This is a genomic window from uncultured Bradyrhizobium sp. (assembly GCF_936943645.1).
Taxonomy (GTDB): domain Bacteria; phylum Pseudomonadota; class Alphaproteobacteria; order Rhizobiales; family Xanthobacteraceae; genus Bradyrhizobium.
In genome coordinates this window covers 1-57,671 of record NZ_CAKZJO010000042.1, presented here as the reverse complement: position 1 = coordinate 57,671, position 57,671 = coordinate 1, and the positions used below count along the sequence as shown (strand labels likewise).

46 protein-coding genes (1 of these 46 running past the window's edge) are annotated in these 57,671 nt (G+C 64.6%); 34 read left to right on the top strand and 12 right to left on the bottom strand.

The features are described from left to right. The 4 genes from Q0743_RS05950 to Q0743_RS05935 form a co-directional block, all read left to right on the top strand. Positions 1-458, top strand: partial view of a hypothetical protein gene (locus tag Q0743_RS05950; protein WP_298240649.1) — the 3' portion only. The gene continues 82 nt to the left of window position 1, outside the view; 458 of the gene's 540 nt are visible here — the last part of the coding sequence; the start codon falls outside the window, past its left edge; it ends in the stop codon at positions 456-458. Positions 459-495: 37 nt separating this feature from the next. Further along, positions 496-1,896, top strand: a complete 1,401-nt coding sequence (locus Q0743_RS05945; protein ID WP_298240648.1) for an aspartate ammonia-lyase — start codon at positions 496-498, stop codon at positions 1,894-1,896. Between the two features lie 253 nt (positions 1,897-2,149). Further along, on the top strand, positions 2,150-3,118 hold the full coding sequence (locus tag Q0743_RS05940; RefSeq protein WP_298240647.1) for a nitronate monooxygenase family protein: 969 nt from the start codon (positions 2,150-2,152) through the stop codon (positions 3,116-3,118). Positions 3,119-3,325: 207 nt separating this feature from the next. Then, positions 3,326-4,099: a thioesterase family protein gene (locus tag Q0743_RS05935; protein WP_298240646.1), complete on the top strand. Its 774-nt coding sequence runs from the start codon at positions 3,326-3,328 to the stop codon at positions 4,097-4,099. A 491-nt stretch (positions 4,100-4,590) separates the two neighbouring features. On the opposite strand, the gene Q0743_RS05930 is transcribed toward Q0743_RS05935, so the two are convergent. Beyond that, complete coding sequence (locus Q0743_RS05930) at positions 4,591-6,153, bottom strand: AMP-binding protein (protein ID WP_298240645.1); 1,563 nt, start codon at positions 6,151-6,153, stop codon at positions 4,591-4,593. A 124-nt stretch (positions 6,154-6,277) separates the two neighbouring features. Here Q0743_RS05930 and Q0743_RS05925 point away from each other — a divergent pair, with 124 nt between their 5' ends. From Q0743_RS05925 to Q0743_RS05910, 4 genes are all read left to right on the top strand, one after another. Further along, positions 6,278-7,252, top strand: coding sequence for a nitronate monooxygenase (locus Q0743_RS05925; protein ID WP_298240644.1), 975 nt, complete (start codon positions 6,278-6,280; stop codon positions 7,250-7,252). Positions 7,253-7,390: 138 nt separating this feature from the next. Further along, the gene (locus tag Q0743_RS05920) at positions 7,391-7,639 is read left to right on the top strand and encodes a hypothetical protein (protein ID WP_166818777.1); all 249 of its coding nucleotides are present in this window, start codon (positions 7,391-7,393) and stop codon (positions 7,637-7,639) included. Between the two features lie 135 nt (positions 7,640-7,774). Further along, on the top strand, positions 7,775-8,506 hold the full coding sequence (locus Q0743_RS05915) for a hypothetical protein (RefSeq protein WP_298240643.1): 732 nt from the start codon (positions 7,775-7,777) through the stop codon (positions 8,504-8,506). Between the two features lie 86 nt (positions 8,507-8,592). Then, positions 8,593-9,312, top strand: a complete 720-nt coding sequence (locus tag Q0743_RS05910) for a hypothetical protein (RefSeq protein ID WP_298240642.1) — start codon at positions 8,593-8,595, stop codon at positions 9,310-9,312. A 41-nt stretch (positions 9,313-9,353) separates the two neighbouring features. Here the strand turns inward: Q0743_RS05910 and Q0743_RS05905 are convergent, their stop codons facing one another. Further along, entirely contained in the window at positions 9,354-10,925 is a 1,572-nt protein-coding gene (locus Q0743_RS05905; protein WP_298240641.1) for a winged helix-turn-helix domain-containing protein, read from the bottom strand. 337 nt (positions 10,926-11,262) lie between these two features. On the opposite strand from Q0743_RS05905, the gene pcaB reads away from it, so the two are divergent. After that, positions 11,263-12,624, top strand: coding sequence for a 3-carboxy-cis,cis-muconate cycloisomerase (gene pcaB, locus Q0743_RS05900; protein WP_298240640.1), 1,362 nt, complete (start codon positions 11,263-11,265; stop codon positions 12,622-12,624). 113 nt (positions 12,625-12,737) lie between these two features. Then, positions 12,738-13,994 (top strand): aminopeptidase, encoded by a 1,257-nt coding sequence (locus Q0743_RS05895; RefSeq protein ID WP_298240639.1) that lies wholly within the window; start codon positions 12,738-12,740, stop codon positions 13,992-13,994. 26 nt (positions 13,995-14,020) lie between these two features. Here Q0743_RS05895 and Q0743_RS05890 read toward each other — a convergent pair whose 3' ends face one another. Next, entirely contained in the window at positions 14,021-14,575 is a 555-nt protein-coding gene (locus Q0743_RS05890) for a hypothetical protein (RefSeq protein WP_298240638.1), read from the bottom strand. A 236-nt stretch (positions 14,576-14,811) separates the two neighbouring features. On the opposite strand from Q0743_RS05890, the gene Q0743_RS05885 reads away from it, so the two are divergent. Beyond that, the gene (locus tag Q0743_RS05885; RefSeq protein ID WP_298240637.1) at positions 14,812-15,267 is read left to right on the top strand and encodes a cupin domain-containing protein; all 456 of its coding nucleotides are present in this window, start codon (positions 14,812-14,814) and stop codon (positions 15,265-15,267) included. 80 nt (positions 15,268-15,347) lie between these two features. Here Q0743_RS05885 and Q0743_RS05880 read toward each other — a convergent pair whose 3' ends face one another. The 5 genes from Q0743_RS05880 to Q0743_RS05860 form a co-directional block, all read right to left on the bottom strand. Further along, complete coding sequence (locus tag Q0743_RS05880) at positions 15,348-16,400, bottom strand: amidohydrolase (RefSeq protein ID WP_298240636.1); 1,053 nt, start codon at positions 16,398-16,400, stop codon at positions 15,348-15,350. Positions 16,401-16,512: 112 nt separating this feature from the next. Then, a complete protein-coding gene (locus tag Q0743_RS05875) occupies positions 16,513-17,034 on the bottom strand; it encodes a hypothetical protein (protein ID WP_298240635.1) in 522 nt (173 codons plus the stop codon). 65 nt (positions 17,035-17,099) lie between these two features. After that, the gene (locus Q0743_RS05870; protein ID WP_298240634.1) at positions 17,100-17,912 is read right to left on the bottom strand and encodes an MBL fold metallo-hydrolase; all 813 of its coding nucleotides are present in this window, start codon (positions 17,910-17,912) and stop codon (positions 17,100-17,102) included. Positions 17,913-18,003: 91 nt separating this feature from the next. Beyond that, on the bottom strand, positions 18,004-19,533 hold the full coding sequence (locus Q0743_RS05865; protein ID WP_298240633.1) for a permease: 1,530 nt from the start codon (positions 19,531-19,533) through the stop codon (positions 18,004-18,006). Further along, complete coding sequence (locus Q0743_RS05860) at positions 19,530-20,279, bottom strand: ABC transporter ATP-binding protein (protein WP_298240663.1); 750 nt, start codon at positions 20,277-20,279, stop codon at positions 19,530-19,532. The genes Q0743_RS05865 and Q0743_RS05860 overlap by 4 nt, the downstream gene beginning before the upstream one ends. A 272-nt stretch (positions 20,280-20,551) precedes the next feature. On the opposite strand from Q0743_RS05860, the gene Q0743_RS05855 reads away from it, so the two are divergent. The 6 genes from Q0743_RS05855 (at position 20,552) to Q0743_RS05830 (ending at position 27,404) form a co-directional block, all read left to right on the top strand. Next, positions 20,552-21,427: a branched-chain amino acid ABC transporter permease gene (locus Q0743_RS05855; protein WP_097662161.1), complete on the top strand. Its 876-nt coding sequence runs from the start codon at positions 20,552-20,554 to the stop codon at positions 21,425-21,427. Positions 21,428-21,432: 5 nt separating this feature from the next. Continuing rightward, complete coding sequence (locus Q0743_RS05850) at positions 21,433-22,584, top strand: branched-chain amino acid ABC transporter permease (protein ID WP_298240632.1); 1,152 nt, start codon at positions 21,433-21,435, stop codon at positions 22,582-22,584. After that, positions 22,581-23,339 (top strand): ABC transporter ATP-binding protein, encoded by a 759-nt coding sequence (locus Q0743_RS05845; RefSeq protein WP_104465037.1) that lies wholly within the window; start codon positions 22,581-22,583, stop codon positions 23,337-23,339. The genes Q0743_RS05850 and Q0743_RS05845 overlap by 4 nt, the downstream gene beginning before the upstream one ends. A 3-nt stretch (positions 23,340-23,342) precedes the next feature. Beyond that, a complete protein-coding gene (locus Q0743_RS05840) occupies positions 23,343-24,131 on the top strand; it encodes an ABC transporter ATP-binding protein (protein ID WP_298240631.1) in 789 nt (262 codons plus the stop codon). A gap of 92 nt (positions 24,132-24,223) precedes the next feature. Further along, on the top strand, positions 24,224-26,062 hold the full coding sequence (locus tag Q0743_RS05835) for a long-chain fatty acid--CoA ligase (protein ID WP_298240630.1): 1,839 nt from the start codon (positions 24,224-24,226) through the stop codon (positions 26,060-26,062). A 142-nt stretch (positions 26,063-26,204) separates the two neighbouring features. After that, on the top strand, positions 26,205-27,404 hold the full coding sequence (locus Q0743_RS05830; RefSeq protein WP_298240629.1) for an ABC transporter substrate-binding protein: 1,200 nt from the start codon (positions 26,205-26,207) through the stop codon (positions 27,402-27,404). 150 nt (positions 27,405-27,554) lie between these two features. Here Q0743_RS05830 and Q0743_RS05825 read toward each other — a convergent pair whose 3' ends face one another. Both Q0743_RS05825 and Q0743_RS05820 read right to left on the bottom strand, forming a co-directional pair. Next, positions 27,555-28,667, bottom strand: coding sequence for a lysozyme inhibitor LprI family protein (locus Q0743_RS05825; protein ID WP_298240628.1), 1,113 nt, complete (start codon positions 28,665-28,667; stop codon positions 27,555-27,557). An 86-nt stretch (positions 28,668-28,753) separates the two neighbouring features. Further along, the gene (locus Q0743_RS05820) at positions 28,754-29,485 is read right to left on the bottom strand and encodes a transglutaminase-like cysteine peptidase (protein WP_298240627.1); all 732 of its coding nucleotides are present in this window, start codon (positions 29,483-29,485) and stop codon (positions 28,754-28,756) included. 657 nt (positions 29,486-30,142) lie between these two features. Between Q0743_RS05820 and Q0743_RS05815 the strand changes: the two genes are divergently transcribed. Both Q0743_RS05815 and Q0743_RS05810 read left to right on the top strand, forming a co-directional pair. Continuing rightward, the gene (locus Q0743_RS05815; RefSeq protein WP_298240626.1) at positions 30,143-36,409 is read left to right on the top strand and encodes a VCBS domain-containing protein; all 6,267 of its coding nucleotides are present in this window, start codon (positions 30,143-30,145) and stop codon (positions 36,407-36,409) included. A 129-nt stretch (positions 36,410-36,538) separates the two neighbouring features. Beyond that, the gene (locus Q0743_RS05810) at positions 36,539-38,764 is read left to right on the top strand and encodes a CHASE2 domain-containing protein (RefSeq protein ID WP_298240625.1); all 2,226 of its coding nucleotides are present in this window, start codon (positions 36,539-36,541) and stop codon (positions 38,762-38,764) included. A gap of 333 nt (positions 38,765-39,097) precedes the next feature. Here Q0743_RS05810 and Q0743_RS05805 read toward each other — a convergent pair whose 3' ends face one another. Further along, positions 39,098-40,693 (bottom strand): ABC transporter substrate-binding protein, encoded by a 1,596-nt coding sequence (locus Q0743_RS05805; protein ID WP_298240624.1) that lies wholly within the window; start codon positions 40,691-40,693, stop codon positions 39,098-39,100. A gap of 199 nt (positions 40,694-40,892) precedes the next feature. Between Q0743_RS05805 and Q0743_RS05800 the strand changes: the two genes are divergently transcribed. The 12 genes from Q0743_RS05800 to Q0743_RS05745 all read left to right on the top strand — a co-directional run bounded on the left by Q0743_RS05800 (position 40,893) and on the right by Q0743_RS05745 (position 54,167). After that, entirely contained in the window at positions 40,893-42,551 is a 1,659-nt protein-coding gene (locus Q0743_RS05800) for an ABC transporter substrate-binding protein (protein WP_298240623.1), read from the top strand. A 210-nt stretch (positions 42,552-42,761) separates the two neighbouring features. Continuing rightward, a complete protein-coding gene (locus Q0743_RS05795; RefSeq protein WP_246919844.1) occupies positions 42,762-43,715 on the top strand; it encodes an ABC transporter permease in 954 nt (317 codons plus the stop codon). A 4-nt stretch (positions 43,716-43,719) separates the two neighbouring features. Next, positions 43,720-44,622, top strand: coding sequence for an ABC transporter permease (locus Q0743_RS05790; protein WP_298240622.1), 903 nt, complete (start codon positions 43,720-43,722; stop codon positions 44,620-44,622). 3 nt (positions 44,623-44,625) lie between these two features. Beyond that, complete coding sequence (locus Q0743_RS05785; protein WP_298240621.1) at positions 44,626-45,687, top strand: ABC transporter ATP-binding protein; 1,062 nt, start codon at positions 44,626-44,628, stop codon at positions 45,685-45,687. Then, positions 45,684-45,881, top strand: a complete 198-nt coding sequence (locus tag Q0743_RS05780) for a hypothetical protein (RefSeq protein ID WP_298240620.1) — start codon at positions 45,684-45,686, stop codon at positions 45,879-45,881. Before Q0743_RS05785 ends, Q0743_RS05780 begins: the two co-directional genes overlap by 4 nt. Continuing rightward, a complete protein-coding gene (locus tag Q0743_RS05775; protein WP_298240619.1) occupies positions 45,878-47,293 on the top strand; it encodes an amidase in 1,416 nt (471 codons plus the stop codon). Before Q0743_RS05780 ends, Q0743_RS05775 begins: the two co-directional genes overlap by 4 nt. Further along, complete coding sequence (locus Q0743_RS05770) at positions 47,290-48,264, top strand: ABC transporter ATP-binding protein (RefSeq protein ID WP_298240618.1); 975 nt, start codon at positions 47,290-47,292, stop codon at positions 48,262-48,264. Before Q0743_RS05775 ends, Q0743_RS05770 begins: the two co-directional genes overlap by 4 nt. Positions 48,265-48,518: 254 nt before the next feature. After that, the gene (locus Q0743_RS05765) at positions 48,519-48,788 is read left to right on the top strand and encodes a GlsB/YeaQ/YmgE family stress response membrane protein (protein ID WP_194404584.1); all 270 of its coding nucleotides are present in this window, start codon (positions 48,519-48,521) and stop codon (positions 48,786-48,788) included. A 261-nt stretch (positions 48,789-49,049) separates the two neighbouring features. Next, positions 49,050-50,798 carry a type I secretion system permease/ATPase gene (locus tag Q0743_RS05760; protein WP_298240617.1) on the top strand — a complete coding sequence of 583 codons (1,749 nt, stop codon included), beginning with the start codon at positions 49,050-49,052 and terminating at the stop codon, positions 50,796-50,798. Beyond that, positions 50,795-52,129 carry an HlyD family type I secretion periplasmic adaptor subunit gene (locus tag Q0743_RS05755; protein WP_298240616.1) on the top strand — a complete coding sequence of 445 codons (1,335 nt, stop codon included), beginning with the start codon at positions 50,795-50,797 and terminating at the stop codon, positions 52,127-52,129. Before Q0743_RS05760 ends, Q0743_RS05755 begins: the two co-directional genes overlap by 4 nt. A 214-nt stretch (positions 52,130-52,343) precedes the next feature. Beyond that, on the top strand, positions 52,344-53,813 hold the full coding sequence (locus Q0743_RS05750) for an AMP nucleosidase (protein ID WP_298240615.1): 1,470 nt from the start codon (positions 52,344-52,346) through the stop codon (positions 53,811-53,813). A gap of 30 nt (positions 53,814-53,843) precedes the next feature. Then, positions 53,844-54,167 (top strand): DUF1488 family protein, encoded by a 324-nt coding sequence (locus tag Q0743_RS05745; protein ID WP_298240614.1) that lies wholly within the window; start codon positions 53,844-53,846, stop codon positions 54,165-54,167. A gap of 198 nt (positions 54,168-54,365) precedes the next feature. Here the strand turns inward: Q0743_RS05745 and Q0743_RS05740 are convergent, their stop codons facing one another. Continuing rightward, positions 54,366-54,848: a CinA family protein gene (locus Q0743_RS05740; protein WP_298240613.1), complete on the bottom strand. Its 483-nt coding sequence runs from the start codon at positions 54,846-54,848 to the stop codon at positions 54,366-54,368. 143 nt (positions 54,849-54,991) lie between these two features. Between Q0743_RS05740 and Q0743_RS05735 the strand changes: the two genes are divergently transcribed. Genes Q0743_RS05735 through Q0743_RS05725 form a run of 3 tightly spaced genes read left to right on the top strand, consistent with a single transcriptional unit; the run spans position 54,992 to position 57,615 of the window. After that, complete coding sequence (locus Q0743_RS05735) at positions 54,992-56,050, top strand: amidohydrolase family protein (RefSeq protein WP_298240612.1); 1,059 nt, start codon at positions 54,992-54,994, stop codon at positions 56,048-56,050. A 25-nt stretch (positions 56,051-56,075) separates the two neighbouring features. Next, complete coding sequence (locus tag Q0743_RS05730; RefSeq protein WP_298240611.1) at positions 56,076-57,185, top strand: amidohydrolase family protein; 1,110 nt, start codon at positions 56,076-56,078, stop codon at positions 57,183-57,185. Positions 57,186-57,201: 16 nt separating this feature from the next. Beyond that, the gene (locus tag Q0743_RS05725) at positions 57,202-57,615 is read left to right on the top strand and encodes a Rieske (2Fe-2S) protein (RefSeq protein ID WP_298240610.1); all 414 of its coding nucleotides are present in this window, start codon (positions 57,202-57,204) and stop codon (positions 57,613-57,615) included. Positions 57,616-57,671 lie beyond the last annotated feature (56 nt).

Here is a 57,671-nt window from a genome sequence, read left to right as displayed (position 1 = left end):
GGACGGCCTGGCCGCAATCCGCGCCTCCGAGCCTTGGCCTGCAGGACCAGGGACCGCAGGCCGCGCCGCCCCCCTCGACACCCGCTCCTTCGGCGCCGCCGGCGCACGAGGAAAATCCCGGGCTGATCCATGAAATGGGCAAGCTGTTTGACAAGCTGCCCTCGATCCTGCCGCCGATCAAAAGCCTCAGCGAAACCATGAACGACCTGTCGCGGCTGGCCAAGCCCTCGACCATGGTGTCGGGGCGGGTGGCCTGTCCGGCCTCGTCGAACGGCGCGCCCGACTGCAAGCAGGCCGCCGACCAGCTCTGCCAGAGCAAGGGCTACAAGGAAGGCAAGAGCCTGAATGCCGACTCCGCCGAGAAATGCTCGGCCAAGGTCCTGATCCCGGGCCGGCAACGCAAGCCGGACGACTGCCGCACCGACACTTTCGTGACGAGCGCGCTGTGCCAGAACTGACGTGATCTCGCCGCGCGCAAGCAACTAAGGAGCGCCCATGAGCCGTACGGAGCAGGACTTCCTCGGACAGCGTGAGATCGCCGACGACATCTACTACGGCGTCCAGACCATCCGGGGGAAGGAGAACTTCCACATCACCGGCATTCCGATGAACCAGGAGCCTTACTTCGTGAAGGCGCTCGGTTACGTCAAGAAAGCCGCCGCCATGGCCAATCGCGACCTCGGGGCGATCGACGCCAAGGTCGCGGACGCGATCATCCTCGGCTGCGACCGCGTCATCGCCGGCGACATGATGGACCAGTTCGTCACCGACTTCATCCAGGGCGGCGCCGGCACCTCCACCAACATGAACGCCAACGAGGTGATCGCCAATCTCGCGCTCGAGTCGCTCGGCTTCGGCAAGGGCGACTACCAGCACGTCAGCCCCAACGATCACGTCAATTACGGCCAGTCGACCAACGACACCTACCCGACCGCCTTTCGCCTTGCGCTGATCCTGCGGCTCGAGAGCTACATGACCGCGCTGCGGCAGCTCCAGGAAGCCTTCTTCACCAAGGGCCGCGAGTTCGACCGCGTGCTGAAGATGGGCCGCACGCATCTGCAGGACGCAGTGCCGATGTCGTTAGGTGCCGAATTCCGCGGCTGGGGTACCACCATCGGCGAGGAGGTCGACCGCATCTCGGAAGCGCGGGCGCTGCTGCGGGAGATCAATCTCGGCGCCACCGCGATCGGCACCTCGGTGACGGCCGCGGTCGGCTATCCCAAGCTCGCGGTCCGGCATTTGAGTGCGCTCACCGGAGTCGACTTCATCCTCGCCGGCGATCTCGTCGAGGCGACCTCGGACACCGGCGCCTATGTGCAGCTCTCGGGCGTCCTGAAGCGCACCGCGAGCAAGCTGACGAAGATCTGCAACGACATCCGCCTGCTCGCCTCCGGCCCGCGCGCCGGCTTCAACGAGATCAACCTGCCGCAGCTGCAGCCGGGCTCCTCGATCATGCCGGGCAAGGTCAATCCCGTGATCCCCGAGGTCGTCAACCAGACCAGCTTCCTCGTCATCGGGCTCGACACCACGGTGACGCTGGCCGCTTCCGCCGGCCAGCTCCAGCTCAACGTGATGGAGCCGGTGATCTCGTTTGCGCTGTTCTTCTCGATCCGCACCATGGAGCGCGCGGTCAACAGCCTGCGCGAGAATTGCGTCGTTGGCATCACCGCCAACGAGGAGCACACCCGCAACATGGTGCTGAACTCGCTCGGCATCGTCACCGTGCTGAAGCCGCTGCTCGGCTACAAGCAATGCGCCGAGATCGCGCGCGAGGGCTACAAGAGCGGCAAGTCGCTGCACCAGATCGTCGTGACCGAACGCAAGCTGCTGACGCAGGAGAAGTGGGACGAGATGTTCTCGTTCGAGCGGCTGATTAATCCGGATCTGATCGGGTAAGCTACCGCCCGTCATTCCGGGGCGCGCGAAGCGCGAGCCCGGAATCCATCGGGCCTCAGCGCGAATAGCGAAATGGATTCCGGGCTCGCGCCAAGAGGCGCGCCCCGGAATGACAGCAACGGAATTCCGCTGCTTGGAATTGCGGCAACCGCTTCAGCCCGGCGGCAAAACGCAATACTTGACAGTGGAAAGATTGCCTTGTTGGTATGGCGCCCAACCTGCCATTGACCGGCCAACAGAGGATCGTTCCGAAATGTCCATGCCTGCCTTGTTCAAAGGGCGCCTGTCGATCCCCGTGATCGGCTCGCCGCTCTTCATCATCTCGGTGCCCGATCTCGTGATCGCGCAGTGCAAGGCGGGGGTGGTCGGCTCGTTTCCGGCGCTGAATGCGCGGCCGCCGGAGCTGCTCGACGAATGGCTGGCGCGGATCACCGAGGAGCTCGCGGCCTATGACCGTGCCAATCCCGACAAGCCGTCGGCGCCGTTCGCGGTCAACCAGATCGTGCACAAGTCGAACAACCGGCTCGACCACGACATGCAGCTCTGCGCCAAGTACAAGGTGCCGATGGTGATCTCCTCGCTCGGCGCGCGCGAGGAGCTGAACCAGGCCGTGCACAGCTGGGGCGGCATCGTCTTCCACGACGTGATCAACCAGAAATTCGCCCACAAGGCGATCGAGAAGGGCGCCGACGGCCTGATCCTGGTCGCGGCCGGCGCGGGCGGCCATGCCGGCACGATCTCACCGCTCGCCTTCGTCGCCGAGACGCGGAAGTGGTTCGACGGTCCGATCGCGCTGTCGGGCGCCATCGGCAACGGCAAGGCGATCCGCGCCGCGCGCATCCTGGGCGCCGACTTCGCCTATATCGGCTCGGCCTTCATCGCGACCAAGGAGGCCAACGCGATCGAGAAGTACAAGGAGATGATCGCGGGTTCGACGGCCGACGACATCGTCTATTCCAACCTCTTCACCGGCGTGCACGGCAACTATCTGAAGCCGTCGATCCTGGCCGCCGGCATGGATCCGGAGAATCTTCCGACGTCCGATCCGTCCAAGATGAATTTCGGCACCGACGCCTCCGGCGAACGCGCCAAGCCGAAGGCCTGGAAGGAGATCTGGGGCTCGGGCCAGGGCATCGGCAGCATCGACAAGGTCCTTCCCGCAGCCGAGCTGATCGCGCGCTTCAAGAAGGAATATGACGAAGCGATCGATCCGCCGTTGTAGAACACTGTCGTCCCGCCTCTCTCCACCGTCGTCCCGGGCAAGCGTTAGCGCAGACCCGGGACCCATAGCCACAGGGAGGAGTTTGGCGAAGACTCGGGGTTTTCAGTCTCGCGCAACAACTTCTCCCTGGGGTTATGGGTCCCTGCGTTCGCAGGGACGACAGTTTTTGCTAAGCTCCGACATTCAAAGCCAGCAGAGAGTTGAGTGATGACCGCCATCTACAGCGTCGACGGCAATAACGTCGTCACCAGCCCGGATGCCGCCGGTCCCTGGGACCGGCGCATGCAGCACGGATCGGCGCCGGCCTCGCTGGTGACATGGGCGGCCGAGCGCATCCCGACGCCTGCTCCGATGGACATCGCGCGCGTCACCATCGATCTGATGCGGCCGGTGCCGGTGGCGCCGCTCACGATCGAGACCGAGGTCTTGCGTGAGGGCCGCAAGATTCAGCTCTGCGAGATCAAGCTGCTGGCTGATGGCGTGCAGGTCGTCGGCGCCACCGTGCTCAAGATCAGGCGTCAGGCGCTGACCCTGCCCGCCGAGGTCGAGCAGCCACCGGTCACCTTGCCGTCGCCTGAAGACTCTCTGGTCGAGGACGGCCACGCCGCCACCAGCCCGTTCGTACGATCGGTTTCGATGCGCGCCGCGCGTGGCCGTTTTGGTCAGGCCGGTGCCGGCGCGATCTGGTTTCGTGTCGATCATCCGCTGATCGAAGGCGAAGCGATCTCGCAGGCCATGCGCGCCGTGGTCGCCGCCGATTTCTCCAACGGCACCGCCTCGACGCTCGATTTCCGCGCCTGGACCTACATCAATGCCGATCTCACCGTGAGCTTCGCGCGCCAGCCTGTCGGCGATTGGATTTTGCTCGACGGCGACTCCTGGATCGGTCCCGATGGCGCGGGCCTCGCGATGTCGCGGCTGGCGGATCGGCAAGGCTATTTCGGCCGCGCGGTGCAGAGTCTGGTGATCGAGAAGCGGTGAGGCGCACGACCTCCGTGCGTCGTTCTCTCTGTCATGCTCCGCGAAAGCGGGGCATCCAGTACGCCGCGGCCCATCGATTCAATCGCAGCCGTCTCGGCGTACTGGATCGCCCGGTCGAGCGGGCGATGACAGCTGTTGTGTGGTCGCTGTGTCGAATATGCGGAGGCTCGCGGGTGCGCGGACCGATGGAACGGCAGGCTTCCGCCGCCGCGGAAGGGATGTTCGGTCGTGTCGACCAGAGCATCCTGCCAGTTCACATTCCGTAGAAGATCTTGATCTCCCACAGCACCACGATGATAGCCGTGATCAACGTGACCGCGGCGACTGCACTTTCCAGGGAAGCGACTCTCATCTTACTCTCCGCTTCCCAGCCCCATCAGCGGTCTAGGTGATTCCCCGATTCGCCGGCAATCGCGCGGGGCTCGCCGGCATGCACTCCGTCGCACGTTGTGGTGCCGGGGCCACAATGGCCCCGTAGAAATCCGGGGTATTTACCCCACCATGCGGTCCCGACCGCTCCAGAAACCCGCCCGCAGCACCTTCTTGTCGACCTTGCCGACGCCGGTCATCGGTAGCTGCTTGACGAACTGGATCTGCTTGGGCGCATGGGCGGAGCCCTTCCGGGTCCTGACCATGTTGATCAGCTCGTCCGGATCGGGCCTTGCGCCCTCGCGCGGCACGACGATGGCGGTGACGGCCTCGCCCCATTTCTCGTCGGGGATGCCGACGACCGCGACCATGGCGACATCGGCGTGTTGCGACAGCACGTCCTCGACCTCGCGCGGGAAGATGTTGAAGCCGCCGGAGACGATCATGTCCTTCTTGCGGTCGAGGATGAACATGTAGCCGCGCTCGTCCCGGCGCGCGATGTCGCCGGTGTGAACCCAACCATTCTTCAGCGTCTCGGCGGTGATGTCCGGCCGCTTCCAGTACTCCGCCATCACATGCGGCGCGCGTACGCAGATCTCGCCGGCCTCGCCCGTCTCCACCTCCTGGTCGCTGTCGTCGAGGATCCTGACCTCGCAGGCCGCGATCGGGAAGCCGCAGGACAGGAACAGCTCGGGCGTCTTGGGATCGTGATCCTTCTTGCGCAGCACCGAGACCGGGTAGCATTCGGTCTGGCCATAGAGCTGCGAGAACACCGGCCCGATGCGCTCGAGGCCCTCCACCAGCCGGCTCGGCGACATCGCCGACGCCCCGTAGAGCACCAGCTCGAGCGAGGACAGGTCGGTTTTGCTGAGCGCAGGATGATCGAGCAGTACATAGATCATGGTCGGCACGAACAGCGTGAAATTGATGCGCTCGCGTGCGATCGTGGCCAGCACGGCCTCGGGATCGAAACCCTTGAGCATGTGCACGGTGCCGCCGCGCATCAGGGTCGGCAGCACCTTCGTGCCGGCGACATGGCTGATCGGGGCGACCGTGAGATAGCGTGCCGCGTCAGGGATCTCGAAATCGGCGAGGATCGCAGCGGCGGCTCCGGCATTCTCGCGGTGATAGCGCAGCGCGCCCTTGGATTTGCCTGTCGTGCCGCCCGTGTAGTTCAGCGTGGAGAGATCATCGGAGCCGGCAAGGTTCTGCGCGCTGGCGTGGCCCGCGCTGTCGATGGTTGCGAGCAGATCGACACCATAGCCGGCCGGCCCCATGGTGAAGACCGCTTTCAGCCGGCTTGCTTTCGCGGAGAGCTCGCCGCCGCGGTCGCGGAAGGCGGCCGCATCGACCACGAGCATCTCCGCCTCGGAGTCCTCGAGCTGGAAGAGCTGGTCTTCCAGCGATCCCAACGGATGCAGCCAGGTGATGCAGAGGCGCGACAATTGCGCTGCGACGCCGGCGCACCAGGTGTCGGCGCGGTTCGCGGTGAGGAAGGCGACGCGCGCGCCCGGCTGCAATCCGAGCCGCATGAACACGCCCTGGATGCGTCCGATCAGGTCGATCGTGCCTTGATAGCTCAGCGATCCCCCGGGCCATGCGAAAGCGGTGCGGCCTGGATAGCGCGACAGCGCCCGTAGCGTCTGCGCGCAAGTCGGGGACGATGCGTGAAGCGGATCGGACATATGTTTCCTCGTTGCTTTGTCACCGGCTTCTGGCGTGCCAATGTTGCCGATGACGCTAGCACAGAGACTGCGGGAGAAAACCACAAAGCCCGCACGAGGGAAGCTGCGTGACGAGGAGATTGGCGTGACATCAGATCGACTGCAACGCTTCGGTGATCGTCTCGCCCTGCCGCTGATCGCAGCTCCGATGTTCCTGGTGTCGGGCGTCGAGCTCATGGTCGCTTCCTGCCGGAGCGGGGTGATCGGCAGCTTCCCCACCGCGAATTGTCGCAGCACGGACCAGCTCGATGAATGGCTCACCGCGATCGAGGCGCGGCTGCGTCAGCACGAAGACCAGACCGGCCGCAAGGCCGCGCCGCTCTGCCCGAACCTGATCGTGCACCGCTCCAATGTGCGGCTGGAGCAGGATCTTGCCGTCCTACTGCGGCACAAGCCGGACATCGTCATCACCTCAGTGGGCTCCCCGGCGCCGGTGTTGAAGCCGCTGCATGATGCAGGCGCGCTGGTGCTGGCGGACGTCGCCTCCATCCGGCATGCCGAACGTGCCGCAGCAGCGGGCGCCGACGGGCTGGTGCTGCTCACCGCGGGAGCGGGCGGACAGACCGGCTGGCTCAATCCGTTCGCCTTCGTCCGCGCGGTGCGCGCGTTCTACGACGGCATCGTCGTGCTCGCGGGCGGCATCAGCGATGGCCATGCGCTGCATGCGGCCGAACTGCTCGGCTGCGATCTCGCCTATATGGGCACCAAGTTCATCGCGACGCGCGAGAGCATGGCGGACGATCGATACAAGCAGATGCTGGTCGAGAGCAGCGCCGACGATATTCTGCTCACCACCGCGTTCACGGGCCTGCAGACCAGCATGCTGCGGCCGTCGATCGTGGCGGCCGGGCTTGATCCCGACAATCTGCCGACGCGTGGCGCGATCGATATCGCCGAGGATATCGACATCGCCGCGCGCGAAAGCCGGCCGAAGCGCTGGCGCGATATCTGGAGCGGCGGACATTCCACCTCCGGGGTCACCGAGGTGCTCGCCGTCGGCGATCTCGTCGCGCGAACGGCAGCCGAATACCGGGCGGCGAGGGCGCGCCCTTCCCCGTAGAATTGCGGGACGGCGCGAGTTGCCATTCCGATCACAGTTAATCGAACGCGCGCGCGACATGCCTTATTTAACGGCGGATTAACCAAGGCCCGCCAACAATCCCCTCACGGCCGCCAATCAGGACGAGAGGGACAGGCGATGGATTTCGATTATCTCAACAGCAAGACCGCCGCGACGCTGGACGAAATCCGCGTTCGTGTCGCCCACGCGCTGGCCCGTCATCCGCTCTGCCGCAATGTCCGCTTCGACATCGTCAGCGTCCCCCGCACCCGCCGGGGCGGCAACTGGACGGTGACCCTGCAATCGGTCGAGCCCCGCGCGGTCTGGGAAGCCTCGGAAATCGTCGCCGATATCCAGGACGCCTACGATCTGTCCGCAGCTGCCTGATTTCCTTGGCTTTTGCGCGATGTGTCGCTGCAGACATGCCGATTGTCGCAACGAAGGCACACTCAAGCCTTAATTCGTTCCCTTTTCACGGGCAACGTTAACAAACTCGTGAAGCGGCGGTTCCCGGAGAGACGTTTGTCCAAAGCCATCACCATCGTCGTGCTGACCTGCTTCCTCGTCCTCGGCGCTGCCACCACCGCTATTCTCGGCCGCGACAGCGTGCCCAGCGTCAGCGAAGAGATGATCTCGCAGACGCCTCCAGCCAAGCCCCTTGCAACCAATCGCGCGGCCAAGGCCGACCGTCTGGTCCCGACCCTGGCCCTGGCTTCGGCCGCGATCGAGCCGGTCCAGGTGCCGGCCGACAGGCTTTCGCAGGCGCCCGTGCTGGCCGAGCCGCTGCGCCAGGCCTTTGCCGCCGCCACGCCGGCCGATTTCCCGATGCCCAAGGAGCCGTTGAAGGCCGCGCCGGCCGCGTCCGAAGCGCCCGCCGCCGCTGAGGTTCCCGCCGTCGAAGTTCCGGCCAAGCCGAAGGTTGTGGCCAAGCCGCAGCCGCAGAAACATTATACCTTGCTGTCCGACGCACAGATCTCCGGCATCAGGGATCGCCTGAAGCTGTCCTCGTCGCAGGAATATTACTGGCCTTCGGTCGAGACCGCCCTGCGCAACGTGGTCCGCAAGATCTCGGCCAACAAGCTCTCCAATCCGAACGCGCCGCCCAGTGCGCAGATCGATCCGAATTGTGACGAGGTCCAGCAGTTGAAGTCGGCCGCCATGCCGCTGCTGTTCCAGCTGCGTGACGATCAGAAGGAAGAAGTGCGCAAGCTCGCCCGCCTCATCGGGCTCGAGAAGGTCGCGCAGCAGATCTGAGGCGGGGTTTCCTCCGGGAACCGCTCCTGCATCAGGAACATCTGGCAATCAAAGTGCGTTGCTCGCTCCAAAGAGGGAGTGGATCAATGCGCGCCTCGACTGCCTATTTCGTCGGTGCCGGAACCATCATCGCGGCCATCGCCATTGGTCTCGGCGGTGGCATCGTCGCCGGCAACATCATGAATCCGGTCGCTTCCAAACAGGGTCCGGACACCAGCAAGATGGCGCAGCGCGCCGAATCCGCCGGCGCGCCGGCCGCGACCAACGCGCCCTCGGAACGCGTCAACTATCTCACGGGTACGCAGGCCTTCGGCGCGATTGTCGCGACCCCCGCGCAGGCTGAAGCAAAGCCCGATACGCAGCCCACTCAGGCGAGTGCTGAACCGCCCGCACCGCCGACTTCGCAAGCGGCTGCGGTCGAGCCGTCCAAGGAACAGTCCAAGGAACAGTCCAAGGAACAGTTCAAGGAACCGCCGAAGCCAGCGGTCGCTGCGCTATCCAAGGCGGCAAAACCCGCCGAGCAGCAGGTCTCCGCCGATCCGACATCGTCACCTGACAATGCCTTTGCCAAGGCGAAGGATTCCGACGTGAAGCGTGCCGCGTCAGAACGGCGCCGGATGGAGCGTCGCGAGCGCTGGGCCGAACGTCGCCATTACGATTCTCGCGAGCCGCGCGGCATGCGTGACCGCACCGATTGGGACGATGTCGCGCGCAATGTTCGCGAGGATTCCGATGCGCGCGATTACGCCAGCCGGCCTCGCGGCGGCTTCCCGCAGATCAGGCTGTTTGGGGACGACGACGACTAGTGCTCAGCTGTCGATGATCGCGCGCGCATGTTGCGCCACTGTCACGCCAACCCTGCGCGCCGCAATCCTTCCAGATAGTGCGACCGATCCTCGTCGCGCAGCATCGGCAGTTCGCGCGTGATCCAGGCGAGTGAGACCTCGGGCTGGGCGCGGCGCAGACCTTCCAGGGCTGAAGCTGCGAGTGCCGGGTCTCCTGACATCCCGGCCGCCGCCGTCAGCACGCGGTGGGCGCCGACGAAATCGCCGCGCTGCCGCATCGATTCCCGCGCCATCTGCACGGCTCCCTCGTAGTCGCGGCCGACGAAGCGGGCATAGGCCGCAACCCCGCAATAGATCGCCGCCAGCGGGTCGCGCGGGCTCAGCCGCAGCGCACGGCGCGCGGCGGCATCGCCATCCTGCCATCGTCCGGCGTAGCACAATGTCACGCCGTAAAAGGCATGTGCCATTGCGAAGTTCGGATTGAGCCGCAAGGCCAGCTCGAACTCGGCCAGCGCGTCGTCGAAGCGGCGGCGGAACAGATAGGCGTAGGCCAGGCCGTGGTGGGCGAAGGCGTCCTCGCGATCAGCCTCCACCGCGGCAAGGGCCGCGCGTTCGGCGATAGGCACCGTCGCTTCCATGTCGGCCCAGCCCATATGCGCGCCGAAGATGTGACTGGTTGCGAACAGGCCGAGCGCCTTGCCATAGGCGGGATCGATCGCGACCGCCCTTTCCAGCAATGCTTGCGCAACGGCGTTGTCCTCGCGCGTGATGCGCCAGTGATGGGATAATGCGCGCATCACGAGGTCCCAGGCGTCCAGACTCCCCGGCGGCTTCTGCTGGGCGCGAAAGCTTTCGGCGGCGTAGAGCTGCGGCTCGATCGCGGCGACGATCGCCTCGGTGATCTCGTCCTGGACGGCGAAGATGTCGGCAAGCTCGCGATCGTAGCGCTCGGCCCAGAGATGGCTTCCGGTCGAGACGTCGTTGAGCTGAGCGGAGATGCGCACCCGCTCACCGCTCCGCCGCACGCTGCCTTCCACCACGTAGCGCACGCCGAGCTCGCGCGCGACCTCGCTGAGGTGCACGGCGCGGCCCTTGTAGACGAAGGAGGAGTTGCGCGCGACGACGAAGAACCAGCGCAGCTTCGACAGCGCGGTGATGATGTCCTCGCTGATGCCGTCGGAGAAATAATCCTGCCCGGCCTCGCCGCTCATATTGGTGAACGGCAGCACCGCGATCGCAGGCCGCTCGGGAAGCGGGAGCGCCGCGCGCGGCACCCATGCGGTGCGGCCGGAAGCCGCCGCGATCGCGTCCCCTATCGTGCTGTCTTTGGCCTCGACGTCGCCGACGAAGCGAAACCCCTTGCGGGCGATGGTGCGGATCAGGGCCTGGCTGGCGCCGGTGTCGCCGACCGCCTTGCGCGCCGCGTTGATACGGCTGGTCAAAGTGGATTCGGAGACGCTGCGCCCGTGCCAGATCTTGTCGATCAACTCGTCCTTGCTGACCACCCGGTCGCGGTTCTGCATGAGGTGGACGACGAGATCGAAAACCTGCGGCTCCACGGCAATTGGAACCTGTTCGCGGCTCAGCTCGCGCCTGTCGGTATCGAGAAGATGGTCCCGGAACAGAAACTGCACGTCGAAAACTCTGGTCTCATGACGAAACAGGCAAGCAAAACGACAAAATGAAATTTGGGTCGAAAACCGTGAGTCTGCCGACAGGCATGCTTGGTTCACCGCGAGGGGGTGATGGCAGCCATGCCTTCGGGCAGGGAATACAATCGCGGGTGGAATGTTTCTGTGGGCCGATTGCCGATGAGGCGTTCATCCCGAGGCTCCTCCTGCGCTGCCCCGCATCGCGTGCCTCGCTCCTTTGGGATGGCGAAGTGATCAATCGTGAATGTCCTTTCCCGGACAATGCGGTCTGCGTAAGCTATCGCCCACTGAAAAAACACCAGCCACGAAGAAACGCCCCATGCCCGCCTTCCCTGCCTCCACCACCGTGCTCGATTCCATGCTGTTCCGCGACGCCTTCGGCACGCCCGAGATGCGGGAGGTGTTCTCCGACGTCGCGCTGGTCGCGCGCTATGCCGAGGTCGAGGTGGCGCTGGCGAGGGCGGAGGCGAAGTGCGGCGTGATCCCACAGCAGGCGGCCGAGGCGATCGCGGCGCGGACGGACGTGACGGCGCTCGATTTCGATCTGCTCAGGCAGGAGACGGACATCGTCGGCTATCCGATCCTTCCTTTGGTGCACCAGATGGTGAAGCAATGCGGCGAGGCCGGCCGCTACGTGCATTGGGGCGCGACGACCCAGGACATCATGGATACCGCCGTGGTGCTGCAGCTCCGCGCTGCGCTGGAGATCGTCGAACGCGACATCGCCGAGCTGCGCAGGATCCTCGCCGATCTTTCCAAGCGATATCGCGACACGCCGATGGCGGGCCGCACCCACCTGCAGCAGGCGCTGCCGGTCACCTTCGGCTACAAGACCGCGATCTGGCTCGCCATGTTCGATCGCCATACCGAGCGGCTGGCGCAGCTGAAGCCGCGGGTGCTGGTCGGCCAGTTCGCCGGCGCGGCCGGGACGCTGGCCTCGCTCGGCGACAAGGGGTTCGAGGTGCAGGAGGCGCTGTGCGCCGAGCTGAAGCTCGGCGTTCCCGCCTCGACCTGGCACGTCGCGCGCGACGGATTTGCGGAAGCCGTGAACTTCCTCGCCCTCGTCACCGGCTCGCTCGGCAAGATCGCCCTCGACATCATGATCATGGCCTCGACCGAGTTCGCCGAGATTTACGAGCCGTTCGTCAAGGGACGCGGCGCCTCCTCGACCATGCCGCAGAAGCGCAACCCGATCTCATCGGAACTGATGCTTGCGGCGTCCAAGGCGGTGCGCCAGCATGCCGGCCTGATGCTGGATGCGATGGTGCAGGATTTCGAGCGCGCCACGGGTCCCTGGCACGCCGAATGGATGGCGATCCCCGAAAGCTTCGTGCTGACTGCCGGCGCGCTGCACCAGGCGAAGTTTGCGCTCGCGGGTCTCATCGTGGACGAGGCGAAGATGAGCGACAATCTCGCCATCAGCCGTGGCCTGATCGTGGCCGAAGCGGTCATGATGGGGCTCGCGCCGCAGCTCGGCCGGCAGGAGGCCCACGACGTGGTTTACGACGCCTGCCGTCAGGCCAACGAGAAGGGCATGAGCCTGGCCGATGCGCTGTCCGCGGACACGCGGATCACGAGCCGCATCGATCGTGCCACAATCGAGGCGCTGACCTCACCGAAAAATTACCTCGGGCTCGCGCCCGCCATGGTTGACCGGGTGCTGAAATCGGCAACGCGTTGAAAACCAAAATGCGCAAAACTGCGTATCTTCCCCGTGCCGCAAGGTGCTCGCACACTTGCGCCTTGCGATGCTAGACTTAGATTGAACGAGAGACTTTCGGCAGAGGGCCCGGCATGATTGATCACCGCAATTCCACCACTCCCATCGATCCCGTCAAGCTCGACCGGCTGGCCGAAGTCGCGGTGAAGGTGGGCCTGGGCTTGCGGCCGGGACAGGATCTGCTTCTGACGGCGCCCGCGATCGCGCTGCCGCTGGTGCGTCGGATCGCCGTGCACGCCTACAAGGCCGGCGCCGGTATCGTGACGCCGATCCTGTCGGACGAGGAGATGACGCTGGCGCGCTATCGCCATGGCCACGACAACAGTTTCGATCGCGCCGCCAACTGGCTCTACGAGGGCATGGCCAAGGCGTTCTCGGACAACACCGCGCGGCTCGCGATCGTCGGCGACAATCCGATGCTGCTGTCGGGCGAAGATCCTTCCAAGGTGGCGCGCGCCAGCAAGGCGAACTCGATGGCTTATCAGCCCGCCCTGGAAAAGATCGTCAATTTCGACACCAACTGGAACATCATCGCCTATCCGAGCCCGTCCTGGGCCAAGCAGGTATTCCCTGACGATCCCGAGGACGTTGCGGTCGGCAAGCTCGCGGATGCGATCTTCGCGGCCTCGCGCGTCGATCGTGAGGATGCGATCGGCAATTGGGCGAGCCACAATGCGGTGCTGCGCGAGCGCACCAACTGGCTTAACGGCCAGCGCTTCCGCGCACTCCAATACAACGGACCCGGCGTCGACCTCACCATCGGCCTTGCCGACGGCCATGAATGGGAAGGCGGCGCCTCGTCCGCCAAGAACGGCATCAGCTGCAATGCCAACATCCCGACCGAAGAGGTTTTCACCACGCCGCATTGCCGCCGCGTCTACGGCCATGTCGTGAGTTCGAAACCGCTGTCCTACCAGGGCACGCTGATCGACAACATCGCCGTGCGCTTCGAGGACGGCAAGATCGTCGATGCCAAGGCCTCGCGCGGCGCGGAGGTGCTGAACAAGGTGCTCGACACCGACGAGGGCGCGCGCCGGCTGGGCGAAGTCGCGCTGGTGCCGCATTCTTCGCCGATCTCGCAAAGCGGGCTGTTGTTCTACAACACGCTGTTCGACGAGAACGCGGCGTCTCACATCGCGCTCGGCCAGTGCTATTCGAAGTGTTTCATCAATGGCGCCCAGCTCACGCCGCAGCAGATCGCGGCGCAGGGCGGCAACCAGAGCCTGATCCATATCGACTGGATGATCGGCTCGGCCGAGACCGATATCGACGGCATCCTGCCCGACGGCAGCAAGGTGCCGGTGTTCCGCAAGGGCGAGTGGGCGAAGTAACGCGCGCTCGGTTCCTGCCGAACGGCTCACGCCGCCGCGTTGCGCAGCATTGGATTGTTGTCGATGCTGAAGCGATTGAACAGTGTCGTGAACGGGCTGCCGTCGGTGGCCCGTACGATGGCGTCGGAAGCCGCGATCGCCTCGTAGAGCGCGGCGACCGGATCGTCCGCTTCACCCAGGTCGAGGCTCTTGCGGATCTCCTCGCGGGTCTGGTTGATCTCGTCCTCGTCGTCGAGCGTTGCCTCCAGCGCCTCCGCCGCGCGACGCATCTCCAGGAGGTCGCCGCCCCCGGAAAATTTGAGGATGTCGAGCCAATAGGGGCGGGCGACGACGAGCTGGATGAACGCCTCGAAAGTGTCGGCGATCATTCCCGCGCGTCCCTCCGATGACACGTAAAGCACATTCTGCGGCGGCATCAGCACGAAGGCGCCGCCGGAGCCGTCACTGCCGATCTGCCGGGGGTTTTCGACGCCGTCGACGGTGAACCAGGGCTCCTCGTCCGGCACGAAGGAGACGCCGAGACTGGCGAGCCGGGCGACGACCGTGCGATTGGCTGTCACAACCTCGGGCGTGAGGGGCATCGGCATGGCTCCGTTTTGGTGCTTCCGCGCACTTTGTCGCACCCCAAAAAGGATGGGTTCATGTGCGCGATTTTGCAGGGAAATCGCGACGTTAACCGCGTTGCGCCTGCAACTTCCGGCTGATTTTCGAGGCCTGCGTAAGAAAGAATTAAAAACCGGTGACTAGCGTTCCAACATCATTCGAAACAATCCGGGCCGAGACCCGGCCATACTTATTATATCGCCTGGGGAAGAAGATGTCGCGTTCATTGATTGAAATCGGTAGTTGCAATGTGGACCTCGAGTTGCGGCCGATCGAGCCGTCCTGGATCATCGAGGGCAACCCGGTATCTCGCTCGCACATCCTGTCCACCAGCGCCGACGGCACCGCCTCGACCATCATCTGGCACTGCACCGAAGGCCGCTTCAACTGGTACTACGATATCGACGAGACGATCATGATCATGGAAGGATCGATCGTGCTCGAAAGCGACGGCATGCCGCCGAAGCGTTACGGCCCCGGCGACGTCATTTTCTTCCGCGACGGCGCGCATGCCAAATGGCATGTCGAAGGCTACGTCAAGAAGATTGCCTTCTGCCGCAAGACCAATCCCGTGATGATCGGCTTCCTGATCCGGGTCGTGAACAAGCTCAAGAAGACCTTCGCCTTGACCGGCGAGCGCCGTCCGGCATCGCTGATGGGCGCCGGCTAGAGCTCACATAAGGTTTCAAGGACGCTTCCCAGCGGCCACGACGAAGAGGGGTCGGGATCACATCCCGGCCCCTCTTCTCGTCATGACGGCAGCTCGAGCCGGTAGACATCGGTTGCGGTCTGCGAGAACAGGGCCGTCTTCTCGGCCTCGCTCAGCGGCGCGGCGATCCGTTTGAAGGCGTTGAAGATCACCTGGTAGCTGCACTGGCCCTTGTCGGGCGGGAAATTGCTTTCGAACATCGCGCGCCTGGCGCCGAACGCCTCGATGCAGGTCTCGACATAGGGCCGCCACGCCGCGGCAAGCTCTTCCGATGTCGGCGGTCTCTCGCGCAAATGGAAGTCATAGCCAAGCAGGCACATCGCGAGCCCGCCGAGCTTCACCACCACGTTCTCGCATGTCGCGATGTCACGGATCGAGGCGCGCCATTGCGCAAACACCTCCTCGCGCTTTCCTGCGAAGCGGCCGGTTCCGGCCGGGCCGCCGCAATGATCGAGCACGATCCTGGTGTCGGGGAAGGCGCGCGCCAACTCGGTCAGTTCGCCGATCTGCGGATGGAACAGCCAGGCATCGAAGCTGAGGTTCAGCGGGGCGAGGCAGGCAAATCCCTTGCGGAAGGCCGTGTCCTGCAACAAGCCCTTCGGCCGGTTCGCATACATGCCGGCGACGACGGGATCCTCATCCCAGGCCGAGGAATGCCGGATGCCGCGGAAGCGGCCGTTGCCGGCCGCGATCTCGGCCTCCAGCACCGCCTTTGCGGTGTCGCCTAGCAACAGATTGGCGTGGCTGACAATGCCGGCGCAGATCGCGGCCTTGCCGTAGCCGCCGCTGGCGCTCATCGCGGCGACGCCGTTGGCGAACTCGACCTCGCCGACGGGCCGGAATGCCTCGGGCCCATGCGCGCGGTACATCGAGCGGCAGTCGACATAGACGGTGGCGATGACGTTGTGGCCGGAGGCGACGTCGGCGGCCATCTCCTCGATCAGATAGCGGTGCCCGCGATTCCAGAGATGATGATGGGGATCGACGATCGGCCGCGAGGGATCGATGATCTCCTCCCGATGCAGCGCGAGCCAGTCCTCGCGCGGCTCGACGAACAGCCCGCTCGTATTGGCGGGCACACTGCTTGCAGCCATCGGCGTTCGCTCCCTCGCGTTTCTTGTGAGGAGAGCCTAACACCTCATATCGTCCTGCAGCTGCGCGCGTTGCGCAACCGCACCCGTCTTCGCGAGCACAGCGGTGCCTCGGTCAGCCCTTCCGCCGCCTCGCCCTTACGTCGACCGTCAGCCGCCAATCGGTCGCGGGGGGCGGCTTGGCCTCGCCGAGCCAATGGAAGGAATCGGTGGTGATCTCGGTAAAGCTCCAGCGCGTCAGTTCGCCGACCTCAGTCGTTCCCTCCTGCACGATGTCCTGTCCGCGCGGACGGCCGATCTGCTGGCGGAACACGCAGCGCGCGGGATCGAACCAGCAGATCCGCCATGCGGACATGGTGGGATCGTAGACCCGTAGCGTCGTGCCGTACCAATTGCCGGCGATCGGAAAGGCCGGCGCGCCTGCGGGCCGGGGGATGATCCAGACATCCTGCACGGCGCGGCCCTCCAGCACCCAGCCGAAATGGATTTCGCCGGGCGCTATGTGTTTCGTCCCGTCGGGGCCATGCGCCGTGATCTCGGCGTCCCAGTCGCCGACGAAGCGGCCGTAGAGCTGCAGCGCCGCGGCGTGTTCCGCATTCGGACCATCGGCGTGCAACAATCTCGCAAAATCGGTCATGTCGATCTCCTCTGGCGAGGAGAACAGCACCGAAGGGCGGCAGAAGGCTTGGAGAAAATTGCGCCTCAGACGCCGTCGAGGATGATCACCGTCGGCTTCGACGGCAGTGCATCCCGCGACATCCGGAAAGACCGTCCGGTGCGCCGGTCGATCTCGAACTCCTGGCCGATCCGCTGCATGAAGTCGTCGAGCGGAGTGGCGAAGCGGTGCATCGGCAGCACCACCGAGGAGCGCAGGCGCTTGGTGATCTCGGAAATGCCGCCCAGCGACATGGTGTAGGTGCCGTCGATCGGCACCATCACGATATCGAGCCGCCCGATCTGGGCGAAATGGCTGTCGTCGAGCTTGTGGTGGAGGTGGCCGAGATGGCCGATGCAGAGGCCGGCGACCTCGAAGATGAAGATCGAATTGCCGTCGCGGATCATGTCGGTGCCGGCATCGTCGCCGAAATAGCGGCGGATGTCGGTGGTGACGTTGCGGATGAAGGTGTCACTGATGCGCTTCGACACGATCGCCGGCTTGCCGTCATCGCTCCAGCCGTGCAGCACGTGGGGAATGCCTTTGTCGGGAAACAGCGAGTAGTGCGTGCTGTGGGCCCGGTTCATGGTCACGACGTCGGGGAGCCGTCCCACCTGATAGGCGCCGCTGTAATCGGTCGCAATGCGCAGGCCGCCGGGCGTGTCGATGAAATAGGTGGAGTGGCCGGCATAGGTGATCTCGACCTCCGCCGCGGTCGCCGCCTGCCGGAATGCAACGGGCACGGCGCGCGGTGTCGCGTTGGCCATCGCCAGGCATTCGCTGCGCTGGGGCTGCTGGGCGAGGGTAGGGGTCAGAAATGCGCCGAACAGCGCCAGAGCCGCCGAAACCAGTCGCCGCATGGATCCGTCCCCGATGACTTCACGGCGAAGTCTAGCGTGCAATGCAGCGTCTCGCCAATGGGGTGGGATCAACAACGCGTCAGTGTCGCACCTATTGCTCGCGTTTTGGGCTGAACTTCCAGGTGATCGCGACGAGACCTGCGGTGATCAGTCCGCAGATGAGGCCGGCGATCGGCAGCGCGAGCAGCAGCGCGGCGCTGGCGGCCCAGCCGATCGAGGAGAAAGCTTCGGCGAAGGTCGCCAGCCGCGACGAGGTCTGGCGGCGGCGGAATTGGCTGCGCCGGGCTTGGACCCGGAACCAGAGCTGGATCGCGGTCGCCGAGGCCGCGCTGATGATGATCGCGGCGGCGCTGACCGCGGCCTGGTAAGGTGAGGCGATAGCGAGTGTCGCAACCAGCGGGCAGAAGATGACGGTGATCGCGATCAGCACCACCTCGATCTTGGCGCGGATGACGCCGGACGGCGTCAGCGGCGCGGTCGCGACCAAATCGGGGGCGTCCTCGCCCGAGATCGTCAGCCAGGCAAGTCCGCCGGCAAGCTGTCCGGCCGCCATCACGATCACGGGCGTGATCAGTGTCAGCGCCGCGGAGCTGTCGGCAAAATTGCGCCAGAGCAGCAAGGCCGGTGGCACCAGATAGAGCAGCTGCATCAGCGTCTGCGAGATCAGCCAGGGATCGCGCCAGAGCAGCGAAAACTCCTTGCGCCGCAGCGCCTGCTGCCGCGACCCGCCGCGGAACGGGCGCTCCTTCGCGCGCCTGCTGCCGGGGCTGCCATAGGCCGCGGCATCGATCGCGGTGTCGGCAAAGCGGTGCGAGAACATCGCCATGACGCTTCCGAGCAGCACCAGGGCGAGCGCCAGAAGCAGCAGCAGGGCCTTGCTGTCGCCCATCACCGCCCGCGCCGGCCACCACCAGATGCTGTCGGCATCCGGCGCGTAGGCGACGACGCTGCCCGAGGTCAGGATGGTGAAGCGCGACAGCGTGCCGTAGGACATGATCGCCGCGACCTGGAGCGCGATCACGAAGCCGGCGCCGATGATCGCGGCGAGGATCTGGGCGATCAGGCGCGTCCGCGCCGGGCCGATCAGGCGAAACAGCAGGATGGTGACGGCGATCGCGATCGCCGCGGCCGACAGGCCCATCGCAACCACCACGCCGAACGCCGCGAGCCAGCGCGGCCCTCCGCCGATCACGAGCACGTCGATGAAGGGCGTCGAGAACAGCACTGCGATCGCGGTGACGGACAGCGCGATCGAGGCGATGCGGACGGAGAACAGATTGGCCAGTGTCGCCGGCGAGGACATGATCAGGTCGAGATCGGCGCGGGCGTAGAACACCCGCGTCACGGATTCGATTGCCTGTGACAGCATCAAGGTCCAGGCCAGGAAGATCGTCGCCGAGATCACGATCAGCGAGGATTTGTCGAGCGGCAGTTGCAGATCGGCGAAACGGCCGATCACCGCCCAGGCCGGCAGGTGCAGCAGAGCGGCGAAACAGAGAAGGCCGATGATGGCGGCGCGCGTCCGCTTGCGCCGCCCGCCGGTCATCATGGCGAACCATTCGCGCCAGGCGAGCCGGAGCTCGTGGCGGGCGAACCAGGACAGCGCGGTTGCCGAGCTCATGCCGCTTCCGGCAGCGTCACCAGCGCGATGAAGAGATCCTCCAGGCTGGTGTCGGCATGGCCGTTTTGCTGGCGCAATTCGGTCAGCGTGCCCTCGGCGACGAGGCGACCCGAGGCGATCACGCCGATGCGGTCGGCCATCCGTTCGGCCACTTCGAGAATATGCGTGGTCATGATGACGGTGCAGCCGGCGCGGACGCGTTCGCTGAGCAGGCCCTTCACATGGCGGGCGGAGACCGCATCGAGCCCCGTCAACGGCTCGTCGAGGATGATGAGGCGGGGATCGTGCACCAGCGCGCCTGCGAGCGCGACTTTCTGGCGCATGCCCTTGGAAAAGCCCTCGCAGCGTTCGTGACGATGCGGCGCGAGGCCGAGCGACTCCAGCAGGTCCTGCGCGACGGGCTGCGAAACCGACGGCGCGATGCCCCAGAGGCCGGCGACGAATTCGAGATATTCGAGCGGGGTCAGCTTGTCGTAGATCATGGGCTCGTCCGAGACCCATGCCATCACCTGCTTGGCGGCGACGGGACTCTGGAGCGCATCGATACCGAAGATCGAGACTGCACCGGCGTCGGGACGCAGCAGGCCCGCAACCATGCGCAAAGTGGTGGTCTTGCCGGCGCCGTTGGGGCCGACCAGGGCGTAGAATTCACCGGCGTGAATGGTGAGATCGAGGCCGTCGACCGCCAGGCGGTCAAAACGCTTCGTTAACCCCTTAACGTCCAGCGCGGAGCTGTCCGGCTTCATGACGGCCACACCATCCGGTTTTGCATCGCTCGCGACCATGACCTGAAGATGTTTCGGCACCGTGAATCGCGCAGCAGCAAATTCCGGCATACGGGTTGGACTAAAGGCAAGTCACCGTGCAAGTCACCGTTTGTTGACAGCGCTCAGCGGTTCAGGCTGAATTGGTTCCGGACAAATGGAGCTAACGCGGCGAAACGACTGCGTAGCGACTGGACACAAGATGCGGCAAGGCGGCCAAAAGAGGCGCCGTTGCATCGGGAGGAAGCGCGGCGATGCTGGATTTCGTTCAGCAGCTGGTCAGCGGTGTTGCGCTCGGCTGCGTCTACGGCCTGATCGCGCTCGGCTTCGTGCTCGTCTACAAGGCCACCGAGGTCGTCAATTTCGCCCAGGGCGATCTGATGATGCTCGGCGGCTTCTTCGCCTTCACCTTCATCGGCATGATGGGCCTGAACTACTGGATCGGCTTCGCCGGTGCGGTGGCGGCCATGGCGCTGTTCGGCATGCTGGCCGAGCGCGTGGTGGTACGGCCGATCCTCGGCTATCCGCAATTCTCCATCATCATGGCGACGATCGGTCTCGGCTATTTCCTGCGCTCGATCGCCGGCATGATCTGGGGTACGGACGATCTGAAGATCGAGACGCCGTTCAGCCAGGGCGTGCTGCGGATCGGATCGCTGGTGCTCGCCTATGACAAGCTGTCGGTGATCGCGGCGACGATGATCCTGTGCACGCTGCTCTGGCTGTTCTTCAACAAGACCACGCTCGGCACCGCGATGCGCGCCAGCTCCGAGAACATGCTCGCCGCCTATTACATGGGCATTCCGGTCAAGCGCGTGGTGTCGGTGGTCTGGGCGATCAGCGCGGCGGTCGCGACCTGCGCCGGCGTGCTGCTGGCGCCGATCACTTTCATCCATTCCAATGTCGGCCTCGTGCTCGGCCTGAAGGCGTTTCCCGCCGCCGTGCTCGGCGGCTTCGGCTCGATCCCGGGCGCCGTGGTCGGCGGCGTCCTGATCGGCGTGATCGAGAGCATGGCAGGGTTCTACCTGCCCGAAGGCTGGAAGGACGTCGCACCTTACATCGTGCTGCTCGCCGTGCTGCTGCTGAAGCCCGAAGGCCTGTTCGGCCATCACGTCCGCAAGAAGGTCTGAACGCCATGCGCTTCCTGTTCAAGACCGACTATGAGGACGACATCAGGCTGTTTCCGCATTCGGGCTATTTGGTCTCCTACGGCATCCTGCTCGCGGTGCTGCTGATCGCGCCCTATATGCTCTCCAGCTATCTGATGAGCCAGCTCGTCTTCGTCTGCATCTATGCAACCGTAGGCGTCGCGCTTCTGATCCTGACCGGCTTCACCGGCCAAGCCTCGCTTGGGCATGCTGCATTTCTCGCCATCGGGGCCTACACGGCGGCCTATTTGCAGAAATACAACGTGCCGTTCCCGGTCTACTTCCTCGCCGCCGGAGGCTTGACCGGCATCATCGGCGCGATGGTCGGCTTTCCCGCCCTGCGCCTGACCGGCATCTACCTCGTCATTGCCACCATCTCCTTTGCCCTGATCGTCGAGGAGATCCTGGCGCGCTGGGAGAGCGTCACCAACGGCAACGAGGGCATGCGGGTCAAGACGCTGTCGCTGCTCGGCGTCACCGTGCCGCGCGACAGTCCGACCTTCTACTATCTCTGCTTGGCCGTTCTGGTGCTGACCATCGTCGGCACGCTCAATCTGCTTCGTTCGCCGACAGGGCGCGCCTTCGTCGCAATCCGAGACAGCGAGACGGCGGCGCGCAGCATGGGGGTCAATGTCGCGCTCTACAAGGTGAAGTCCTTTGCGATCTCGGCGGCGATCACCGGCTTTGCCGGCGTCCTGTTCGCGCACAAGCTGTCCTTCATCTCGCCGGAGATGTTCACGCTGCAGCTCTCGATCGAGTTCATCATCGTGATCCTGATCGGCGGCACCTTCAGCCTGCACGGCGCGGTGCTGGGCGCGATCTTCATCGTGATGATCGATCCGTTCCTGACCTATCTGAAAGACGACATGCCCGGCATGATCGCCGGCATCGCCGCGACGTTCGGCGCCGGTCCGGCCGCCGCGGGAAGCATCAAGTCGAACGTCGCCGCCTTTGCCTCGCTCAATGGCCTGAAGGGCGCGATCTACGGCATCATCATCGTGCTGTTCGTGCTGTTCGAGCCGCTCGGGCTCTACGGCCGCTGGCTCAAGATCAAGCTCTTCTTCCAGCTGTTCCCGCTCTACAAGCGCGCCACCTTCAAGCGGCAGAAGATCTACGTGAAGTCGGAGCGGAACCGATGAGCTATTTCCGCGCCGAGAATCTGTCGTTGCATTTCGGGGGCCTCAAGGCCGTTGATGCCGTGTCCTTCGCGGTCGAGAAGGGCGAGATCCTGTCGATCATCGGTCCCAACGGCGCGGGCAAGAGCTCGATTTTCAATCTGATCTCGCGGATCTACCGGCCGACCTCGGGCCGCATCTTCTTCGAGGACCAGGACATCACGGAAGAGCCGCCCTACGACATCGCCAAGCTCGGCATCGCCCGTACTTTCCAGAACATCGAGCTGTTCGAGAACGCCACCGTGCTCTCCAACCTGCTGGTCGGCCGCCATCGGCATTCGACCACGCAGCTCTGGCAAGAGCTGCTGTTCCTGCCGAGCGTGCGCGCCAACGAGAAGGTGCACCGGCGCCGGGTCGAGCAGGTCATTGAATTCCTCGATCTCGAACCCTATCGCGACAAGCTGATTTCCGGCCTGCCTTACGGCGTGCGCAAGGTGATCGAGCTGGCGCGCGCGCTGTGCTCCGAGCCGAAGTTGATCCTGCTCGACGAGCCGTCAAGCGGCCTCAATGTCGAGGAGACCGACGACATGTCGTTCTGGATCCGCGACATGAAGAGCGAGCTGGGGATCACCGTGCTGATGGTCGAGCACGACATGTCGCTGGTCAACCGCGTCTCCGATCGCGTCATCGCGCTGAACTACGGAAGGGTGCTCGCCATGGGCTCGCCCGCCGAGGTGCAGCAGCACCCTGATGTCGTCGCCGCGTATCTGGGAGCCTGACGCATGGACGCTGCCGTGACGCCTGATGTCATCCTCAAGCTCTCCAACATCGAGAGCTATTACGGGCCGATCATGGCGATCCGCGGCATTTCGCTGGAGGTGCCGCGCGGCCGCATCGTGACGCTGCTGGGGGCGAACGGCGCCGGCAAGACCACGGTGCTGAAGACGATCTCTGGCATTCTCGATCCGCAGAAGGGCTCGATCGAATTCCTGGGCAAGCCGATCCAGCGCATGGAGGCCGACCGCATCGTGCGGCTCGGCCTCAGCCATGTGCCGGAGGGGCGCGAGGTGTTCCCGTTCCTCTCCGTGCGCGAGAACCTGATGATGGGCGCCTATCCGCGCAAGGATCGCGACGGCGTCGCTGACGATCTGGAGCGGGTCTACGGCTATTTCCCGCGCCTGAAGGAGCGCATCAACCAGCCGGCCGGACAGCTCTCGGGCGGCGAGCAGCAGATGCTCGCGATCGGACGCGCACTGATGAACCGGCCGACGCTGCTGTTGCTCGACGAGCCCTCGCTCGGCCTCTCGCCGCTGCTGGTGAAGGAGATCTTCACCATCATCCGGCGCGTCAACGAGGAGCAGGGCATGTCGATCCTGCTGGTCGAGCAGAATGCCAAGGTGGCGCTGGAGACCGCGCATTACGGCTATGTGCTCGAGATCGGCCGCATCGTCATGAACGACAGCTGCGACCGCTTGATGCATTCCCAGGACATCCAGGAGTTCTACCTTGGCGCCAAGGAAGCGGGTGCGCGAGGCGAGCGGCGCTGGAAAAAGAAGAAGACGTGGCGGTGAGGACAAGCTGGCAGTAAGATGAGCCTGCCATCCGCAAATTTAGACCGCCGGCAAGGCAGGCAGCGGAGGCAGGCGACAGGGAGGAGAGGCGCATGGCCCGAACGGCGGTGCTGACGGTCGCTGATACGATCGCAAAGAGCTTTTTGCGCGCCGCCGAGACGCGGGGCGACAGGCCGGCGATCCGCGAGAAGAAGTTCGGGATCTGGCAGCCGACCAGCTGGCGCGAATGGCTGGAGATCTCCAAGGAGATCGCCTACGCGCTTCATGCCTCGGGCTTCCGGCCCGGCGACGTCGCCTCCATCATCGCCAACGCCATCCCGGAATGGGTTCACGCCGACATGGGCGTCCTCTGCGCGGGCGGCGTCTCCTCGGGCATCTATCCGACCGACGCCTCGTCGCAGGTCGAATATCTCGTCAACGATTCCAGAACGAAAGTCATCTTCGCGGAGGACGAAGAGCAGCTCGACAAGATCCTCGCCTGCCGCGGGCGCTGCCCGAGCCTGCAGAAGATCATCGTGTTCGACATGGAGGGGCTCAGCGGTTTCACCGACGATATGGTGATGTCGCTCGACGAGTTCCGCGCGCTCGGCCGCAATCACATGGTCGGCCGCGAGGCGCTGTGGCAGGAGATGATCGACAGCCGCAGTGCCGGCGATCTCGCCATCCTCGTCTATACCTCCGGCACCACCGGCCCGCCCAAGGGCGCGATGCACGCCAATCTCAGCGTCACGCACCAGATGCGGCACGCCAATGACTTCATCCCGGCGCAGGAGGACGAGGATCGCCTGATCTTCCTGCCGCTCTGCCACGTCGCCGAGCGCATCGGCGGCTATTACATCTCGGTCGCGCTCGGCTCCGTGATGAATTTCGCCGAGAGCCCGGAGACCGTGCCGGACAATCTGCGCGAAGTGCAGCCGACCATCTTCCTCGCGGTGCCGCGGATCTGGGAAAAATTCTATTCCGCCATCACCATCGCCCTGAAGGATGCGACGCCGCTGCAGCAATGGGTCTATCGCCGCGCCATCGACATCGGCTACCGCACGGTCGATTACAGGCTCGAGGGCAAAAAGCCGCCGCTGTCGCTGCGGCTCGCAAGCCGCGTCGCCTATCGCGTCGCATTCCGCAACATCCGCCGCATGATGGGGCTCGACCGCTGCCGCATCGCCTTCACCGGCGCAGCGCCGATCGCGCCGGAGCTGATCCGCTGGTATCTCGCGCTCGGCATCGACATGCACGAGCTGTACGGCCAGACCGAGAATTGCGGTGTCGCCACCATGATGCCGGCAGAGCGCGTCAAGCTCGGCTCGGTCGGCACCGCCGTGCCCTGGGGGGAGGTCGCGCTGTCGCCCGAGGGCGAGATTCTGATCAGGGGCGACTTCCTGTTCATGGGCTATCTGAATCAGCCGGAGAAGACCGCCGAGACCATCGATTCCCGCGGCTGGCTGCACACCGGCGACGTCGGCACCATCGACAATGAAGGTTTCGTCCGCATCACCGACCGGATGAAGGACATCATCATCACATCAGGCGGCAAGAACATCACGCCGTCCGAGATCGAGAACCAGCTCAAATTCTCGCCTTACATCTCGGATGCCGTCGTGATCGGCGACAAGCGGCCGTATCTCACTTGCCTCGTCATGATCGACCAGGAGAACGTCGAGAAGTTCGCTCAGGACCACGACATTCCCTTCACCAATTACGCCAGCCTGTGCCGGGCCATGGAGATCCAGGACCTGATCGGCCGCGAGATCGAACAGGTCAACGGCAATTTCGCCCGCGTCGAAACCATCAAGAAGTTCTACCTGATCGAGCGTCAGCTCACGCCGGAGGACGAGGAGCTGACGCCGACCATGAAGCTGAAACGCGGCTTCGTGAACAAGCGCTATGCCGCCGAGATCGAAGCGATGTATCGCCAGCGCGCCGTGGCGTGACGCATGCGCACGCCCCGGAAAAGTGGGAACCGGTTTTCCGGGAAGGGGCATGCGCAAGAAAGAAAAGTCGGATTTGAGAAAGCGAAGGAGCGACGGCCCCCGCCCTCCGCGTAACACGGGCCCTTTAGGAGAGGAGACGTCAATGTCGAAATCGTTCAACGCGTTCGGCCTTGCTGTGAGTGCCGTGGTGCTCACCTGTCTGCCGGCCGCGGCGCAAACCAAGGTCACCAACGAGGGCATCTCGGCAAGCGAGATCGTCGTCGGCACTCACCAGGATCTCTCAGGTCCCATCAAGGGCTGGGGCGTGCCGGTCTCCAACGGCATGAAGATGGCGGTCGAGGAGATCAACGCGGCGGGCGGCGTCAACGGCCGCAAGATCCGCCTGGTGGTCGAGGACAGCGGCTACGATCCGAAGAAGGCCGTGCTGGCGTCGCAGAAGCTGATCGAGCGCGACAAGATCTTCGCGATGGTCGGAGCGATGGGATCGCCCACCGTGCTCGCGGCGCAGGACATCCTGCTCGACGCCGGCGTGCTTCAGCTCTTTCCGCTGACGGCGGCCGAGTTCACCTTCAAGTTCGATCCGGCCAAGCCGCAGGAGCGGCTCAAGTTCAACAATCTGCTGCCCTATGTCGAGAGCACGCGGGCGGCGCTGAAATACATGATGGAGTGGAAGAACTTCAAGAAGCCCTGCATCATGCATCAGGACGACGAGTACGGCAAAAACGTGCTCGATGGCTTCAACCAGCAGCTCACCGCCATGAAGGTGCAGCCGGCCTCGATCACGAGCTACAAGCGCGGCGCCTCCGATTTCAGCGCGCAGATCGCCAAGATGAAGTCCGACGGCTGCGACCTCGTCGTGCTCGGAGCGGTGTTGCGTGAGCCGATCGGCGCCATGACGGAGGCCAAGAAGCTCGGCTGGGACGTCACCTTCCTCGGCGCGACGCCCACCAACGTGATGGAAGTGCCGATGCTCGGCAAGGAGGCCGTCGAAGGCCTCTACGCCGCGAGCGGCTTCGAGATTCCTTACGAGGACACCGCGAAGGGCAAGGTCAAGGATTGGCTCGTGAACTACAAGAAGATGTTCGGCACCGACGCCAACACCCAGGCGATCATCGGCTACAATGCGATGATGACGTTCGCATTCTACGCCACCAAGGCCGGCAAGGACCTCACGGGCCAGAAGATGCTGGACTCGCTGGAGTCGGGCGAAAAATTCCTCGACATCTTCAACTCGCCGCCGACCAAATTCTCCAAGACCGACCATCTCGCCAACACCATCACCCAGGTGCAGCAGGTCAAGGGCGGCCGCTGGGTGCTGGTGAAGGACAATCTGATGTTCTGATGAAGGGCGGCTCTCGCGACACGAACGGTGCACCCTCTCTCCTTGCGGGAGAGGGTGGCTTCGCGAAGCGGAGCCGGGTGGGGGATCTCTGCCCTACGATGCTTTCTTACCCTCCCCCTCCAGGGGTCCCTCCAAGGGAGGGTAAGCGCCCTACGATCCCCCGCTTGCCGTGCCTGAGTTCACCGGCGCCAGCTCGTCCTCGCGGCAGCGCCAGCCGTCGGCAGCTTTGACGAACGCGAAGGTCCGCTGGATGCGCAGGCGCCGCGTCACGTTGAAGGCTTCTGCCGCCCGCTCCTTGTTGGCGGCGCCTGGCTGCGGAAGACCGGTCCTCGCGTCCCAGCAGGTGCCGGTGCAGGTGGAGGCGACCTTGCTACACACAGTGAAAGGCGCCAGCACGGCCATCTCGATCTCGCCGGTGACCTGTGCCTCCCGCTCGGTCACCTGGCTGTCGAGCGCGTAGACGCGGTTGATGCGGAGGAAATTGCCGCAGGAATTGGCCGCATGGATTCGCGCCGCGCAGAAGTCGACCGCGTCGGTGTCGGGGATGCGGGCCGCGACCTGCCGGCCGAACACCTTTTTGGGGTCTCCCTTTGCCGCACGGATCTCGTCGGTCCTGCGCTTCAAATGCTCGGCGAGACAATCTTCCGCGGATTCGAGTTCCTGCAGCGGCACGTTCTCCTTGCCGACGAGATTGCATTTGCGGTCGCGTTCTCGGGTCCACCTGCCATATTCGGCGAAGGCAAAGCGCGCTGCGGTCGGGTCCAGCTTGGCGATCAGAGCGCGCACCTGGCCATTGAGCTCGGTCTCGGCTTGCGCCAGCGCAGGGTCCGCACAGATCAGGGCGCCGGCTGCGGTGTTGGCCGCGAGGCAGTCGAAATCAGGGTCGCCCACGATCGCCGCACGCTCCTCGGTCACCTTGAGCAGGCATGCCTTCACCCGATCGAAATCGTCGGCGCGGACCGCGGTCTGGCCGACGATGCCGCAGCTGAGATTGCGCTGGCGGATCCAGATCGCATTCTCCTCGATCGCGGGCAGGCGATCGGGCAGACGGGCAAGGCGCGCCTCGACGGCCGTGCTCAGCTTCTCGGCGGCGGCGGCCAGTGTGGGATCACCGCAGAACAATTGATTGCCGGGGTCGCGAATCTGCTGGCAGTCGTTCTTTGCAAACAGCGGCAGCCGGTCGGCGAGAGAGGGGGCGGACTGTGCGAACGCGGGAGCGGCGAGCGCCAGCAGCGCAAGCACAGACAGCACGATGAACCGCATTCCAGTCGCCCCCGCATGGAAGGCGCCATGCTAGCGTCTGGGATCGCGCGGCGAAATGGCTTTGTGGCGAATGTCGCCCGAAGGAATCAACGCGCCTCGGCGGCCGCCACCGAGACCTGCACCGGCTCGTCGACATACTTCATCACGGCCGACTGGTAGAGTGTGAACAGCGGTTGGTAGCTCCGCGCAGCGCCATCCTCGACCATCGTCATGCGGCGGTTGTCGAGCATCAGCCAATGGCCGTCGAGCCTTGCTGCGGCAACCGCATGCTCTTCGCCGGCCCTGACGTCGCGCACCACGACGATACGAAGGTCTTCGGCTGCAATGCCTGCCAGCCGCAGCGCGGCCAGCTTGGCGATGGCGTAGTCCTCGCAGTCGCCGGCGCCGCGGGCGAAGGTCGCAAGCGGCGAGCTCCAGACGTCGTCAATGCCGTCATTGGCGGCCCGGATGGCGAGGTTGACGGCGCGGTTGGTCTCGCCGAGCCGCGCCCGGCCGTCGCGGGCGCGGGCCTGGTCGACGATGCCAAGCAGTTTCAGGGCCGCGGGCGAAGCGCAATTGTCCCGGTCGCCGTCGCATAGTGCGAGCTGCACCATGTCGTCGTCGAGCCTGCTCTTCAGGTCCGACCATTTCTGCTGGAGACTGCCGGACGAGATGGCGAAGGCGAACACGCCGAACGGCTCGGCGGATTTACGCACGAGCATTCCGGCTCCCGGCGACAACAATGTGCCGGCGCGAAGCTCGGCGGCCGATCCGAGCAGGACCAGTCCGCACAGGACAAGGATTGCGCGCCAGGCGCGCGAGCGAGCAGCGGTCTCCATCTGACATCCCCTTCCCAGGCTTCGTCAGGTCCCCCTCGACCTCGGCGTGCCGGGCTTTGTTGCTTTCGCGGAGATAGTGCGAGATTGGCCGTTTTGTTCTGCTTAATGCGCCGGCCGGGGGCCCAAAAACCGGGGAACAGGCTGAAACCCCCCTGCTCAAATTGCGTAAAATTTTACGATTCGCGGGCTAGGAGGTGTCCTCTTGCCGCGAAATGGAACCAATTACAGGCACAAGTTGTGGGGAGTGCCGAATCTGGATGCCATGGCTAACGACCCCCTATTTCATGGGGTTCTGTTAGTTGGGTCACAGATTTAACTCCGTATTTGCCGCAGGATGCCGCGGGACCTCGCGAAGGAAAGATGACGCAAGTACCTGCTCCGTGACTATACGGAAAGTTACTTTGGATGACTGGAAATGCGTGGAATCAGGTCGAATTCGACTTCCGAATATTTGATGGATTACTTTCGCTTCTCTCTAGCGGTGCCCAGCCGCATGGCCTCCTTGGGCCAAGTGATGCGAAATCACACAAGCAATAGATGGTATCCCTAAGGACTTGCTAATGCTATGCAAGCTTAGGCGGTCGATACTTACTTAAATTTTAACCCTTTTACGGTGCCCGGTTGAATTACGCTGGCCAATTTGACGGCGCGATTTCCTTGGACGGCCTGGGTTCCCGCTCGCCCGCCGACGCCCATGTCGATTCCTTTACGGCGAAGGCACATGGTCACGTGCCTGAGGGCGCGTTCGTCGTCCCCGACCCCAACCTGATCTTCAACGGCGAATTCAAGCGCACCGGTCTCGATCTCGTGCTGTCCCACGAGGGGCACGAGTTCGTCGTTCACGATTATTTCCGGGGCGACAAGCGCGCGGCGCTCGCCTCGCCCGACGGCGCCCATCTCACCGGCGACATCGTCAACGCGCTCACGGGCCATGTGCAGGTTGCGCAAGCCGCGCCCGGCGCCACTGCGGCCCAGGTCATCGGCCACGTCACCAAGCTCGTGGGCAGCGCGACCGCCGTCCGCAACGGCGTCTCGGTCATCCTGAACAACGGCGACAATGTCGAGAAGGGCGACGTGGTCTCGACCGGCGCGGATTCGACCCTCGGCATCACCTTCATCGACGGCACCGTGTTCGGCCTGTCCTCCAATGCGCGGATGGTCCTGAACGAGATGGTCTACGACCCCAACGGGTCGAGCAATTCCTCGCTGCTGAGCCTCGTCGCCGGCACCATCACCTTCGTCGCCGGCGAGACCGCCAAGCATGGCGACATGAAGATCGACACGCCGGTCGCCACCATGGGTATCCGCGGCACCGCCGTGCTCACCCAGATCAATTTCGTGGTTCCCCCCGGCGGCGGCGATCCGCAGCCGCAGGCGAACTTCCAGGTCCTGGTCGAGCCGAACGGCACGACGGGCTCCTACATCCTGTTCGACAAGATCACGCTGCTGCCGATCGCGACGGTCAATCAGGCCGGCCAGATGATCCAGATCAGCGGCGGCAACGTCTCGATCTCCAATGCGCTGATGTCGCCGGACATTCAGAAGCTGATCACGGACGTGTTCACGCTGAAGTTCACCGACAACAACACCAACACCAAGCTGACCACGAACTTCACCGACACGCTCACGCCGATGAGCACGGACGTGGTGTTCAAGTCGGGCTCCGGCGCCGTCGCGACCGCAACCTACGTCAACCTTAATCCGCAAGGATCTGAGACGCCCAACACGCCCCCACCGTCGTCCACGCGCATCCCCGGCCAGCCGATCGCGCAGAGCTTCGACGCCAGCGGCAACGTGAAGACGGCGTTCGCGTTGACGGAGCGCGCCGACACGACCGGCGACACGCATAGCGACACGATTTCCGGCTTGATCAGATTCGTCGATCAAAACCTCGGCGACCGGCCGACGGTGAGCATCAGCCTCGCTGATGCGCCGAACTACGTCTACAAGGATGCCGGCCAGCACGACGTCACCGGCTCGCTCTCCGCACTGCAGAAGCAGGATATCGCGGCGACGCAGATCCAGATCGGCGTCGTACCCGACGCCGGCAACGAGAACAACGGCTCGGCGGTCTGGACCTACACGATCCCGGACAACGTCTTCGATTTCCTCGCGGCCGGCGAAACGCTGACGCTGACCTATATGGTCCGGGTCGACACCAATTTCGCCGTCAACCCCGAGAGCAAGTTCATCCCGATCACCATCACGGTCACGGGCACCAACGACAAGCCCACGGTCGCGACGGCGGGCGGCACCGTCATCGAGAAAGTCGGCACCGGCAACGAGGCGCTCGACACCATCACCGGCACGGTCACCTTCACCGACGTCGATCTGACCGACCGGCCGATCGTGAGCGCGGCACTCTCGTCCACCCATCCGTTCAAATATCTCGACGCGCAGGGCCACGACATCACGTCGACGCTGACGCCGCAGCAGCTCGCGGCGATCGCCGCCGTCGAGGTGCCGTTGACGGTGGTGCAGGGCGCGGGGAACGGCAACAACGGCTCGGCCACCTGGACCTACAGCGTTCCCGACCATCTGTTCGACTTCCTCGCCGAAGGCGAGACGCTGACCCTCAACTACGTCGTGCAGGTCGACGACGGGCATGGCGGTGTCGTCAGCACGCCGATCACGGTGTCCATCAACGGCGCGGACGTCAACGTCGAGGGCACCAACGACGTGCCGACGATCGTCGGAGACGACACCAATCCGGCCGGTGCGGTGACCGAAGATGATTCGGCCACACTCGCGGCCAACGGCACCATTGCCTTCAATGACCCTGATCTCACCGATACGCACACCGCGAGTTTCTCGCTGAAGTCGACGGTTTCGAGCGCGCATCTGCCCGGCTTCACCGACGGCACGTCGCATATCGGCACGTTCGCGCTCGATCCGGTGGTCGAGAGTCCCGGCGCCAGCTCCCGCGGCTCGGTGGGCTGGACCTTCACGCTCGACGACGACGATCCGGTGCTGCAGTCGCTGGCCGAAGGTCAGACCATCACGCAGGTCTACACCGTGACGGTCGACGACCACCACGGTGGGACGGTCACCCAGGACGTCACGGTGGTCATCACCGGCAAGAACGACGCGCCGACCGTGACCAGCAGCAACGCGGCGGCGACGGGCAAGGTGATCGAGGATGCCGGCCTGACGCTGTCGATCGACGGCGTGCTGGCGATTCAGGATCTCGACCTGATCGACACCCATACCGCGAGCGCGGTGTTCAAATCGTCGTCCTCGGACGCGCATCTGCCCGGCTTTGTCGAGGGTGACACCAATATCGGCACCTTCACGATCGATCCGTCGGTGCTCGAATCCAATACGGACACCAACAACGGCGCGACGCTGGGGTGGCACTTCACGCTCGACAACAGCAATGCGATGCTGCAGTCGCTGGCCGAAGGTCAGACCATTACCCAGGTCTACACCGTCACCTTCACCGACAATCACAATGCGACCGTCACCCAGGACGTCACCGTCACGATCACCGGCGTCAACGACGCGCCCACGATCACCAGCGACGCCGAGGCCGCGGCAGGTCATGTCGTCGAGGACGCAGGCCTGACGCTCTCGATCGACGGCACGCTGGCGATCCAGGATCTCGACCTGATCGACACCCATTCCGCAAGCGCGGCTTTCAAGTCGTCGTCCATCAGCTCGGCTCTGCCGGGCTTCGATGCCGACAGCACGAATCTCGGCACGTTCACGATCGATCCGTCGGTGCTCGAATCCACTACGGACACCGACAACGGCGCGACGCTGGGTTGGCACTTCACGCTCGACAACAGCAACGCGATGCTGCAGTCGCTGGCCGAAGGGCAGACCATCACGCAGGTCTACACCGTCACCTTCGACGATCATCATGGTGGCGCTATCACCGAGGACGTTACCGTGACGATCACGGGCGTCAACGACGCGCCGACGATCACGAGCGATGCCGACGCCGCAAAGGGCGCCGTCACCGAGGATGACAGCAGCTCGCTCACGGCCGACGGCACGCTGGCGATCCAGGATGTCGACCTCACCGACACCCACATGGCGGAATGGTCGTTCAAGTCATCGTCCGTCAGCTCGGATCTGCCGGGCTTCGGGACCAGCTCGCATATCGGCACGTTCTCGATCGATGCGGTGTCGGAATCCGCGACCGACACCGACAACGGCGCGACGCTGGACTGGCACTTCACGCTCGACAACAACGACCCCGTGCTGCAGTCGCTGGCGGAAGGGCAGACCATCACCCAGGTCTACACCATCACGTTCGACGACCAGAATGGCGGCAAGATCAGCAAGGACGTCACCGTCACCATTACCGGCACCAACGACGCGCCGACGATCACGAGCGACGCCGACGCCGCAAAGGGCGCCGTGACCGAGGACGACGGTGCCTCGCTCACGGCCGAAGGCACGCTTGCGATCCAGGATGTCGACCTGACCGACACCCACACCGCGGAGTGGTCGTTCAAATCGTCGTCCGTCAGCTCTGACCTGCCGGGCTTCGGCGCCAGCTCGCATATCGGCACCTTCTCGATCGATTCGTCGGTGACCGAATCCAACACCGACGGCGACAACGGCGCGACGCTGGGCTGGCACTTCACGCTCGACAACAGCGATCCCGTGCTGCAGTCGCTGGCGGAAGGGCAGACCATCACCCAGGTCTACACCGTCACGTTCGACGACCAGCATGGCGGCAAGATCAGCAAGGACGTCACCGTCACCATCACCGGCACCAATGATGCGCCGGCGGTTTCCTATGTGATGTCGGACTACATGAATTTCGACGGCCATACGATCGCGGTCGGCGATGTGCCGACGGTCGCGTCCAACGACGTGACGCTGGACGGCTGGGTGAACTGGAACGGGAGCTCCGATCCCGGCCACGGCCAGATCCTGTTCTACAACGGCAATACCTCGACCACCGGCTTCGGCCTGCTCGGCACCGTCAATGTCGATGGCACGATGGAGCTGCAGATCCTCGCAGGCGGCGTCGAGATCGCCGATACCGGCGTGGCGCTCGCGGCCTCGCAATGGCACAACATCGCGCTGACCCGCGACAACGGCACCTTCACGCTCTATCTCGACGGCAACCTCGAATATTCGCAGGCCTGGTCGGTCAACGCGATCGACGGCAGCCCGTCGAATCCGTCGCACTCCTACATGATGATCGGTGCTGCGAGCGGGCCCGACGCGGCCGGCTTTGGCGCAGAAGGCTTCTTCGGCTCGATCGCCGATGTCAGCGTCTGGACCACCGCGCTCACGCAGGCGCAGATCCAGTCGATCGATTTCACCGCGCTCACCGGCAGCGAAGCCAATCTGGCGGGGTATTACCAGCTCGCCGACGGCAGCGGGACCACGGCTTCCAATACGGCCAACCCGGCCCAGGGCCTTGCCATCGAGGGCGATGCGGACTGGGCCAGCAGCACGTCAGGCCCGGGCGGCGCGCGCGCCGACCTCGTCGAAACCAATGCCGGCCAGCTTGCGCACGGCGTGCTGGCGGTCTCCGACGTCGATGCGACCGATCACGTCACGGTGTCGGTCGACGCGTTGAACGTGACCCTTGGCGGCGTGACGCAAACCGGCAGTGTCGGCGGGCTGTCGCATGAAGCCTTGTTGAACTATCTCTCCGTTCCGTCCGGCGACATCCTCGACGGCACGGCGACCCACGCCCAGTTCACGTGGCAATTCAATTCGGGCGGCCAGGCCTTCGATTTCCTCGCCGCCGGCCAGACGCTGTCGCTGCAATACACCATTGTTCCGGAGGACGGGGTTGGCGCCGGCACGGGCGCAATCGTCACCGTCAACATCACCGGCAGCAACGACGCGCCGACGCTGGCCGATCTCCACATCGGTCCGCTCGCGGATACCGCTGCTCCCGACACCTTCGCCGACCTGACCGGCACGCTGGCGGGCCACGATGCCGATACCGGCGAGACGGCGACGCTCACCTACGCCGTCCTCAATGCTGATCATCATGCGGCCACGACGGTTGCGGGACTCTACGGCTCGCTGACGGTCAATTCCGACGGCAGCTACAGTTACGCTGCCAATGCGGAGGCCATCAACGCGCTGGCGGAAGGCTCCTATACGGATATTTTTACGGTTCAGACCACGGACGTGCACGGTGCGACCGGCACGGCGACGCTCACGGTGGACGTGACTGGCACGGACGATGCCGACGGCCCGGTCATCAACACCGAGAGTTTCCAGGTCGAGCACTTCAACGAGGGCAACTCCGACCTCATCACCAATCTCGTGGTCATCGAGGCCGGAGCTGAGACCCACAACTTCAACGTCGCGGTGTCGACCGCGCATCCGGGCCTCAGCCAGGTCGACTTCTATCCGACGTCCGGCTCGCTTGATGAAATCAATTTGGGCTTCGAGACAGGCGCCACCTACAATCCGACAGGCGCCAGCTCCGATCCCGAAGCCCAGCCGCCGTCCACCGAACAGATCACGCTGACGGTGACTGACAAGACCACCGGCCTGTCCGACACCGTCAACTTCATCTTCAACGAGGCTGGCGACACCGGTCAGGAGGTCCTGCTCGAGGGCACCAGCGGCAAGGACGTCATCTTCGCGACCGATACCAACGACACGCTGACCGGCGGCGGCGCCAAGGATCAGTTCGTGTTCGCGCCGGGCTTGATGTACGACGGCAACGGGCAGCCCGTCACCGAGCTCTCGCATACCATCACCGATTTCGAGATCGGCCTCGACAAGATTGACCTGAGGCAGTTCTCGGATGTCACCTCCATCGCCAACCTCAGCATCACCCCGCAATCCGGCGACATCCTGGTCACGTGGCAGCAACAAGTCCGTCCGTTCGAAGGCGCGCCGTTCACCGAGCACGAATCGCTCCTGCTGAAGAACGTCGTCGGAAACCTTCAGGCCAGCGACTTCATCTTCGGCAGCAGCCACGTGACCTGATCAACGCGGCCACGGCATCGAGTCCGGCGAAAAATCCATCCGCCTTGGCAGCTGGGCCATAGCCAATCGCCCGTCGACGCTCCATGATCGGCACGCCCGGCGCGGTCCGGGGCAGGAAGTTCGACCGAAATGAAACGTCTCAAGATCCTGCGGCGGTGGTTTGCGCAAAAGTTCGGCTTCGCGCGGCTGATGTGCCTTGCGCTGCTGGTTGTGTTCGCCGGCGCGCGCCTGTGGGATCCGCTGCCGATCCAGGAATTGCGGCTGCGCACCTTCGACATGTTCCAGCTGATCGATCCGCGCCACAAGGCGGCGCGGCCGGTCGTCATCGTCGACATCGACGACAAGAGCCTCGCCAAGCTCGGCCAGTGGCCATGGCCGCGGACGCGGATCGCGGATTTGATCCAGAACCTCACCAGCAGCGGTGCGGTCGCGATCGGTTTCGACGTGGTGTTCTCCGAAGCCGACCGGCTCAACCCGGATCAGGTCGCGAGCCAGATGCGTTATCTGGACGATGACACCCGCGCCAGGCTGCGCGAACTGCCGAGCAACGACCAGGTCCTCTCCGACGCAATCAAGCGTTCGCGCGTCGTGCTGGGCGAGACCGGACAGCGGGCGATCTCGTCCGAGATCGACAAATCGCTGCCCTTCACCGGCGTCGCTACCGTCGGGGAGGAGAGCGCCGAGCGCTTCCTGTTCGAATTCCCCGGCCTGCTTCGCAACGTCGCCGTCATCGAGAAGGTCGCGGCCGGCCGCGGACTGTTCACGATCAGGCCCGAGCGCGACGGACTGATCCGCCGCGTGCCGATGATCATGCGTGCCCAGGGCAACATCATGCCCTCGCTCAGCCTCGAGATCCTGCGCGTGGTGACGGGCACGCCGACGCTGCTGGTGCGGACCGACAAGACCGGCGTGCGCGCCGTGCGGCTCAAGGGCGTCGAGATTCCGACCGACAAGAACGGGCAGCTCTGGGTGCATTATGCCCGCCCGGACCCCTCGATCTACGTCTCCGCCGCCGACGTGCTCGACAACACCGTGCCGCCCGCCAGGATCGCCGGCAAGCTCGTGCTGGTCGGCACGTCCGCGGTCGGCCTGAACGACATCAAGACCACGCCGGTCTCCCGGGCGATGCCGGGAGTCGAGATCCATGCCCAGGTGCTGGAGAGCGTCTTGAGCGGCGCGGTGATCTCGCAGCCGAATTACGCGCTCGGGATCGAGCTGCTCGCGGCGCTGATCATCGGCCTGCTCGTCATCATCTTCACGCCGAACCTCGGCCCCGTGCGCCTCGTATTGGCGGGTGCGACCTTCGCCGCCATCCTGATCGGCGTGTCCTGGTTCTTCTACGCCCAGTACCGCTTCCTCATCGACTTCACCTATCCGCTGCTCTCGACCACCGCGGTCTATCTGACGCTGATCTTCGCGAGCTTCGTGCGCGAGCAGCGCCAGCGCAAGGAGATCCGCGGCATGTTCGCGCAATATCTGTCGCCGGAGCTGGTCGAGCAGCTCACGCCGGAGAAGCTCAAGCTTGGCGGCGAGGAGCGCGAGATGACGATCATGTTCTCCGACGTGCGTGGCTTCACCTCGATCTCGGAGAGTTACAAGCACGATCCGCAAGGGTTGATCACGCTGATGAATCGGTTCCTCACGCCGCTCACGAACGTGATCCGGGCGCGCAAGGGGACGATCGACAAATACATGGGCGACGCCATCATGGCGTTCTGGAATGCGCCGCTCGACGACGGCGAGCATGAGATCAACGCCTGCGAAGCGGCGGTCGGCATGCTCGAGAAGATCGACGAGGTCAACAAGGAGCGTGAGCAGGAGGCTGCCGACGGCGGTCACGTCTACATCCCGCTCAATGTCGGCATCGGCCTCAACACCGGCATCGGTGTTGTCGGCAACATGGGGTCCGACCAGAAGTTCAACTATTCGGTGCTCGGCGACAGCGTGAACCTCGCCTCGCGCCTGGAAGGGCAGACCAAGGAATACGGCTTTCCGATCATCGTCGGCTCCCGCACCGCGCTCGCCGCCAAGGACAAGTTCGCGATCCTCGAGCTCGACTTCATCATGGTGAAGGGCAAGAGCGAGCCGGAGGTGATCTACGCCATCGCCGGCCGCGAGGACGTGATGCATTCCGGCGCCTTCCAGCGCCTGCGCAACATCACCATCGAAATGCTCGGCTGCTACCGCGGCCGCGACTGGCAGGGCGCGCTGGATGCGATCGAACGCGGCCGCAAGAGCGAGGACGCGGACACGCTGGAGAAGCTGTTCAAGCTGTATGAGGCGCGCATCAAGGATTTCCAGGTCAATCCGCCGCCGGAGAATTGGACCGGAGCGTACGCACTGCTGACGAAGTAGGGGGGCGGGTGATGTTGGCGTCGCCGGCGCCACATGCTCGCTGTCGTCCCTGCGGAAGCAGGGACCCATAACCACAGGGAGTGGTTAAGGCGCGAGCTGGCAACTCCGAGCCGTCGTCAAACCACGACCTGTGGCTATGGATCCCGGATCTTCGCTTCGCTCGTCCGGGACGACAGCGGTGGTTGACGCGGCAAATTGGCTCGAACGCCAACGACGTCCACAACTCCGTAAGGTGGGCAAAGGCGCACTTGCGCCGTGCCCACGAACTCTTTCCAAACGCCGCATTGGTGAGCACGCTTCGCTTTGCCCACCCTACCGCACCTGCGCCCGCCCTCACTCCATCCCGATCGTCGTCAGGTCCTGGAACCAGTGCTGGGCCTGCACGAACTGCTTGATCTTCGGCGACAGCGCGTGAGGGTTGGTGTCGTGGACGACCCAGACCAGCGCGGCATCGTCCACGATCAACGCATGCGCCTGCGCCAGCAGTTCGTCCTGCTTGGTGCTGTCGAAGGTCTGCTTGGCCTCGTCGATCAGCGCGTCCACCTTCGGGTTCTTGTAGCCGCCCCAGTTGACGCCGACGGGCGCGACCTGGCCGGAATGGAAGAAGCGGACGATGGCGTAGAGCGGGTCCGAGGTGACATAGGCGATGTTGTTGGCGGTGATGCCGGCGTTCATCTCGTCGGCGGCGCCCTTGCGCCAATGCGTATAGAGCGTCTCGAGCTCGACGACCTTGAAGTCGATGTCGATGCCGATCTCCTTGAAGCTCTGCTGCAGGAATTCGTTCATCGGCAGCGACAGCATCTGGCCGGTGCCGCCCTGCGCGATGATGAAGGTGGTCTTCAGCGGCTTGGCCTTGGAGTAGCCGGCTTCCTCGACCAGCTTCTTGGCGGCGGCGAGATCATATTTCAGCTCGAAGCTCGGCTTGCCGAACCACGGACTGGACGGATCGACCTGGCCCTTCGCCGGCTTGGCAAGGCCATTCATCAAACCGACCACGGCCTCGCGGTCGATGGCGAGGTTCAGCGCCTTGCGCAGGCGGATGTCGGTCCAGGGTGAGCCGGGCAGCACGCTCAGGTGATAATTCCAGACATGCGGCGTGACGTTGTCGACGAGTTTCATGCCGGCGGCTTTGAGCTGCGGCACCGCATCGGGCGCCGGCGTCTCGATCAGATCGACCTGTCCCGCAAGCAGCGCATTGGTGCGAGTCAGCGCTTCCGGCATCGGCACCAGCACGATCTTGTCGGCCTTCGGAATGCGCTTCTTGTTCCAGTAGTCAGGGTTCTTGCTGAGTTCAGCGAGCTCGCGCGGTACCAGCTTGGTCAGCTTGAACGGCCCGGTGCCGGAGGGCTGGCTGGCGAACTTGTCCCAATCCTTGCCGAGCTTGTCGTACTGCGCGGGGCTCGACACCAGAAACCACAGCATCTGATAGGGAAAGAAGGAATCGACGGTCTTTGTGGTGATCTCCACGGTGAAATCGTCGATCTTGGCGTAGCTGGCAACGGAGGGCAGGCGGGTCTTCACCTGCGCGCTCTGCCGCTTGTCGAATTGCGGCGCCTTGTCGTTGAGCACCTTGTCCAGATTCCAGATCACCGCGTCGGCATTGAACTCGCTGCCGTCGTGAAATTTGACGCCCTTGCGCAAGGTGAAGCGCCATTTGGTCTTGTCGTTGTCGTCCACCTTCCACTCGGTCGCGAGGCCCGGCACCAGCTTGCCGGGGCGATCGGCGACGTCCATCTCCCAGGCGACCAGCGGATCGTAGATCGTGTAGGCCGTGAACTGATAGGCGCCGGCGCCGCGATCGGGTTGGCCCGTGGTCAGCGGGATGTCCGCCATCGAGATTCCATAGCGTATGACGGTTTCGGCGCGCGCCGAGATTGCGGACAGCGCCAGCGCAAGCACGGCGAGACAAATCGATTGACGAATACGCATGGTCCAGAGCTCCCAGAGGATTTCAGGACCAAACTTGCAATCTTGATGCCAGAATAGGCAGCGTGCCACGTGCACCCGCCTGCGATCCATAAGGACTTGTCGTCGCAGGGCCAAATTGCGGAATAAGTTTCTCTTTGGCATAGCCATTGCATACGATTGCATCAAAAATAGTCATCGAAGCCGGAAAAGGATTGAGGCGATGCTTACGAAGAAGAACACGCGCGCGGCACTGATCGCGGTGCTGGCTCTAACGACGGCGGCTGCATGGCCGCGTGCGGTCAGCGCCGAGACCGTGCTGCGCATCGGCATGACCGCTGCCGATATTCCGCGCACCCTGGGCCAGCCCGACCAGGGTTTTGAAGGCAATCGCTTCACCGGTCTGACGATGTATGACGCGCTGACCGGCTGGGACCTGTCCTCTGCCGACAAGGCGAGCGTCGTGATTCCCGGCCTTGCGACCGAGTGGAAGGTCGACGATGCCGACAAGACCAAATGGGTCTTCAAGCTGCGCCCCGGCGTCACCTTCCACGACGGATCGCCGTTCAACGCGGACGCCGTGGTGTGGAACGTCGAGAAGGTGCTGAAGCAGGACGCGCCGCAGTTCGACGCCAGCCAGGTCGGCGTCACGGCCTCGCGAATGCCGACGCTGGCCTCCGCGAAGAAGATCGACGACATGACGGTCGAGCTCACCACCAAGGAGCCCGACAGCTTCCTGCCGATCAACCTCACCAATCTCTTCATGGCGAGCCCGGCAAAATGGCAGCACTTCTACGACAAGGCGGAAGGCGCCGACGCCAAGGCGAAGTCGCAGGCGGCATGGACCGCGTTCGCCAAGGACGCCGCCGGCACCGGCCCGTGGAAGATGGCGAGCTTCACGCCGCGCGAGCGGCTCGAGCTCGTCAAGAACGCGAACTATTGGGACAAGGCGCGCGTGCCCAAGATCGACAGGATGGTGCTGCTGCCGATGCCGGAGGCGAACGCGCGAACCGCGGCTCTGCTCTCCGGGCAGGTCGATTGGGTCGAAGCACCGGCGCCGGATGCGCTGCCCGAGCTGAAACAGCGCGGCTTCAAGCTCTACGCCAACGAGCAGCCGCATGTCTGGCCGTGGCAGTTCTCGCGCGTTGAGGGCTCGCCCTGGAACGACATCCGCGTACGCAAGGCCGCGAACCTCTGCATCGATCGTGAAGGCCTCAAGGACGGCCTGCTCGCCGGCCTGATGGTGCCCGCGACCGGCACCTTCGAGCCCGGCCATCCCTGGCGCGGCAAGCCGAGCTTCGAGATCAAGTACGACAAGGCGGCTGCCCAGAAGCTGATGCAGGAGGCCGGCTTCGGCCCGAACAAGAAGCTTAAGGTGAAGACGCAGACCTCCGCGTCGGGGTCGGGCCAGATGCAGCCTTTGCCGATGAACGAATACCTCCAGCAGGCCCTCGCCGAGTGCTATTTCGATGTGCAGCTCGACGTCATCGAATGGAATACGCTGTTCACCAACTGGCGCCGCGGCGCCAAGGATCCAAGTGCCAACGGCTCGAACGCGACCAACGTCACCTATGCGGCGATGGACCCGTTCTTCGCGCTGGTGCGCTTCCTGCAATCGGGCATGGCGCCGCCGGTCTCGAACAATTGGGGCTTCATCAACAACCCCAAATTCGACGAGCTGGTGAAGAAGGCACGCCAGACCTTCGATCCCGCCGCGCGCGACGCCGCGCTCGCCGAGCTGCACGCGGCCTCCGTCGACGATGCCGCCTTCCTCTACGTCGCCCACGATGTCGGTCCCCGCGCAATGAGCCCGAAGGTCACGGGCGTCGTGCAGCCGAAGAGCTGGTTCATCGACTTCTCGCCGGTGTCGATCGCGCAGTAGTCCGCGCCACGTACTCGCTGCACCCTCTCCCCCTTGTGGGGCCCTTGTGGGAGAGGGTGGCTTCGCGATAGCGAAGCCGGGTGAGGGGTCTCCTTCCGCGAGCGACCCTTTCGTTCATTCGGTAATGCTGTAACCGCGGATAGATATCCCTCATCCGGCGCTTCGCGCCACCTTCTCCCACAAGGGGAGAAGGAAGAAAAAAGAAGACCCGTGCTCGCCTATATCGCCAGACGCATCGTCTATGTCGTCCCGATCGTCATCAGCGTCGCGCTGGTGTGCTTCCTGCTCGTGCACATCACGCCGGGCGATCCGCTCGTTGCCGTGCTCCCTGCCGATGCGTCGCAGGAGCTGGCGGCGCAGCTGCGTACCGCCTACGGATTCGATCGGCCGTTGCCGGTGCAGTTCGGGCTGTGGCTGCTCCGTGCCCTTCATGGCGATCTCGGCAATTCCATCGCGACCGGGCGTCCCGTGCTCGCCGAGGTCATGCGCGCGGTCGGCAACACCGTCACGCTGGCGATTGCCGCCGCCATCATCGGCTTCACCATGGGCATCCTGCTCGGCCTGATCGCCGGCTATTTCCGCGAGACCTGGATCGACAAGGTTGCGACCTCCTTCGCCATCGCCGGCGTGTCGGTGCCGCATTACTGGCTCGGCATGGTGCTGGTCATCATCTTCTCGGTGCAGCTGAACTGGCTGCCCGCGGTCGGCGCCGGCCCCAACGGCTCAAACTCCTGGGCCTGGGATTGGGCGCATCTGAAATATCTGGTGCTGCCGGCGATCACGACCTCGGTGATTCCCATGGGTATCGTCACCCGCACCGTGCGCGCGCTGACCGGCGACATTCTCAGCCAGGACTTTGTCGAAGCCCTGCGTGCCAAGGGCCTGCATGAGCGCGGCGTGTTCCGCCACGTCATCAAGAACGCCGCGCCCACCGCACTGGCGGTCATGGGTCTGCAGTTGGGCTATATGCTCGGCGGCTCGATCCTGATCGAGACCGTATTCTCCTGGCCGGGGTCGGGCTTCCTGCTCAACTCCGCGATCTTCCAGCGCGACCTGCCGCTGCTGCAGGGCACGATCCTGATCCTGGCGCTGTTCTTCGTCTTCCTCAATCTGCTGGTCGATATCGCGCAAGCCGCGATCGACCCGCGCATCAAGCGGGGCTGACGGGATGAGCGAGCTCCCTCTGTCCGCCACCGCCGATGCCGCGCTGCAGGCTGCGCCCGCGACCAGGGCGCGCGGCTATTGGGCGACCGTCGGCCGCCGCATCACCCGCGACAAGGTCAGCATGGTCTGTGCGTTCGTTCTGCTGCTGATCTTCCTCTCCGCCATCCTCGCGCCGTGGCTCGGTCTCGAAGACCCCTACAAGGGTTCGATGATCCGTCGCCTGCGTCACATCGGCACCACCGGCTATCCGCTCGGCACCGACGAGCTCGGTCGCGACATGCTCGCGCGTCTCGTCTATGGCGGCCGGCTGTCGCTCGTCATCGGTATCCTGCCCGTGATCCTTGCCTTCTGCATCGGGACCTCGCTCGGCCTGGTCGCCGGCTATGTCGGCGGCCGGCTCAACACGGCGATCATGCGCACGATCGACGTGTTCTACGCCTTTCCCTCCGTGCTGCTCGCGATCGCAATCTCCGGCGCGCTCGGCGCCGGTATTCTCAACTCGATCGTGTCGCTCACGGTCGTGTTCGTGCCGCAGATCACCCGCGTCGCCGAAAGCGTCACCACGGGCGTGCGCAACATGGATTTCGTCGAGGCCGCGCGTGCCTCCGGCGCCGGCCCCTTCACCATCATGCGCGTGCACATTCTCGGCAATGTGCTGGGCGCGATCTTCGTCTATGCGACGAGCCTGATTTCGGTCTCGATGATCTTGGCCGCGGGTCTCTCCTTCCTCGGTCTCGGCACCAAGCCGCCGGAGCCGGAATGGGGATTGATGCTGAACACCTTGCGCACCGCGATCTACGTCAATCCCTGGGTCGCGGCGCTGCCGGGCGCGATGATCTTCGCGGTCTCGATCTGCTTCAATCTGCTCTCGGACGGTCTGCGCAGTGCCATGGACATCAGGAACTAGGCCATGAGCGAGAGCAACACATCCGTCGAAATGCTGGAGCCGGTCGAGGACGTCGGCGGGCTCGCGCAGCCGCTGCTGCAGGTCAACGGCCTGACCAAGCACTTCCCAGTGCGGGGCGGGCTGTTCGCCGCCAAGCGCACCGTGCGCGCCGTCGACAACGTCTCCTTTGCCGTCGCCAAGGGCGAGACTGTCGGCATCGTCGGCGAGTCCGGTTGCGGCAAGTCCACCACTGCGCGCCTTCTGATGCATCTGATGCCGCGCGATGATGGCGACATCATCTATGACGGCATGACCGTGGGACAGTCGCTTTCCTTGCGTGAGCTGCGCCGCGGCATGCAGATGGTGTTCCAGGACTCCTACGCCTCGCTCAATCCGCGCCTGACGATCGAGGAGTCCATCGCCTTCGGTCCCAAGGTCCACGGCATGGCCGATGGCGCCGCCCGGACGCTGGCGCGGGAACTGCTCGGCAAGGTCGGGCTGCGCCCCGAAAATTTCGCCAACCGTTATCCGCACGAGATTTCCGGCGGCCAGCGTCAGCGCGTCAATATCGCGCGCGCACTGGCGCTGTCGCCGCGGCTGGTGATTCTGGACGAAGCCGTCTCCGCGCTCGACAAATCCGTCGAGGCGCAGGTGCTCAATCTATTGGCGGATCTGAAGCGCGAGTTCGGCCTCACTTATCTCTTCATCAGCCACGACCTCAACGTCGTCCGCTACATCTCCGACCGCGTGCTGGTGATGTATCTCGGCGAGGTCGTCGAGCTCGGCCCGGTCGATCAGGTCTGGGACAGCCCCGCGCATCCCTACACCCGCGCGCTGCTGGCGGCGATGCCGTCCTCGGACCCTGACAGACGCACCGAAAAACCGCCGATCACGGGCGATCCGCCCAATCCGATCGATCCGCCCCCGGGCTGCCGTTTCCACACCCGCTGCGCGTTTGCGGAGCCGCTCTGCGCAAATGCGGCACCAAAGCTCACGGCGCTCGATAAGATGGGCCACGAGGCCGCTTGCTACATGGCCATTCCGGGTTCTGGCCATAGCCGCGCGCCGAGGGAGACAACCGCATGACGAGACCGACACCGAAAGAGATCAAGCCGATCGCGCAAATCGCCGGCGTTCCCGTGGATGACGAGATCGCGACCCGCATCTCCAGCTCCATCGGACCTGCCTTCGAAGGCTTTGCCGCCATTGCCGGCACGCTGCCGTTCGACCTCGAGCCGGCGCTCTATCCGATCGCGCAAGCCGCGAAGGTGTCGAAATGAGCCTTGAACCCGCATTGATGACGCTCAGCGAGGTCGCGCGCGCGATCGCGATGAAGCAGGTGTCCTCGCATGAGGTGACGCGCGCGCTGCTGCATCGTATTGCGCAGTGGCAGCCGCATCTCAACGCTTTCATGTCGGTCGAGGCAGAGCCCGCGCTGAAGGCGGCGGAAGCTGCCGATGCCGAGCTTGCCAAGGGCAATGTCCGTGGCCGCCTGCATGGCGTGCCGCTCGCACACAAGGACATGTATTACGACGCCGGTCATGTCGCGACCTGTGGCTCGCTGATCCGCCGCGATTTCGTGCCGACCGTGACGTCCACCGCCTTGCAGCGGCTGAAGGACGCCGGCCAGGTTCGCTTGGGTACGCTGCATCTTGCTGAATTCGCCTACGGCCCGACCGGGCATAACCATCATTATGGTCCGGTGCGCAATCCCTGGAACGTCGCGCATATCACTGGGGGCTCGTCCTCGGGATCGGGCTCGGCGGTCGCGGCGCGGCTGACCTATGCCGCGCTCGGCTCGGACACCGGCGGCTCGATCCGTATGCCGGCGCATTTCTGCGGCGTGACCGGACTCAAGACCACCGTCGGCCGCGTCAGTCGCGCCGGTGCGATGCCGCTGTCGCAATCGCTCGACACTGTCGGCCCGCTCGCCCGCACGGCCGAGGACTGCGCGCTGCTGCTGGCTTTGATGGCCGGCGCCGACCCCGCCGATGCCACCTGCAGCCACGAGCCGTTGTCCGACTATGTCGGGGCCACGAAGGGGTCGCTGAAGGGCCTGAAGATCGGCGTGCCCGCGTCCTTCTATGTCGACGATCTCGACAGCGAGGTCGCGCGCGTGCTCGACGAGACCATCGCGGTGTTCAAGCGCGAAGGGGCCGACATCGTCAAGGTCGAGCTGCCGGACCAGCGGCAATTGTCTTCGGCGAGCCAGCTCGTGCTCGCCGCGGAAGCCGCCGCCTTCCACAAGCGATGGATGATCGAGCGTCCTCAGGATTATGGCGCGCAGGTGCTGATGCGGCTGCAGAACGGCCTCGCCGTTCCCGCCATCACCTATCTCGAGGCGATGCGCTGGCGCGGCCCCGCACTCGCTGCCCACAACGCCGCGACGGCAGGCGTCGATGCGGTGATCGCGCCGGCCTCGCCGGTGCCGGCACCGACCATCGAGGAGAGCGATGTCGGCGGCGGCCCGAACGCCCCGGCGCTGCTGCAGCGGCTGACGCTGTTCACCCGCCCGGTGAATTTCCTGGGCCTGCCGTCGCTCACCGTGCCTTCCGGCTTCACCAAGAGCGGCCTGCCGGTCGGCATGCAGCTGATCGGACGTTCCTTCGATGAAGCGACCCTGCTGACCATCGGCGCGGCCTTCCAGCGCGTCACCGACTATCACGATCGATTGCCGAAATTGCCGTCATGACAAAGCTCGTCGAGATCTCAGGCCTCAACATCCGCTTCACCGGCGAACGCACGGTCTACGCCGTGAACGACCTCAGTCTGTCGCTGGGCGACGGCGAGGTGCTGGGCCTGCTCGGCGAATCCGGTTCGGGCAAGAGCGTGACCCTGCGTGCGCTGATGCGGCTGCTGCCGAAGAAGCGCACGCAGATATCGGGCAAGGTCAACGTCATGGGCCGCGACGTGCTCGCCATGAATGACGAGGAATTGTCATCCTTCCGCGGCCAGACCGTCTCGATGATCTTCCAGGAGCCGGCGCTCGCGCTCGATCCGGTCTACACCATCGGCGCGCAGATCGCCGAAAGCGTCGTCCGCCACGAAGGCAAGAGCTTTGCGGAGGGCAGGGCACGCGCACTCGAAATGCTCGAGGTCGTGCGCATCCCCTCGGCGAAACGCCGGCTCGACGCCTACCCGCACGAGATGTCGGGCGGCATGCGCCAACGCGCGATGATCGCGCTGGCGCTAACCTGCCGTCCCAAAATCCTGCTGGCGGACGAGCCGACCACCGCGCTCGATGCCACCGTGCAGATCCAGATCCTGCTGTTGCTCCGCGAGCTGCAGCGCGAGTTCGGCATGTCCGTGATCTTCGTCACCCACGACATTGGTGTGGCGATCGAGATTTGCGACCGCGTCGCGGTGATGTATGCCGGCCAGATCGTGGAGCAGGGCACGCTGCGTGACATCGTCCGCACCCCCATGCATCCCTACGCCAAGGGCCTGCTCGCCTCGACCATCCACGGTGCCAGGCGGGGGCAGCGGTTAGAGACCATCCCCGGCACGCCGCCCTCGCTGGCCGAACAGCCCCACAACTGCTCCTTCGCCCCCCGCTGCAAGCTCGCCGAGCCGCGCTGCCTGGAGCAATTGCCGGCGAATGTGGACGTCGGGCCGGGTCGTGCGGCGCGGTGCGTGCTGGCGGAGCCGGTGGCGGCGACGTAGTCGGCGAATTGCCGCCCCGGCGTCGGTGCGCTCCCTCGCCCCGTTCTTACGGGGAGAGGTTAAGAGCACCGCGCGTGCATCTCCAAAATTCCCCCAACACGACACCGACTTGTCACACTTCACAGCGCGCGGCCCGCAGGCGCCCTTCTACTGTGCATGGGGTTGTTTTCGCATTTTTCATCCGCCCTGCATTCAGACCCCATTCATCCCGGTTCCCGTTCCATGCCGGGCATTAAAGGAGAGGGACCTTACCGATGCACATTTCCAATGAAGGCCTGCTTGTCATCCTGTTCGTCGGGCTCGTCGCCGGCTGGCTGGCCGGCAAGATCGTGCGGGGCGCCGGGTTCGGCATCATCGGCGACATCGTGATCGGCATCTGCGGTGCGTTGGTGGCGAGCCTGCTGTTTCCAAAGCTGGGCATCCGCCTCGGCACCGGCCTGGTCTCCGAGATCGTCTATTCCGCCATCGGCGCGGTGATCCTGCTCTTGGTGGTGCGGCTGGTGCGCGGCGGCGGCCGGCTCTAGCGACCGGCCGGTTTGATCGATCGGAACTGACCGCCTCTCCCTGCGCTCGGTGAGGGGCGGTCGCCTAGCACCAAAAAGCCGCAAAGACTGTGAAATACCGGACTTGCGTGCAGGGCCGTCAGGGGTAGATGTGGCCTACGGGCTCCGGATGGACCCGGCCCGCGTTGGACGCAGCGCCAACATGATGTTAATTCGGGGCGCGTACCCTGAATTAACAGTGAAATCAGGGGCTTTGGCCCCCACCTGAAAGAGATCAGACTGATGGCAGCCGGTCCTGGCGTCCGCCGTTCAGAGCTCGGGGACGCCTTGCGCGCGTGTCGCACGGCGTTCGTCGGCGTCGGCTTGATGAGCTGTATGATCAACCTGCTCTATCTGACCGGGTCGATCTTCATGCTGGAGGTCTACGACCGCGTGCTGCCGAGCCGCAGCGTTCCGACCCTGGTCGGCCTGATCATCCTCGCCAGCTTCCTCTATATGGCGCAGGGCGTGCTCGACATGATCCGCAACCGGATCCTGGGCCGGATCGGCACCGCGCTGGACGAGGCCCTCAACAAGCGCGTGTTCGACACCATCGTGCGCCTGCCGCTGCTGGTCGGCAGCCGCAACGAGGGCCTGCAGCCGCTGCGTGATCTCGACAACGTCCGCTCCTTCCTCGGCGGCATGGGCCCGAGCGCGTTCTTCGATCTGCCCTGGCTGCCGCTGTATCTCGCCATCTGCTTCGCCTTCCACGTCATGATCGGTGTCACCGCCTTGGTCGGCGCCATCATCCTGGTCGGCCTGACGCTGGTCACCGAGTTCATGTCCCGTCAGCCGGCGAAGGAGGCGATGGGCCTTGCCGCCCAGCGCAACGATCTCGCCCAGTCCAGCCGCCGCAACGCCGAAGTCATGGTGTCGATGGGCATGACCGGCCGGATGAACCAGCGCTGGAGCGAGGCCAACGAAAAATATCTCGCCGGCAATCAGCGTGCGAGCGACGTCGCCGGCGGTCTCGGCGCGGTCGCAAAGGTGCTGCGCATGATGCTGCAATCGGCCGTGCTCGCGGTCGGCGCCTATCTCGTCATCCACCAGGAAGCGACCGCCGGCATCATCATCGCCGGCTCGATCCTCTCCGCCCGCGCGCTGGCGCCGGTCGATCTCGCCATCGCGCATTGGAAATCCTTCGTCGCGGCGCGCCAGAGCTGGCACCGCCTCACCCGCCTGCTGGAGCAAATGCCGGCGCGGCCGATGCCGACCCAATTGCAGGCGCCGACGAGCCGGCTCTCGGTCGAAGGCGTCGCCATGGTGGCGCCCGGTGATCAGCGCCTCATCGTTCAGGACATCACCTTCGCGCTCGCCGCGGGCAACGGCCTTGGCGTGATCGGTCCGAGCGGTTCCGGCAAGTCGTCGCTGATCCGCGCGCTGGTCGGCGTTTGGCAGCCGGTGCGCGGCAAGGTGCGGCTCGACGGTGCAGCGCTCGATCAATGGTCGTCCGACATGCTCGGCCGGCACATCGGCTATCTGCCGCAGGACGTCGAATTGTTCGGCGGCACCATCGCGCAGAACATCAGCCGGTTCGATCCCGAGGCGACCTCTGAGGTCATCATCGCGGCAGCGAAGGAAGCCGGCGTGCACGAGATGATCATCAAGATGCGCGAGGGCTACAACACGCAAGTCGGCGAGCAGGGCACCGCGCTCTCCGCCGGCCAGGCGCAGCGCGTGGCGCTGGCGCGCGCGCTCTATGGCAACCCCTTCCTGATCGTGCTCGACGAGCCCAACTCCAATCTCGACACCGAAGGCGACGAGGCGCTGACCCGCGCCGTCCGCGCCGCGCGCGAGCGCGGCGCCATCGTCGTCGTGGTGGCGCACCGTCCGATCGGCGTTGAGGCGGTCGACCAGGTGCTGGTGCTGCGCGACGGCCGCATGCAGGCATTCGGGCCGAAGGAACAGGTGCTCGCCCAGGTGCTACAGCCGCGGGTGACGCCGCCGGCACCGATCAAGATCGTCAGCGAAGGCGGAGTGGCCAAACCATGAGCACGATGGCGATCGGCGGGCCGAAGCCCGCCGCAAAGAGGACCGTGCGCGAATCCATCAAGTTCCACCTCCTGCTCGGACTTGGCATCGTGCTGGTGCTGGTCGTCGGTCTCGGCGGCTGGGCCTCGACCGTGCTGATCTCGGGCGCGCTGATCGCGCCGGGCCAGATCGTGGTCGAATCCAACGTCAAGAAGGTGCAGCATCCGACCGGCGGCGTGGTCGGCGAGGTGCGCGCCCGCGACGGCGATCTGGTCAAGTCAGGCGACATCGTGGTGCGGCTCGATGACACCGTCACCAAGGCGAACCTTGCCATCGTCACCAAGAATCTCGACGCCGCGCAGGCCCGCGCGGCGCGCTTGCAGGCCGAGCAGCGCGGTGTGGACAGCATCGAATTTCCGCAAGCCCTGCTGGATCGCGCCGGCGATCCCGACGTCAAGCTGCTGCTGTCCGCCGAAACCAAGCTGTTCGACGTCCGCGTCAACGGCCGCACCGGACAGAAGGCCCAGCTGCGCGAGCGCATCACCCAGCTCAACGAGGAGATTGCGGGTCTCAGCGCCCAGGAGAAGGCCAAGGACCAGGAGATCGCGCTGGTGCAGAACGAGCTCACCGGCGTGCGGGACCTCTACGACAAGCGTCTGGTGCAGCTCTCGCGCCTGACCCAGCTCGAGCGCGACTCGGCCCGTCTCAACGGCGAGCGCGCGCAGTACATCGCTTCGCGCGCCCAGGCCAAGGGCAAGATCACCGAGACCGAGCTGCAGATCATCCAGGTCGACAAGGACGTGGTGAGCGAGGTCTCCAAGGACCTGCGCGAGACCAACGACAAGATCGGGGAACTGATCGAGCGCAAGGTCGCCGCCGAGGACCAGCTTCGCCGTGTCGACATCCGTGCGCCGCAGGATGGCATGGTGCTGCAATCGACGGTGCACACGGTCGGCGGCGTCGTCACCGCCGGCGACACCTTGATGCTGATCGTGCCGCAGGCCGACGATCTCCAGGTCGAGGCCAAGGTCAATCCGGTCGATATCGACAAGCTCCAGATCGGCCAGAAGACGCTGCTGCGCCTCTCCGCGTTCAACCAGCGCACCACGCCGGAGCTCAACGGCCTCGTCAGCCGCGTCTCGCCGGACGTCACCACCGACCAGCGCACCGGCCAGAGCTACTACACCATCCGCGTCTCGATGCCGGCCGAAGAGATCGCCCGTCTCGGCGACGTCAAGATGATTCCCGGCATGCCCGTGGAAGCCTTCGTCCAGACCGGTGACCGCACCATGCTGTCCTATCTGATGAAGCCGCTGCACGACCAGCTGATGCGCGCGTTCCGCGAGAAATGACGCGCGAAAGCGCGTCATCCCGGAGCGCGCTTAGCGCGCATCCGGGATCTCGGGCCACACACTCGCTCTCGCAGGGTGGGCAAAGGCGCAAAGCGCCGTGCCCACCATCTTTAGCTCAATGAGCACATGGTGGGCACGCTTCGCTTTGCCCACCCTACGGCACTGCCTTCTTTGCTATAGTTCGACTCAAGCCCATCAATCCGGCGGTCGAATCATGCAATCCCCAGCCCCCATCGCCACCAAATCCTTCTCTGACGCGTCCGCGGCCGTGGGCCGCCTCGAAGAGATCTACGAGCGCAACACCAAGTTCCTGCGCGATCGATTCGAAGCTTACGTCAGCGGTGAGGCGATCACGACGCGGGTGAGGGCCTATTATCCCTTCGTGCGCCTCACCACCGCGACGCATGCGCGGCTGGATTCGCGGCTGGCTTATGGCTTCGTCGCCGGGCCCGGCGTGCACGAAACCAGCGTCACGCGGCCGGATCTGTTCCGCAGCTATCTCGTCGAACAGATCGGATTGCTGATCCAGAATCACGGCGTGCCCGTCGAAATCGGCGAGTCCGCCGAGCCGATCCCGATCCACTTCGCCTATCGCCGCGACATCAATATCGAGGCTGCCATCACCACCAGCGAGAACTCGCCCGTGGCGCGGTCGCTGCGCGACGCGTTCGACGTGCCGGATCTCGCCACCATGGACGATTCCATCGCCGACGGCACCTTTGAATTGCGGCCCGGCGCGCCCGAGCCGCTGTCGCTGTTTCGGGCCGCCCGGGTCGATTACTCGCTGCGCCGGCTCTATCACTACACCGGCACCGATCCCGAGCATTTCCAGAATTTTGTGATCTTCACCAACTACCAGTTCTATGTCGATGCTTTCGCGGAGCTCTGTCAGCAGCGGCTTCAGTCGGGCGAAGCCGGGCTCGAAGCGTTTGTCGCGCCCGGCAATGTCATCACGCGCAATGGTGGACACACGACGGGAGCGGGACCGGCGCGTACACCGAACATGCCGGCCTTCCATCTGGTCGCGCCCGGCTATCGCGGCATCACGCTGATCAACATCGGCACCGGCCCGTCCAACGCGCGCAACGTCACCGACCACGTCGCCGTGCTGCGCCCGCACGCCTGGCTCATGCTTGGCCATTGCGCAGGCCTGCGCAATACGCAGCGGCTCGGCGACTACGTGCTCGCACACGGCTATGTGCGCGAGGATCATGTGCTCGACGGCGAATTGCCGCTGTGGGTGCCGATCCCGGCGCTGGCCGAGATGCAGGTCGCGCTCGAAGAGGCCGTCGAGGATGTCACCGGCCTCGAAGGTTTCGAGCTGAAGCGCCTGATGCGCACCGGCACCGTCGCCAGCGTCGACAACCGCAATTGGGAGATCTCGGGCCCCGAGGTGATCCGCCGTCTGTCGCAGTCGCGCGCGGTGGCGCTCGATATGGAATCGGCTGCGATCGCCGCCAACGGCTATCGCTTCCGCGTGCCCTACGGCACGCTGCTCTGCGTCTCCGACAAGCCGCTGCACGGTGAGATCAAGCTCGCTGGCATGGCCAGCGAATTTTACCGCCGCCGCGTCGGCCAGCACCTCGAGATCGGCCTGAAGGCGCTGGAGCGGCTCAAGCAGCAGGAATCGGAGCGGCTGCATTCGCGCAAACTCCGCAGTTTTGCCGAAGTCGCGTTCCAGTAGGGCGCAGCAGCGCTTTGCTGCTGACAATCGGTGCGATTTTCAGCATTGTCCGGCGCGGGGCTCGACTGGGACGACTTGATGCCGCTGACGCGCGACAGGATCATCGGCCATGACCTCGAACGGCTGGCCTTTCGCTTCACCATGCTCAATGACGACGAGGTCGTGCAGTGCCAGATCAGCGACGCTGCGATGGACGAGCTCGCGGGCATGCAGGGTACCGAAAGCAGCGCGCGGCAGGCGCAGTTCCTGTCGCTGCGCGAGACCATCGAGCGGATCGCGTCGGATGTTTACGACGAGGGGCCGCGGGTCCAGGGCTATGTGGTGCGGATCTTCATGCGGCATCTGAGGCGATGAGATTGTACGTAACCGCGAACGCCAATCTCTCACCGTCACCCTGAGGTGCTCGCCTCTTCGGCGAGCCTCGAAGGGCGACGGCCCCGCTGCACCTCGGCCGTTCATCCTTCGAGGCTCTCCACGTGGCGCGTTGCGCCACGTGTCTCGCACCTCAGGATGACGGTATTGAAAGCGTGATCGCTGCGAGGGATACCACCATCACCCCTCCAGCTTCCGCAGCAATAGTTTCAGCGCCGTCGCCGCAAACACCTGCATGTTGCCGAACCGGTCATTGCCACCCGTCTCCAGCGTCATCACCTCCGACGCAGGTCCTGCAACCGCCATGCAGCTATGACCGGCGGCGTCGCCGTAGCGGTTGCCGGTGGGGCCGGCGGCGCCGGTCTCGGACAGGCCCCAGTCGCTGCCAAAGCGTGTTCGCATCTGATCGGCCAGCAGCTGCGCGTAAGGTTCCGACGAGGAGCGAAAGCCCTTCATTCCTTCGTCCGAAATATCCATCAGCACACGCCTGGCATCGCGGGTGTAAACCACCGCGCCGCCGAGGAAGTAGGCGGAGGCGCCGGGCACCGCGAGCAGGCTGGCCGCGATCAGGCCGCCGGTGGAGGATTCCGCCACCGCAATGGTCTGTTTGCGCGCGATCAATCTGGCGGCGACCTGTTTCGCGATGCCGACGAGCTCTTTCATTCCGCAACCCCCATTCCTTCGCAACCGAGCTCAGCCTTCCTAGCATATGGCAGGACGCTTGGCCGAGTTGCGGGCGGCGGGCAGGCCTGCTTGAATGTGGGTACAAGAAGAGACGAGCGAGGAAACGTGAGAAGGGAAACGTGATGGCGTCCCTGATCGCCGGCGGCATTGATTGCGACGTGCATCCGGCCGTGCCGCATCTGACCAGCCTGCTGCCCTACCTGAACGACTATTGGCGCGATCAGGTGACGACGCGCGGCATGGTCGATCTCGTCTCGCAATCCTACCCGCAGAATTCGCCGATCACGGCACGGCCGGACTGGCGCCCCGAAACGGGAAAGCCCGGCGAAAATCTGGAGGACATGCAGCGTCATGTGCTCGATCCCTTCCAGTTCAAGTTCGCGATCTGCAATCCGCTCTACGGCGTGCAGATGGTGTTTTCCGAGGACATGCAGGCCGCCTTCTGCCGCGCGCTGAACGACTGGCTCGCGAAGGAATGGCTCGATCGTGACACACGGCTGCGCGGCTCGATCGTGATCCCGGTGCAAAGCATCGAGAAAGCCGTCGCCGAGATCGAGCGCTGCGCGAAGGACAAGCGCTTCGTTCAGGTGCTGATGCTGGTCATGGGCGACACCCCGCTCGGCAAACGCGCCCTGTGGCCGATCTATGAGGCTGCGGAGCGCCTGGAACTACCGATCGGCATCCACGCCGGTTCCGCCTATCACAATCCACCGACCGCGGTGGGGTGGGGCTCCTACCACATCGAGGATTATGTCGGTCAGGCCCAGGCGTTCCAGACCCAGCTCACCAGCCTCATCGTCGAGGGCGTATTCGCCAAATATCCGCGGCTGAAAATGGTGATGCTGGAATCCGGCGTGTCCTGGATCTCGCCCTATCTCTGGCGCCTGCACAAGTTCTGGCGGGGCGTGCGGATGGAAACCCCGTGGGTCGATCGCGCGCCGCTGGACATTGTGCGCAGCAACATCCGCTTCTCATTACAGCCATTTGATGCACCGCCAGATGAGGCGACATTAAATCGCCTGTTTGATCATATGCAGTCCGATCAATTGGTCCTATTCTCCACGGACTATCCGCACTGGCAGTTCGACGGCCAGGACGCGCTGCCCGAAGGTCTGTCCCCCGATCTCGTGCGCAAGATCATGATCGACAATCCGTATGCGACCTATCCCCGCCTGAAATGAGCCCGCTGCCAAAGGAGGCAAGGCGATGAATATCCAGTTCCGCGAGAACCAAGAAGCCGCTTCCCCACTGACCGTCAAAGCCGCGATCGCGGACTGCGACATCCATCCGGCACGCGCCACCCGCACCGAGCTCTATCCCTATCTCGCCAAACGCTGGCAGCATCATCTCGAAGTCTACGGCGTCCATGCCTATCAGGGCATGATGGAAGGCCCGCCTTATCCCAAGGCGCAGCCCAACGCCTCGCGCCGCGACGCCTATCCGCCGGAAGGCGGGCCGCAGGGCTCCTCGCTCTCCTTCATGCAGAAGCAGCTGCTCGACCCCAACAACGTGCAGCTCGGCGTGCTCAATCCGCTCAACACCGGACAGGGCATCCGCAATCACGAGCTCTCGGCGGCGCTATGCTCGGCGATCAACGACTGGCAGATCGACAAATGGACCAGCAGGGATAAGCGGCTGAAGGCGTCCATCGTCGTCGGCAATGAGGATGGCCTCTCGGCTGCGGCTGAAATCCGCGAGCGTGCCGGCGACAAGAACTTCGTGCAGGTGCTGCTGCTCAGCCGCAATGTCGAGCCGCTCGGCCAGCGCCGCTATTGGCCGATCTATCAGGCCGCGGAGGAAGCCGGCCTTCCTGTCGGCGTCCATGCCTTCGGCTTCGGCGGCAACCCGATCACGCCGTCGGGCTGGCCGTCCTATTACATCGAGGAGATGGTGGGGCACTCGCAATGCCAGCAATCGGCGCTGGCGAGCCTTGTGCTGGAAGGCGTGTTCGAGCGCTTCCCGAAACTGAAGATGGTGATGATCGAGGCCGGCTTCGGCTGGGCGCCGTCGCTGGCGTGGCGGCTCGACAAGGCCTGGCAGCGGCTGCGCAGCGAAGTGCCGCATGTGAAGCGTCCGCCGTCGGAATATATCCGCGAGCAGGTGTGGTGGACCACGCAGCCGATGGAAGATCCGGAGCGGCGCGAGGATCTGTTCGACGTCATCAAATGGATCGGCTGGGACCGCCTGCTGTTCGCCACCGACTATCCGCATTGGGACTATGACGAGCCGTCGCGCGTGCTGCCGGCGGGCGTCAGCGAAGCCAATCGCGAGGCGTTTTATCTCGGCAACGCCAAGAAACTGTACGGCATTTCCTGATGGCAAGAATTTCCTGATGGCAAGACACGTGATTGCGCCGGTCGACGAGCTTCCGCCCGGCACGCGAAAATTCCTGGAGATCGACGGCCGGCCGATCGCGGTCTTCAACATCAAGGGCGAGTATTTCGGCCTGATGAACCGCTGCCCGCATCAGGGCGCGGCTTTGTGCGAGGGCCCGTTGATCGGGCTCGCGCAGTCGAGCGAGCCCGGCGAGATCGAATACACCAAGTTGGGCGAGATCATCCGCTGCCCCTGGCACGGCTGGGAGTTCGACATCCGCACCGGTCAGTCCTATTGCGACCCCCGCCGCTTCCGCGTGAAGGCCTATCCGGCCCATGTCGAGCCCGGCGCGAGCGTGGTGAAGGGGCCGTATGTCGCGGAGACGATCCCGGTCAGCGTCGACAGCGATTACGTGGTGGTGGAGCTGTAGGTCCCGCTCTTCCCCTCCCCTGGAGGGGGAGGGTCGATCGCGCGAAGCGCGAGCGG

Coding starts and splice junctions, on each gene's coding strand:
- Q0743_RS05945 (WP_298240648.1), top strand. CDS start 496: ATGAGCCGTACGGAGCAGGACTTCCTCGGACAGCGTGAGATCGCCGAC.
- Q0743_RS05940 (WP_298240647.1), top strand. CDS start 2,150: ATGTCCATGCCTGCCTTGTTCAAAGGGCGCCTGTCGATCCCCGTGATC.
- Q0743_RS05935 (WP_298240646.1), top strand. CDS start 3,326: ATGACCGCCATCTACAGCGTCGACGGCAATAACGTCGTCACCAGCCCG.
- Q0743_RS05930 (WP_298240645.1), bottom strand. CDS start 6,153: ATGTCCGATCCGCTTCACGCATCGTCCCCGACTTGCGCGCAGACGCTA.
- Q0743_RS05920 (WP_166818777.1), top strand. CDS start 7,391: ATGGATTTCGATTATCTCAACAGCAAGACCGCCGCGACGCTGGACGAA.
- Q0743_RS05910 (WP_298240642.1), top strand. CDS start 8,593: ATGCGCGCCTCGACTGCCTATTTCGTCGGTGCCGGAACCATCATCGCG.
- pcaB (WP_298240640.1), top strand. CDS start 11,263: ATGCCCGCCTTCCCTGCCTCCACCACCGTGCTCGATTCCATGCTGTTC.
- Q0743_RS05895 (WP_298240639.1), top strand. CDS start 12,738: ATGATTGATCACCGCAATTCCACCACTCCCATCGATCCCGTCAAGCTC.
- Q0743_RS05890 (WP_298240638.1), bottom strand. CDS start 14,575: ATGCCCCTCACGCCCGAGGTTGTGACAGCCAATCGCACGGTCGTCGCC.
- Q0743_RS05885 (WP_298240637.1), top strand. CDS start 14,812: ATGTCGCGTTCATTGATTGAAATCGGTAGTTGCAATGTGGACCTCGAG.
- Q0743_RS05880 (WP_298240636.1), bottom strand. CDS start 16,400: ATGGCTGCAAGCAGTGTGCCCGCCAATACGAGCGGGCTGTTCGTCGAG.
- Q0743_RS05875 (WP_298240635.1), bottom strand. CDS start 17,034: ATGACCGATTTTGCGAGATTGTTGCACGCCGATGGTCCGAATGCGGAA.
- Q0743_RS05870 (WP_298240634.1), bottom strand. CDS start 17,912: ATGCGGCGACTGGTTTCGGCGGCTCTGGCGCTGTTCGGCGCATTTCTG.
- Q0743_RS05865 (WP_298240633.1), bottom strand. CDS start 19,533: ATGAGCTCGGCAACCGCGCTGTCCTGGTTCGCCCGCCACGAGCTCCGG.
- Q0743_RS05860 (WP_298240663.1), bottom strand. CDS start 20,279: ATGAAGCCGGACAGCTCCGCGCTGGACGTTAAGGGGTTAACGAAGCGT.
- Q0743_RS05855 (WP_097662161.1), top strand. CDS start 20,552: ATGCTGGATTTCGTTCAGCAGCTGGTCAGCGGTGTTGCGCTCGGCTGC.
- Q0743_RS05850 (WP_298240632.1), top strand. CDS start 21,433: ATGCGCTTCCTGTTCAAGACCGACTATGAGGACGACATCAGGCTGTTT.
- Q0743_RS05845 (WP_104465037.1), top strand. CDS start 22,581: ATGAGCTATTTCCGCGCCGAGAATCTGTCGTTGCATTTCGGGGGCCTC.
- Q0743_RS05840 (WP_298240631.1), top strand. CDS start 23,343: ATGGACGCTGCCGTGACGCCTGATGTCATCCTCAAGCTCTCCAACATC.
- Q0743_RS05835 (WP_298240630.1), top strand. CDS start 24,224: ATGGCCCGAACGGCGGTGCTGACGGTCGCTGATACGATCGCAAAGAGC.
- Q0743_RS05830 (WP_298240629.1), top strand. CDS start 26,205: ATGTCGAAATCGTTCAACGCGTTCGGCCTTGCTGTGAGTGCCGTGGTG.
- Q0743_RS05825 (WP_298240628.1), bottom strand. CDS start 28,667: ATGCGGTTCATCGTGCTGTCTGTGCTTGCGCTGCTGGCGCTCGCCGCT.
- Q0743_RS05820 (WP_298240627.1), bottom strand. CDS start 29,485: ATGGAGACCGCTGCTCGCTCGCGCGCCTGGCGCGCAATCCTTGTCCTG.
- Q0743_RS05810 (WP_298240625.1), top strand. CDS start 36,539: ATGAAACGTCTCAAGATCCTGCGGCGGTGGTTTGCGCAAAAGTTCGGC.
- Q0743_RS05805 (WP_298240624.1), bottom strand. CDS start 40,693: ATGCGTATTCGTCAATCGATTTGTCTCGCCGTGCTTGCGCTGGCGCTG.
- Q0743_RS05800 (WP_298240623.1), top strand. CDS start 40,893: ATGCTTACGAAGAAGAACACGCGCGCGGCACTGATCGCGGTGCTGGCT.
- Q0743_RS05790 (WP_298240622.1), top strand. CDS start 43,720: ATGAGCGAGCTCCCTCTGTCCGCCACCGCCGATGCCGCGCTGCAGGCT.
- Q0743_RS05785 (WP_298240621.1), top strand. CDS start 44,626: ATGAGCGAGAGCAACACATCCGTCGAAATGCTGGAGCCGGTCGAGGAC.
- Q0743_RS05780 (WP_298240620.1), top strand. CDS start 45,684: ATGACGAGACCGACACCGAAAGAGATCAAGCCGATCGCGCAAATCGCC.
- Q0743_RS05775 (WP_298240619.1), top strand. CDS start 45,878: ATGAGCCTTGAACCCGCATTGATGACGCTCAGCGAGGTCGCGCGCGCG.
- Q0743_RS05770 (WP_298240618.1), top strand. CDS start 47,290: ATGACAAAGCTCGTCGAGATCTCAGGCCTCAACATCCGCTTCACCGGC.
- Q0743_RS05765 (WP_194404584.1), top strand. CDS start 48,519: ATGCACATTTCCAATGAAGGCCTGCTTGTCATCCTGTTCGTCGGGCTC.
- Q0743_RS05760 (WP_298240617.1), top strand. CDS start 49,050: ATGGCAGCCGGTCCTGGCGTCCGCCGTTCAGAGCTCGGGGACGCCTTG.
- Q0743_RS05755 (WP_298240616.1), top strand. CDS start 50,795: ATGAGCACGATGGCGATCGGCGGGCCGAAGCCCGCCGCAAAGAGGACC.
- Q0743_RS05750 (WP_298240615.1), top strand. CDS start 52,344: ATGCAATCCCCAGCCCCCATCGCCACCAAATCCTTCTCTGACGCGTCC.
- Q0743_RS05740 (WP_298240613.1), bottom strand. CDS start 54,848: ATGAAAGAGCTCGTCGGCATCGCGAAACAGGTCGCCGCCAGATTGATC.
- Q0743_RS05735 (WP_298240612.1), top strand. CDS start 54,992: ATGGCGTCCCTGATCGCCGGCGGCATTGATTGCGACGTGCATCCGGCC.
- Q0743_RS05730 (WP_298240611.1), top strand. CDS start 56,076: ATGAATATCCAGTTCCGCGAGAACCAAGAAGCCGCTTCCCCACTGACC.
- Q0743_RS05725 (WP_298240610.1), top strand. CDS start 57,202: ATGGCAAGACACGTGATTGCGCCGGTCGACGAGCTTCCGCCCGGCACG.